This window comes from Flavihumibacter profundi (assembly GCF_020076305.1).
Taxonomy (GTDB): domain Bacteria; phylum Bacteroidota; class Bacteroidia; order Chitinophagales; family Chitinophagaceae; genus Flavihumibacter; species Flavihumibacter profundi.
The window spans coordinates 1671405-1729075 of record NZ_JAIQXE010000001.1; the positions used below are offsets into that span (position 1 = coordinate 1671405).

Below are 57671 nucleotides of genomic sequence, written 5' to 3' on the forward strand. Positions count from 1 at the left end.
GCTGAAAAACTTGCCATCGAAATGGGTGATATCATAAATGAAATGGGTAAGCAGTCCAAGGAAACTTTCTTTCGGCTCAATATTCTCCTGCCCGCAATTTTGGCAGTATCTACCTTCCACAAGGGTTCCGCAATTCAGGCAGTTTTTTTCGGATCTCTCGTGATAATGGGACACTTTCTTGAAATTTGAATAAAAATAGATATTATCGCAGGTAATTAGCAGCCCCAGATATGAAAAAAATCCTGTCCGCCCTTTCCTTAATCATTATAATTCAACCGGTTTTTGCCCAGTATTACTACAAAGACCTGGTGACTACAGGCCAATCCAGCCAACAATTTACCAGCTTTAAACAGCATTCAGTAAAAAAGGTTAACCTAATTAGTTACGGTGGCAATTCGACTGAAACAGCCGGGTTTACCTGCGAGCAAAATATTGACCTGGCGAGGCGGACAGTAAACACTTTTACCAGCACAACAGTTGTTGGCGATTCCTACCTGTTTACCCGTTACAATGAACAAGACAAGCTGACAAATACAACAGACAGTGCCCAGAATGCCACGAGTACAACAACCTATACCTACGATGTAATGGGCCGCCTGTCAACAATAACCACTGTGAGTATATCAGACAATATAACAACCAGCGAAACCCACTTTTACACCTACGATGCCAATGGCAAACCTGCAAAGATGTTAAGGGTCAGGGATAATGTAGATACCACTTTTGTTCAGTTTATACTGGATGAACATGGCAATGTTGGGGAAGAAAAAGTGACACGCGCAAATTTGCCCGCATCAACCGTTTATTATTATTATGACGCAAAAAACAGGCTTACCGATGTGGTCCGCTATAACGCCAAGGCAAAAAGGCTTTTACCGGATTATATGTTTGAATATAACGAAAATGATCAGTTGAAAAAGATGGTGGTAGTTCCATCCGGTACCAATGAATACCAGTCCTGGTATTACCAGTATGAACCCGGGGGATTGAAAAAAATGGACCTCTGTTACGATAAAGCACAAAAATTATTGGGTAAAGTTGTATACGAATACCAATATTGATAGTTCGGAAGAATATCTTAGCGGGGAATATATTCCTTGCCAAATAAGCGGTAATAATATTTAAATCATTTTATTATGGATTCACGAAGGAAATTTTTGAGGAATGCTGCCCTGATCGCCGGTTCTGCTGCAGTTCCCGGTTCGGCCCTGCTTGCCCGGGAAAAAAAACCTGAGAAAATTTTTATTGATGGAGATGAAAACTCCCCGTACAAGAATACCTATATCAAAAACATTTTTGTAACAGAGAATGAATTCAGGGGTGCGAAACCTACCCTTGTTCCTGCGCCAACATTTAAACAGGCGCGGGAGATACTGCCTTCTCCTGTATGGAAAGGAAACCAGCAGGCCATCGATATGTATTGGCGCGCCTGGGAGATCGCTGTTAAGAATATAAAGGACCCCGCACCGCAATCTGGTTTTCCCTGCTCATATATTGATACTGCTTACAACGGTAATATTTTTATGTGGGATTCCACATTTATTACCATGTTCGCGCGTTATGGATCAAGGGCCTATCCATTTCAGCAAACACTGAATAATTTTTATGCCAAACAACATCCCGATGGATTTATTTCCCGGGAAATGTGGGGGAAAACCGGAGGTGATTGCTTCCACCGTTATGATCCGACCAGTACCGGCCCAAACCTGATTCCCTGGAGTGAGCTGGCCTATTACCAGCAATTTGGCGACCTCAGCAGGATACACAAAATCTTCCCGGTTCTCTGCGCCTATTACCAATGGCTGCGCTTAAACCGCACCTGGCAGGATGGTTCTTATTGGTCCAGCGGATGGGGCACAGGTATGGATAACCAACCCAGGGTGCAAAAACAGTATAACCCCATTTATTCCAATGGGTTCATGACCTGGCTGGATACCTGCCTGCAACAATTATTCATTGGAAAAATCCTGGTGGATTTCGGATTCTATACAGAACGCTGGCAGGAAATTGAAGACATCGAAGAGGAAACCAAATTCCTGAAAAAATACATCCGTGAAAAACTATGGGATCCCAAGACTTCGTTTTTCTATGACCGTTATGCCGATGGTTCCCTGGGCACACTGAAAAGTATTGGCGCCTATTGGGCACTGTGGACCGATATACTTGAACCAGAAGAACTAAAAAAGTTTGTAGCGCATTTAAGTGATCCCAAAACCTTTGCCCGCAAACATCCTATTCCATCCATACCTGCAGACCATGAAAAATACCAGGCTGATGGCCGTTACTGGCAAGGTGGTGTATGGGCGCCTGCCAATTATATGGTGATTACCGGATTGAAAAACAAGGGCTTTGGAGCACAGGCATTTGATATCGCCATGAAACACCACCAGCAAGTGATGGAAGTATTTAAAAACACAGGTACCTTCTTTGAATATTATGCACCCGAAGCCACTGAACCTGGCTTCCTGGCAAGACCTGATTTTATCGGCTGGACCGGCCTGGTTCCGATTTCAGTGATGTTTGAAAGCATCTTTGGCATCACTTCAAACCTGCAGGACCAAACCATTAACTGGGATGTACGGTTGCTGGAAGAACACGGTATAGATCGTTATCCGATTGGAAAGGATGGATTACTTTCCCTGCGTTGTTCCACAAGAACCAATGTGAAACAAAAACCCGAATTGGTGATTGAATCAAATGTTCCCATGAAACTGAAATTAACCTGGGGAGGCGGGTCGAATACTTTTGATATCAAAACCGGGACTAATAAGATCTAAATAAAATTTTGCTCCACTTATCGGGCAGGTGTGTATCATAAACACCATGGCTTGTCATCGCCATGGCAGGGTGTGGAGATACTTCCTGCCCGCCAACCATAAGTTTCTGGAACCTTCCGAGGAACATATTCCAAATATCACCATCCTGTGGTGGAATGGACCGGCCATTAGCGAGTAAGCCAAGGCTGGCCCAGGGTATGGCAATTTCCAAACTCCAGCCCTGGTCTATATCTCTGTGGTCATTTAACGTTCCTTTTAACTGTACTGCTGTTTCCAGGCCGGGCATATCAAAATTCGTGAATGCCCATCTTATGCCGCGAGGATGCCTTCCCTTCCAGAAACTGGCGCCAGTGCGGTCATAGTCCCCGCCAAAAGTATAAGCTTGCGAATGGTGAACATCGAATTGTGGGATATCAAACCTGCTACCCTTTGTATAGGCATCTTTCCAGATAAAGAAAACTTCATAGATTGTATTTGCCGCATTGATCTCTAATTCATAATAACAATCCTGCCCATCGATAAGCAACTCCAGGTCATTCTCTAAAAATATGATGCTGTCCCGCTCGGTTAATTTTGCTTCCAGAAATGGTTCTTCGGCTTCAAAGGCAATATAGATATGTGTATCGTTCCACACTATGGCCGATTTGGTATTATACATACCAGGCTCACCGGTCACCATGTCCACAAAACGTTTACTCCATTGAGCCTGCTGCCATTCCGGTTTTTTGACGTCACCATCAATAACTATGGAGCCGGCAATTTTATGCGCGATATAATCCTGTTCCTCTTTCATCCATTGATAAATTTCATGCCTAATTCCGGATAACGGTCACCAGCAACACCGGCACTAAATACCTCGTGCAGCCGCGACAGTTCATCCGGGTTTAATTGTAGGTTAACAGCAGCTGCATTTTCTTCAAGGTATTTTATTCGTTTGGTACCAGGTATTGGAAAAATATGGTCTCCCTGGGCAAGTACCCATGCCAATGCAAGTTGGGAAGGTGTGCATTGTTTCTCTACCGCGATCGCAACCACCTGGTCTACCAGGTCCAGGTTTTCCCGGAAATTATCACCCTGGAAACGCGGACTAAACCTGCGCCAGTCATCCTGTTCAAAATCTTCAATACGTTTAATCTGGCCCGTTAAAAACCCCCTGCCTAAAGGACTATAGGCTACGAATGCTATTCCTAACTCCTTACACGCCTGTAGTATGCCGTCCTCCGGATCGCGGGTCCATAAAGAATACTCACTTTGTACTGCTGTTATGGGATGAACTGCATGCGCTTTACGAAGTGTTTCAACAGAAACTTCACTCAGGCCAATGCCCCTGACCTTACCCTGGCCGACCAATTTGGCCATTGCACCAACTGTTTCTTCAATCGGTGTATTCGGGTCTTTACGGTGCAGGTAATAAAGGTCGATGACATCAGTTTCCAATCTTTTCAAACTGCCTTCACAGGAAGACATCACATATTCGGGCCGACCATTAATGCCCCTTGCCGCAGGATCTTCACCACGGACAAATCCGAATTTAGTGGCAAGTGTAATTTTTTTACGGTGTTTTTGCAATGCCTTTCCGACCAGCACTTCATTGGTATATGGACCATACATATCGGCAGTATCCCAAAACACAATGCCTAACCCAACCGCACGATCCAATACCTTCAGGCTCTCTGCATCATCGTGATGGCCATAAAATTCGCTCATTCCCATACAACCCAGTCCCAGCCTGGAGGTGACAAGACCTTCACTGCCAAGTTTTGCTAACGGTATCATATTATTTTCCATTGATCATTCTTGAAACAATTCCACCATAGCGGCCAAGGTCGGCCCTTATCACACCAACAATATGAAAAAGAATGAAACCATATAAGCCATACTGAACCACATTATGCACTTGTTCTGCAGGCTCATGGATTGGCTTAAGCCATTCCACATCTTCATATGCCAGTACCAGTCCGGTTAATGCCATCAGGATAAATAACCCATAAAAAATGAGATAGCTATATTGAACCGTCATATAATGCTTTTTTTCCTGGTCAGCATCGGGATAAGAGATGGCTTTTTTAATCCTGGCACTCAACTTTTTCTCTTTCGAAATAGTTACTTCAGCAATAATACGCCATAACAATAAAATTGAAAGTCCGTAACCAAGCCACTTATGCAGCATCCACAATTTATCGCTGTACTCATGGGCTACACTGAAGGCCTGCTTTTCGGTGATTGTACCACCTGCCCTTTGCACCTGTTCCTGCACCACTGCAACATTGGGCTTCATTTTAAACAAGGTGGACGCGAATAAAACAGTAATTATGGTACAGGCAAAAAACAAGGCAGCAAGCCAATGCCAGAGACGGATAGCTGCGGGTTTTGTTTCACGGAAAAAAAACGGCTCTGCGGTTTGGGTTTGGGCCATGGCAATATTTCTTTTTTGTTGAATTAACGATACTGGCAATTTATCCAAAAAACTAAAAACTCCGTTTACAATTTCTACCAACTGCCGATTTCCTGATGCAAACCGGCCTTTTTACAATAAAATACATACCCACTGTGTTGATTTGTCCACTTATCACTTAGATGAATTAAATTCATACAAAACTGTTGCCATGCCTGCTCAAAAAAAACTGCTGCTTTTTTGCATATTCCTTTTGGCCGCTGCATTCCATCCAGCTGCAGCAAAAGCGGGGGTTGCACAAGCCGGGCCGGTTCGCTTAGCCGTTGCCGGTATATCACACGGCCACAATTCATGGCTGTTAAGCCGGAAAGATGACGACCTGATCCATCTCGTGGGTATTTATGAATCCAACAGGCAACTGGCAGAACAAATGGCCCAAAAATATAACCTGGATAAATCCTTATTCTTTACAGACCTGAGCACTATGCTTGAAAAAGTAAAACCCGATGGTGTGCTGGGATTTGGCCCAACCAATTCGCACCTTAGCGTAGTGGAAGCCTGTGCGCCAAAAGGCATCCCTGTAATGGTGGAAAAACCATTGGCAACAACAGCAGCAGATGCAAATAAAATGCTGGCCTTGTCTAAAAAATACAATACCCTGGTATTAACCAATTTTGAAACTTCCTGGTACCCGGTAACCGAAAAGGCTTACCAGTTGGCTGCAGACACATCTTTTATGGGTACCATTCGTAAAGTGGTCGTTCACGACGGACATATGGGCCCCAAAGAAATTGGAGTTCAGCCCTGGTTTTTTGAATGGCTTACTGACCCGGTAAAGAATGGTGGCGGTGGCGCACTGATGGACTTTGGTTGTTATGGCGCCAACCTGATGACTTACCTCATGAAAGGCCAAATACCGCAAACGGTCACCTGTGTGACCCAGCAATTGAAACCTGCCATCTATCCCAAAGTGGATGACGAAGCGACAATTATACTCACTTACCCGACCGCACAATGTATAATCCAGGCTTCCTGGAGCTGGCCTTATCACCGCAAGGACATGGAAGTGTATGGAGAAGCGGGTTATGCCATTTCTTCAACTAATAAAGATATGCGCATTAAAGGCCGGAATTCACCCGAACAGGTGTTGGTAGTGAAACCTGAGGAAACGCATACTTATACTGACCCATTCCTGTATTTCGCTGATGTGATCCGTAAAAAGATTACGGTACCACCTTACGGTTTGTATTCACTCGAAACAAACCTTATCGTTGCAAAGATCCTAGAAGCGGCAAAGGAATCTGCAAAAAGCGGCAGGACGGTCAATCTTAAAAAATCATAACTCCCCACCTCCTAGCGGTATAATCCACCAATATATATCCTTTAAAATAACACAACTACTAACACTTCATTAAAATTGAGATATAATACAGTCGGTATTGGATAAAAAACGAAAAAGATCTACCGGGTTATAATGGGATATTCGTTAAGTACCGAATAATGTTTAACGAATTAATCTCCTGCCATGCATAAAAGATCTAGCTGGTTACTGCTATTTACCATTGGGCTTTGCACATTGTTCCCAGCATGTAAAAACAGCAGGGACGACCTTCCCAGGCGTTTGGAAATATTGTTCCTTGGTCATACCAGTGAACACCACAATTCGGAACAGCTTGCCGGAATTTTATCAAAAGAGTATTTTAAGGATGGCATCAATATTAGCTATACTACTACACCCGATGACCTTAATGAGGAAAACCTAAACAAGTACGATGGTCTTATCCTTTATGCCAATTATGATTCAATAACGCCTTCGCAGGAAAAAGCATTATTGCAGTATGTAAAATCAGGCAGAGGTTTTATTCCACTGCATTGCGCTTCCTATTGCTTCCGCAATTCACCCGAAGTGGTGGAACTGATCGGCGGACAATTTTTATCGCACCAGGTTGATTCTTTTTACGCTGTAATTACTGATACAGTGCACCCTGTAATGAAAAATGTCCAGGCTTTCAAAACAACCGATGAAACCTATGTACATGATAAACTCAGCAAGGCCATCAAAGTACTTACAGAAAGGGTGGACAGTTCGCACCATGAACCTTATACCTGGGTAAGGGATTATGGCGACGGTCGGGTATTTTATACAGCCTATGGCCATGATGAAAAAACTTTTAATAATCCGGGATTTCAGCAACTCGTAAAAAATGGCATCCTCTGGGCTGTTGGGGATAAAGCCCTCAAAAGACTGAAGAGTTTGAAAATTCCTTCACCTGTATACACCGATGCGGTAATTCCGAATTATGAACAGCGGAACCCGGCACCCAAATTACAGGCGTCTTTATCACCTGCCGAATCGATGTTATTAACGCAGGTACCGGTTGATTTTGAATTACAGCTATTCGCTTCTGAACCCGATATCATTAACCCCATTTATATGAATTGGGATGAAAGGGGCCGCTTATGGGTTATAGAAACAGTAGACTATCCGAATACCGTACTGGAGGACAAACAAAAAGGCGATGACCGTATTAAAATCCTGGAAGATACCAACGGGGATGGCAAAGCGGACAAGTTCACCATATTCGCTGATAAACTGAATATACCTACCAGCTTTACATTTAGCGGGAATGGCATCATCGTTGCGCAGGCGCCTTATTTCATTTCTTTGCAGGATACCAATGGCGATGATAAAGCAGATAAAAGGGATACCATCATGACTGGCTGGGGAATTTTCGATACCCATGCCGGCCCTTCCAATTTCCGGTATGGATTCGATAACCAGATATGGGGCACAGTCGGGTATTCTGGTTTCAAAGGCAAAGTAGGAAATGATTCAATGCATTTTTCACAGGGCTTGTATCACTTCCGGCAAGATGGTAAACAACTGGAGTATTTGTCCACTACCAGCAACAATACCTGGGGACTGGGTTTTTCAGAAGAGTTTGATGTTTTTATTTCAACCGCGAACAATACCCATAGTGGTTTTTATGGCCTGCCCAAAAAACTGCTTGACGTTGTTCCCGGCAAGGAAACCGGTATTGATAAAATTGACAACCACTATGCCATCCATGTCGTTACAAAAAACCTTCGGCAGGTTGATGTATTTGGTGGCTTTACTGCAGCAGCGGGTCACGGTCTCTATACTGCCAGGAATTTCCCGAAAGAATACTGGAACCATATTGCTTTTGTTTGTGAGCCAACCGGACGACTGATCCACAAGCAAATCCTTGAACAAAACGGGGCAGGTTTCAAGGAGAAAGGCGATGGCTGGAATATACTGGCCAGCGCCGATGAGTGGATGGGACCGATCCAGGCGGAAGTTGGTCCGGATGGTGCATTATGGGTAGCTGACTGGTATGATTTTATTATCCAGCATAACCCAACGCCTCCGGGTTTTGAAACAGGAAAAGGCAATGCACATATCAACCCGTTGCGTGATCACGACCGTGGCAGGATATACCGGGTTGTTTATAAAAATGCAAAACCTTCAGCAATAAAATCACTGGATAAAAAAGACCTGAAAGGACTAACAAAGGCTTTAACGGATGATAATATGTTTTGGAGAACACATGCACAAAGGCTGCTGGTTGAAGCAGGCAATAAAGATGTGCTTCCTGATTTGTATAAAATTGTGCAAAATGAAAGTCTCGATGAAACAGGAATTAATGCTCCGGCCATTCATGCACTATGGACAATTCATGGCTTGAATGCATTGAACGGTGACAACCAGGAGGCACTGGATGTAGCGTTAAAAGCTTTGCACCATCCTGCGGCAGGTGTGAGAAAAGCAGCTATACAGGTGCTTCCAAAAAATGCTGCATATTTAGCGCAACTCAACAAAGCCAATGTTTTTAAGGATAAGGATTTACGGGTAAGGCTGGCGGCCTTAGTGGCTTTATCAGGGCTTCCCGCTTCTGCTGAAAAGGCAGGCATACTTGCTGAAATGGCCAAACAACCCGACAATATCAATGACCGCTGGATCCAAGAGGCCTTGCAAATTTTATCACCTGCGGCAACCATACAACCAGCCATTACTGAAGCTGCAGCACCAACCGCTAAATATGATCAATTCATCCAGTTGAAAGTAGTCAAAGAGGCGATGAAATACGATCGGCAAACATTTACGGTAAAAGCCGGTAGCACCATAAAGATTGAATTGCAGAACCCCGATTTCATGCAACATAACCTATTGGTTTTGCAACCAGGCAGCCTCGAAAAAGTTGGCGCAGCGGCAGATAATTTAGCTAAGGATCCAATTGGTGTTTCCAAACAATATATTCCTGACTTGCCTGAAGTGCTTGCAGGTACTCCGCTGATTAATCCCGGTGGATCCTATGCTTTTATTTTGAAGGTTCCTGATACGCCGGGTGAGTATCCATATATCTGTTCATTCCCAGGACATTGGCGGATAATGAAAGGTATCATGCAGGTAACCAAAAAATAAAAAAACCTGATTCAATATGGCACTACCAGTCAGTTTTGGAGTAAGTACCTGGTTATGGACTTCTCCCTTTCAGAGCGCTGTTATAAGGGAACTGTTTGAAAAAACAGCAGTATTGGGATTCGATGCTATTGAAATAGCTATAGAAGACCCACTGCTGATTGACCCGGTTGCAGTTCGGTCTGCCATGCAGGAATTTGGTTTAAAAGTCATTGCCTGCGGTGCGTTTGGCCCTACACGCGATTTAACAAATAGTGATACAACAATGCACGACAACTGTTTTCAATACATAGAAAACTGTCTGGATTTCTGCGTGGCCTGGAATGCCGGCTTCCTTGCAGGCCCTATGTATTCTGCAGTGGGAAAGGCAAGGATGGTTGCACCGGAACAACGCATTCTGGAATGGGAGCTGGCCGTAAAAAATTTACGTATCGTTTGTGATATGGCCGCATCCAGGAATTTACAAATTGCCCTGGAACCATTAAACCGGTTTGAATCAGACCTGGTGAATACAGCCGCAGATGTAGTCCGGCTCGTGAAAGACATTGGTCACCCCGCAGCAAAAATTATACTTGATGGCTTTCACATGAATATTGAAGAACCGGATATTGAAAAAGCCATTATTTGTGCCGGTGATTATTTAATTCATTTCCAGGTTTCCGAGAATTACAGGGGTACGCCAGGTAGCGGGCAAGCCAACTGGAATGCCTGCAGGATTGGTCTGGAAGCAATTGGGTATAGCGGCGTCATATCTATTGAAAGCTTCACGCCCAATAATAAAGAGCTGGCCGGAGCAGTTTGCATCTGGCGGCCATTGGCAGAAAACCAGGACAAATTTGCCAGCGACGGACTTGCATTTTTAAAGCAATGGGCAAGCTGAACCTGTATTAATATTTAATACACTACAATCATTTATATGAAAATTAATAAAATCAATGTAGCCATCATTGGATTAGGATTTGGCGCAGAATTTATACCGATATACCAGCGGCACCCTAGTGCAAATATGTATGCGATCTGCCAGAGGGATGCCCGGAAACTGAATCAGATCGGTGATGCATTTGGTATAGAAAAGCGGTATTCCAGTTACGATGAATTATTGGGAGATCCTGAAATCGATGCTGTTCATATCAATACACCCATCCAAAATCATGCGCAGCAATCAATCATGGCACTGAAAGCAGGGAAGCATGTAGCCTGTACTGTGCCCATGGCCACTACCGTGGAGGAATGTGCGCAAATTGTTGCTTTAACGGAAGCAACCGGTCTCACCTATATGATGATGGAAACGGTAGTGTACAGCAGGGAGTTTTTATATATCAAAAGCCTGGCTGAGTCAGGTCAATTGGGAAAGATCCAATTCCTTCGTGCTTCCCACCAGCAGGAAATGGCCGGATGGCCTGGCTATTGGGAAGGCCTCCCTCCTATGTATTATGCCACTCATTGCGTAGCACCTGTAGTTGCATTGGCAAAAAAGGATGCAGGGTATGTATCCTGCTTTGGATCGGGTCGCATTGATGAAAACCTCGTCTCTAAATACGGCTCTCCATTTGCAATTGAAACCTGCCATATAAAATTCAACGATTCAGACCTCGCAGCTGAAGTAACCCGTTCCTTATTCAATACAGCCCGGCAATACCGGGAAAGTTTTGATGTATATGGATCGAAAAAAAGTTTCGAATGGACCTTAATTGAACATGAACCCTCAGTGTTGCACACCGGCGAAACACCCATGAAAATAACCATTCCGGATTTCGCCCATTTATTACCGGCCGAAATCCAGTCCTTCACGACTGGTGGCGTGTATGATGCAAAAGACAACCAGCATTTGTCCTTTATACAAGGCGCTGGGCATGGTGGTTCCCACCCCCACCTCGTGCATGAATTCCTGAGCGCATTGACGGAAAAAAGACAGGCATATCCAAATGCGAGGCAATCTGCCAATATTACCTGCGTGGGCATCCTGGCGCATGAATCCGCCATGAACGGTGGAAAAATAATTCACCTGCCTGAATTTACACTGTCATGAATTGTTTACGGTAAGAAGATGGTTTGTCCTGAATTAAATCCTTAAACTGTTTATTAAAGTTGGAGAGTGTATTAAAACCGCATTCATAGCAGATTTCTTCGATAGCCTGTTCGGTTTCAACCAATAATTTACAGGCATGTTTTATCCTGATTTCACTCACAAAAGCCGAGAAATTTTTATTGCTGTGCCGTGTAAAATATCGGCTAAATGAAGTCGGGGTCATGTGCACCATCGCAGCCACGTCCTCCAGGATAATTTTTTTCCGGAAATTTTTAATTACAAATTCATAAACAATATTTGCACGATCTGTTTCCCCTTTTTTAAAGGGATTATCATAAGACGCATGCGATATAAAATGGAATTCCCTGGTACTGGCCAATTCCTGTAGAATCTGTAGTAAAACGATCACACGATCGAGCCCCTTTAGTTTTATAAGTTCCTGCATCAATGCGATAACCCGGTCCTTACGTTCTCCGTAAAACTCCAGCCCCCGCATTGATTTTGAAAACAGTTTTTTTAATGCAATCATCTCTTCTTTCTCCAGCGTATTTTCTCCCAAAAATTGCTCATTCAGGTAAAGCACAATACCATGGGTAAATAATTCCCCGTTTTTAAGAAAATAGTCATCATCGCTGCGCCACAAATGGGGAAGATTTGGTCCGGTCAGTATAAGTTCACCTGGTTTAAAGGTTTTAATATTATCACCTATAAACCGGGTGCCTGTCCCTTCCAGCACAACAAATAACTGGAACTCTGAATGTGCATGCCAGGTGGAGTCAAAATGCCTTTCCCTTAAATCCTTAATAACAAATAACTGGGTTTCGGGAATGGTGCTCTTATGTACAACTGTCTTCATCAATACTATAAGATTTTCTACAATTGAACTACCTGCCCGGTTCTTACCGATTCATCACAGGCAAAAGCGATCCGAAGGCTATTGACTGAATCTTCCATATGGTCAGCAAGGTCAGAATTGTTTCGGATAGCATTTAAAAAATACAATTGTTCGCGATTGCACAATTCCTGGTGATCGGGTTCATCTTTAAGGTCTACCCATTCATCTTTTTTACTGAACTCGTCCTGCATGTTAAGGTCTGCAAAGTGTATGCGGATGGATTCCGTTTTGGTATGAGATCCTACATCATCTGAATGGCCTGCTGCACTGGCCGACCTGGCCACAATTGACACAGCACCCTTTGGTCCGATTACGTCTTTTACAAAAAATGCAGTTTCGCTGATCATAGGCCCCCAGCCTGCTTCATACCAGCCTACTGAGCCATCCTCAAACCGGATCTGTAACATGCCGTAATTATAATTACCTGCAGGGATTTCTTCGGTTAACCGCGCCCCGATGGCGCATACCTGAATGGGTTTTGAACGGGTCATCTGGCACATCACATCTATATAATGGACCCCGCAATCGACGATCGGGCTCAGGCTCTGCATCAGGTTGCGGTGTACAGTCCACATGCGGCCATGGCTCTGCTGGTTGAGGTTCATTCGCATCACCAATGGCTTGCCCAATGTTTGCGCCGACTGGATGAAATACTGCCAGGATGGATGGTGCCGGAGGATATATCCTGTTACCAGTTTTTTACCGGCTTTTTTTGCAGCTGCCACTACCCTTTCAGCACCGGCAACAGTATCAGCCAAGGGCTTTTCTATAAACACATGACAACCTTTTTCCAACGCTGCAATAGCGAATGTTTCATGTGTATCGGGATAAGTTGAAATGCAAACCGCATCAGGATTTGTTTTTGCCAATGCATCTTCATATTGATCAAATAAGGCATAGCCTCCGCCCAGTAGTTCATTCAACAACTCTTTACTGTTTCCCCTTGAAACAATACCACAAATTTCAAACCCATCCAATGACTGGTAAGCTTGTGCATGAGATGCACCCATGTTACCGCAGCCAACAACCAATACCCGGATATTTTTCATGTATTCAATTTAAAGGTTACCTTTTTTTAATTCTTCTACGGCATGATTGGCCGCACGTGCTGTAATGGCCATAAACGTAAGCGATGGATTTTGCGTACTGGTGGATGTCATACAGGCTCCATCAGTTACAAAAACATTCTTGCAATGGTGCATCTGGTTCCATTTGTTCAGCAGTGACGTTTTAGGATCCTTACCCATACGCGCTCCGCCCATTTCATGGATATCCAGCCCGGGCGCCTGTTTACTATCATTCGAACTGATATTTTTACAACCTGCCGCATCCAGCATATCAGCCCCCTGCTCCAAAAAGTCTTTCAACAATTTTTCATCGTTTTCATCATAGCCAACATTAACCGATAACAAAGGTATACCCCATTGGTCTTTCTGGTCCTTACTCAGGCTTACCAGGTTAGTTTCCTTTGGAATCGTTTCACCCTGCATCATCATGAAAACGCCCCATGGGCCCGCTTCTGAAGTGCCTTCTTTAAAAGATCCGCCAACAGGATTACCAGGCACATCGTGGCCCCAGCCAGCCCTTCCGGCAGAATAAAAAGTCATATAGCCCCTCAGGAAATCCATTTCCTGTTTGTGTACATTCCTGAAATTTGGCATCATCGGCGCAGTTGGCCTTCGGCCAAAATAATAATCATTCTCATAACCATCCATTGTAGCATTTAGAGTTCCCCGGTAGTTGTGGAAGGCAATAAATTTACCCAGCAAACCACTGTCGTTACCCAGGCCGTTCGGGAAACGCGAAGATGTACTGTTCAATAAGATCAGGTTGGTATTTAAGGTAGCTGCATTTACAAAAATGATTTTGGCATAATACTCAATCATTTCTTTGGTATGGGCATCAACTACCCTTACTCCGCTGGCCTTACCTATTTTATCATCATATATAATGGAATGCACAACCGAATCGGGTCTCAGGGTGAGGTTACCGGTTTTGGCAGCCCATGGAATTGTGGAGGAATTAGAACTGAAATAGCCGCCGAAGGGACAGCCACGCTCACACATGCTCCGGGCCTGGCACTTGCCCCTCCCTTGTTGTAAATGGATTTCCTTGGGTTCAGTAAGGTGGGCGCAGCGGCCTTGCACCACATTCCGGTCTTTAAACCGGCCCATAATCCTTTTCTGCATCTCCTTCTCCACAATATTCATCTCCCATGCCGGTAAAAATTCGCCATCCGGCAAAGTATCAAGTCCGTCTTTATTGCCACTTATGCCTGCAAAGGCTTCTACATGACTGTACCATGGGGCGATATCCTCATACCGGATTGGCCAGTCTACGGCATATCCATCCCGGGCGGGACCTTCGAAATCATATTTGCTCCAACGCTGTGTTGCCCTTGCCCACAAGAGCGATTTCCCGCCTACCTGGTACCCGCGGATCCAATCGTAGGGTTTTTCCTGGATATAGGGGTGTTCTTTATCTTTTACAAAAAAGTGGTCACTGGTATCATTAAATGCATAACAACGCGCCACAATCGGGTTTTCCTTAAGTGTTTCAAGGGGAAGCTGTCCGCGGTATGGGAATTCCCAGGGATGCTTGACAGCAGTTGGATAATCTTTAAGGTGCTCCACATTTTTACCGCGTTCCAATAAGAGGGTTTTAAGACCTTTCTCACAAAGTTCTTTAGCCGCCCAGCCCCCGCTGATTCCGGACCCTATAACAATTGCATCATAAGTTGTTGCCATGAGCGCTTCACTTTAAGCACTCAATTTAAAGATAAACAGGCAATTTATGCAGTCATTATCCCTTTGGGATTGCCAGTCCAATCAACGATTTTTTTTTCGGTTCAAGAGTATCCTGGCCAACTGGATATTGCGCCATTGACCGGAGTCTTTTTCCATCGGGCTGAATAATTCCAGTTCACTGATTGTTTTCTCAACAAAGAGGTCGATGATATCAACATGAATATCATTTTGCTCGAACAGTTTTATCGAAAAATCAATGAACCGTTTTACCGCCTCCTGTGAATCGGAAGCAAGTATTTTTTTAATCAGTTTTTCCCGGTATTCATTTAATGTTAAGGGCATGCCTGTTTTTTTGGATTATTTATTTATTAAAGTTTCGCCTGCTACAAGGACTTCAGATTTTTATCCAGAATTTCAATAGATTGCCCATGTCTGTACATACTATATGAAATGATGGTGGAACTTCTTCTTCACCGCTGAAATAGGTTACCAGCCTGGTCCCCGCAGGTTTTTCTTCCAGTTTTTTAAATAAAATGCGATTATAATAATTGTATAGTTCCCGAGTATAATCAATGCTGTCGTCTATTTTGTCCGTCCCGGAAAGGTTTTCATAAAATGAATTGTAGAAATAGAAATGATCAAAGTAATTGAAATCGAGTTGCGTAAAGTTGCCATGGATAAATGATACATTCCCGAGTTGCATTTCAGTCCTTGCTGATTCTGCATGTGCAATGAGCATGTTCCTTTGTTCAACTCCGTAAAAGAATGCTGTCGGTTTGTAACAGGCTGCTGCAAGGCAAAATTTCCCTACACCACTTCCAACATCCAGTATCCTGGTGTTATTTTCTGCAGCCAGGAAGGATGCCGCTTTTTCCGCAACAGCTATTGGAGTCCAATGTCTTTTGGCCAACAACTTTATGCTATCTGGATATAGCTGGTTAAAATTTTCGTCTGAACCTAGCCAGGGTTTGGCTGCAGTACTTATTTCACCATGGTTCATATTGGGCGGCTTTTTTGTCCTACTTCGCGTATTTACTTTTGCCATTCATCTGGTACTTTTTTGGAAGCAGCAAATCCTTTCTTTCAAATGGCCGGGATGGTATTATCTGGGCGATCCATCCGTTTTTCTCTGGTTCATTCAACAAAACCTGCTGCTTACCTGAGATTAACAGGTCATTGGCCTTCAGGATTTTCCCGTCCACCGGCATATGTGCTTCTATTTCATAATCATTATAACGGATCTTTGCAATTATTTCACCCTGCTTTTTAAATCCCGATAGCTCAGAAAAGATTATTTGCTGTATCTCCTTGAATCCGGTCAGTTTAAAACCGCATATTCCAACAAAGGCTATGGTACCCTTGAAATCAATCCACTCATGGTCATTTGTATAGTAGAGGTCTTTTAGGTTTGATTTTTTATTTTTCATGGAACAAAGCTATTTTACCTTTAAGCTGCCTGTGGTAAACCTTTGCGGTCCAAATAGTAATTTTTATCACTTTCCGTTTTTGTAAATTGGAGGCAATCATGAGTATAAAAGGTATTTTTCCAATAGACAAATGGGACTTTAAGAGCGAGTCTGTACTGGCACACCTTCCCCCTGAGGAATTTGAACTGCTCACCGCCAATAAAACAGAAAAGAATTATGGAAAAGGGGAGATCATTTTTTGGGAAGGTGCCTATCCGGCAGGTATTTTTTATATCACAGAGGGGAAAGTAAAGAAGTATAAACTTGATAAGGAAGGCCGTGAGCAAATCATTTATGTTGCCAACGCAGGTGAACTGATTGGCTATCATGCCATACTATCCGAAGGCAGGTACCCCGATTCGGCAGCTGCACTTGAGAACACTAAAGTGACTTTTATTCCAAAAGAGGATTTCCTGGCGGCCTTACAGCATTCTGATTTGCTTACCCGCAGGTTATTGAAAACACTTAGCCATGAGTTTGAAGTACTTGCCAACAGCCTGGCCATGTTTGCACAGAAGTCAGTCAGGGAAAGGCTTGCGATCCAGTTGATTGTTCTGAGGGAAAAGTATAAAGTGAATTTCAAACCGGGAATGCCGGTTGAGATCAACATGAGCCGCGATGACCTGGCCAGCCTGGTGGGAACGGCAAGGGAGAATGTAGTAAGGGTATTGACAAAATTCAAGGAAGAAGGCATAGTGGAAACAAAAGGCAGGAAAATCATTGTGCAGGATGTGAACAGGCTGATTGAAATTGCCAATTTTAAATAAGGCGGAATATTTAACCAATTGGTTTCTCATGGACTATTACACCCTCATTATATGCAATGATGGCTTTTTGGGCAAGGTTATAGAACAGTGAAGTTTCAACCACTCCTGTGATTAGCTTAACCGATTGATTGATGGGCCCGGGCTCAGGCCATTCCGTAAACCAAACATCCAACAGGTAATTACCATTGAATGTAATAACAGCACCATCAGTTCTATCACTCATCCGCTGTGAAACCCGTGCACCGGGAAAAAGTTTATGCACCTGATAAGGTACAAAAAAAAGTGCTTCAGGCAATACCTCGATAACCAAAGGGTACTTAACATCAAAACGGCTGGTATACTTTGCTTGATCGCCAACCAGTATAAACAACTGCGCCATTGATGCGAGTAATTTTTCCCGGGTATGGATACCGCCACCGCTTTTGACCGCATTCAGATCTTTGTCAACCTGGTCACAACCGTCAAAATAAATATCCAATTCCGCAATATCACCAGTATGTCGAACCGAAAATCCTTTTTCCAATAACAATTGATGCGTAGTAAATGAGGAAGTGAACAAGCTTAATTCCTGGCCGGCCACCATATCCATGGCCAAAAAATTAACGATATGGGCTATTGTTGACCCCGCGCCAAGTCCTATTTTACTTTTCCCTTTAATAAAGCTGATTGCTTTAATAGCTGCTTCCTTCTTTAAGTCCATAATACTGTATTAAATTATCAATAACTTTTTGTCAAATCTATCATTTAATACCTAACCGCCTGGCAGTTTACCGGGCAGTAACTGTAAGTGATATCTTATGCACCCTATTCATATTAAAATAATTTCAATTTGGATAAATAATAAGTCATCTATTATAAAAACTTAAGGCTACATTAGATAAGTCATATTAAGAGATTCAATTCTGCGATCTGACGACTGCTTATGTGTAATGATGAGATCTTATGGCGTGGAATGATGGATGGTGATAGGGAAATGTTCCTGGCATTATACCGGAAATATTACCATAGCCTGTTGTTTATAGGTTTGAAAAAGATCAGGGACCCACATCTGGTAAAGGATGCTATCCAGCAACAGTTTATGTATTTATGGGAAAAAAGGGGAACTATCCAGGAAGCAAAAAGTGTAAGGGCTTACCTGATCAATTCATTTTTACGGAAACTGGCTGCAGACTGGATTAAAACTGAAAAATCAACCCGCCTTGAAGTTGCCTGGAGCAATGTCGCCCACGAGCCATTACCCTCTCCGGAGGAAAACCTTATTGCCAACCAGGACCAAAGGCAACTACATGAATATTTGATGCATAATATCAATGCCCTTCCCGCACGCCAAAAAGAATTGATAGTTATGAAGTTTTATGAAGGATTGAATTATGACGAAATTGTCCAGAAAACCGGCCTGGCCCATCGAACCGTATATAATAAAATACATGAAGCTTTAAAGAAACTAAAGCTGGATATCGAAAAGGAACAAAGCGCATATGGTGCCGCTTTATCCATACAGGTTATTGTCAGTATTGCATCATTATTCCTGCCAGGCTAATCGCCAACCCTTAAAAAGCAATTCATTATTATCTAATTCTTGTGCGATTTTATCAATATGCCATTTTTCCGGTTTTCGGAGGGTAAAAAAGATCAAAAGGCGTCTCCTCCTTATTATGTAACCTTCCTGTTTGAAAATAAACTTCCCTATTCAACCTGGTTTTATGAAAATAGAAGATTTAATGACTGACGAATCATTTATCAGTTATTGTAAAAGAGACAGCCGCGAGGAAATTCTTCGCTGGGAGTCTTTTATACGTGAAAATCCAGATGAACAAACGCTCATTGAAAATGCCAGGGAACGATATCTTGAATTATTTAATGCCCTTGCATTGTCAGACAGGGAGGAACAGGAGGAATTGCTTATCAACCGGTTGGACCAACTGGAGGAGCCGCCTGTTGTTCAAATGATGGATTACCCAAATAGGAATCAAAGCAGCCTTATTCCGTTCTTACTGAAGGTTGTGGGAGCAGTTGCAGCATTAGCAGTGATTTGGGTGGGTTATTATTTCCTGAATACGAGGAATGAAGTAAAAACTGAACTTACCAGGTCCTTCGTGGCTAATTATGGCGAGCGTAAAAACTTCCAGCTTCCTGACGGGTCAATTGTAATATTGAATGCAGGTAGTCGTATGAGCATTACCGGGAATTATGGCAAAACATCAAGGGATATTTATCTTGAAGGCGAGGCCTTCTTTGACGTAAAGCACAACAGCAGCATGCCTTTTATAGTACATACGCCGGCAATGGATGTAAAAGCCCTTGGAACAGCATTTAATGTGAAGGCCTACCCAGGCGAAAAAGGAACAGAAACGTCCCTATTGAGGGGCCAGGTGGAAGTGACTTTAAAAAAAGACAATGACCGGAAAATAATCCTCAATCCAAACCAGAAAGTTCATTGGGAAAAAATAACTGATGATGTAAAGCAGGAGGTGACAGTTACGGGCAACAGGAAACAACACAATATTGCAGCAGATCCTTTTGTAACAAAGCTTGAAAAAACTGAAATGGGTGATGTACAGGAGGTTGGGTGGATCGAAAACAAACTGATTTTTAATGACAACGCCCTGAAGGATATTGCTCCTTTAATGGAACGTTGGTATGGGATAAAAGTGGTTTTTGGTGATGAGGAAACCAAAAACTACCGTTTTACCGGAACTTTTGAAAAAGAGAACCTGGAAATGGTGCTGGATGTGCTTAAGGAATCCAGGAGTTTTCATTATAACATATTGCCGGGAAATGTAATAACGGTAAAAATCGTAAAATAAAAACAGGGGAAATGTGGGGACATTCCCCCTGGTGCACAAGGCTTTGAAACAGCTTCAAAAAGGGAATCAGCTGTTTCGATTTTTTATTAAAAAACCAAAATAAAGGTATGAAAAAAACTCATGCTTATTGGCGAGGCTATGGAGCGTCGCCAGTAACCAAACTGCTAATGGTTATGAATTTTGTCGCTGCATTAATTTTAACCTGTACCATGTCTGTAAGCGCAGGGGTGTATTCACAGGATAAAAAAGTCTCTCTTTCATTAAAGGACGTAAAACTCACCCGGTTGTTCAAAGCAATTGAACAGAGCACCAGTTACCGTTTTACTTACAGTAATGACATTCTTTCAAAAGTCAATACCGTAACAATTAATGTTAAGGATATGCCTGTATCTGAAGTATTAAACAATGCTTTAGGTAAAGAGGGATTGAAATACCGGTTTATTGAGTCATCTGAAATTTTTGTAATATCAAAAAATGTGGAGGCTGTTGCCGGTAAAGAGGCATTTGTCAACAAGCTTATTTCCGGTAAAATTACCAATGAAAAAGGTGAGCCTTTATCCGGGGCGACTATAAGTGTAAAAGGTTCCTCAAAGACAGTAACCTCGCTGGAAGATGGATCCTTCGCTATTGAAGTTGCGGACGATGCTAAAGTGCTTATTATTTCCTATGTAGGTTATACTAGCCAGGAAGTGAATATTGAGAAGCAGACAACCATATCTGTTTCCATGAAACCTGAAGCAACCGGACTCAATGACGTTGTCGTTGTGGGATATGGTAGTGCCAGGAAAAAAGATGTAACAGGCGCGGTTTCCAGCATTTCATCAAAGGATTTCACACAGGGCCTGGTTACAAACCCAATGGACCAGATCCAGGGCAAAGTGCCAGGTCTGGTAGTGACTAAAGTTGACGGTGACCCAAATGCTGAGGTTGTACTGCGTTTACGCGGACAAACTTCATTGTCAGGCGGCCAAAGTCCATTACTGGTACTGGATGGTGTGATCCTGGATGATGTTAGCCAGATTTCAAACATACCTCCGGGTGATATTACTTCTTATGATGTTCTGAAAGATGCATCTGCAACTGCTATTTATGGTTCACGTGGTGCAAATGGTGTAATTATTATCAACACACGGAAGGGCCGTAGCGGACGCATGCTGGTGGATTATTCCGGTTTCTTATCTTTTTCCAAGGATGCAAAGAAGCCGGTAATGCTTACCACGCCTGAGTTTTACACTGAGGCCCAAAATCTTGGCGTGGACCCCTCTACATATGATAAATATAATAGTGCTGCCGGGGTAACCAATAACTGGAGGGATGCCCTCCTACGTACAGGTATTTCGCACAGCCATATTTTAGGCATTACAGGTGGCACAGATAATTTCAGTTACCGCGGTTCTGTAAACTACCAGGACAATCAGGGTATCGTGATTAACACCGGCAAACAGCAATATGGCATGCGTTTCAACGCCGAGCAAAAAGCAATGAATGGCAAGCTGACTATCGCGATGGGTATTGTAAGTACGAATACAACACGCCAATTGGTCAACAGGGATGTTTTCAACTGGGCCAATGTTATTCCGCCTTATATAAGGATCAAAATGGATGACGGTTCAGACAACCCTGTTTACCAGTATAATTACCAGAACCCCGTAATTTACCAGAACTCGGTTACCAATAATGCCAAAGAGAAGCTGACGCAGGAATATGGCACTATCAATTACAAAGTATTTAAGGATCTTACTGCAGGCTTAACAGGTTCAATCAGCAAATTTAATACCCAGGGCGATTATTACCTACCGGTCATTCCAGGTGCCAACAACCTCAATGCCGGCAGGAAAACAAACGCCAACAGGGATTCCAAGAAAGGCGATATCCACCTTAATTACGCCAAGAGCATTGACAAACATAATTTCACTGCTACTGGTGTATATGAGTATAACTATTATACCTATGATAATTTCGCCGCTTATGGCCAGGGGTATGTTGTAGATGCAAATGAGAACAATGCCTTGCAGAATGGTAATTCCAGTTTAAATAAAATAAGTTCCTACAAGGAAGAGTATAAGATAATTTCCTTTTTGGCGAGGGCTACTTATAATTACAATTCAAAGTATTACCTGACCGCTAGTTTCCGCAAAGATGGTTCTTCTAAATTCGGTTCAAACCACAGGTGGGGTAACTTCCCGTCTATATCCGCTGCATGGCGCTTAAAGAGCGAATCCTTCCTGAAAAATGTCAGCTGGCTTGATGAGTTGAAAGTTAGTTTAGGTTATGGTGTGGTTGGTAACCAGGATGCCATTGGCGCGTATAATACGCTCACTACATTAACAAGTGCCGGAGTTACCTACAATCCCACCAATACGAATAACCCATACCCGGTAGGATTTACGCCTAACCAGAACCCTAACCCAGACCTGGTTTGGGAAGAAAGACATGGTAAAAACTTAGGTGTTGAATTCGCAATGCTGAAAGGCCGTATATCAGGATCATTGAGTGTATTTAATGATGTAACAAAAAACCTGTTGTATACCTATAGCGTTCAGGTGCCACCGAATTTTGTACCTTCTGTACTTGCCAACGTAGGTGAACTCACCAACAAGGGCGTTGAATTGCAACTGAATGGTGATATTATCCGCAATGATAAATTTGTATGGTCGCTTGGCGGACAAATTACCACCATCAATACCAAGGTAACCAGCCTTTCCGGAACATGGAATGGCCAGAAACTATCCACAGATAATATAGTTGCAGGATCTGCCTCTGGTCGTGGATTAAGTGCCAATCCTATTACCTACTTAATTGTTGGCAAGTCACCTTATACTTTTTACCTGCCACATTATGTGAGTAAAACTGCAGATGGATTGTCCCAGTTTGAAAAAGCAGACGGCAGCTTAACAACAAATTACCTGGAAGCACAAAACAAATACATAGATCCATACCCTAAATTCAATTACGGGTTTACTACAAACTTTGCTTACAAAAGCTGGGCTCTGAATGCATTTTTCAGGGGTGTTTCAGGTATTAAAATATTTAATAACACCAATTTAAACCTGGCCAATTACAACAATTTGCCTTCAGTGAATACTTTAAAAGAAGCCGTAACAAGTGGCTTGAGGGACAACCCAACACCATCGGATTACTGGTTGGAAAATGCAAGTTTCCTGAGGCTGGAAGCCCTTACAGTTTCCTATAACCTGCCGAAAATAAAAGGTATTGAAGGTATGCGTGCCTACATTTCCGGAAACAACCTTTTTGTGATTACACAATATAAAGGCCTTGATCCTGAAATAGCCACCGTAAACAATTCAGCTACCCCCGCCTTCATTGACCTCACTTATAGCGGGAATGGCGGCTATTACCCGAAATCCCGTTCAATTACAGTGGGAGTAAATGTTTCTTTTAAATAGAAAGCAATCAAAAAGGTTTGAATGCCAAAATAAACTGATGTATGAAACAAACGAAATTTAAAATAATTCTTCTCGGCGTTATGGCTTTATCGCTTACAGGAATTCGCTGTACGAAGCTCGACGCCAAGGTATACAGCCAGATCGTTAACGAAAACTTCTGGTCGACTCCTGAGGAGATTGCCGCTGGTAAATCTCCTGCATATGCAGCCTTACAAAGTGTACCAGGCCAGTCCGGGGTTTATTGGGAAAATGAAATTTCCTCCGATGAAATGATCACACCAACCCGCGGTGGCGACTGGGGTGATGGCGGACAATGGACAAACATTTTCTATCATTCGGAAACTGCCGATAATGGCTTCAACAGCTGGGCCTGGGGAGTTATTTATGATGGAATTGGTAAATGTAACTATATCATTTACACGCTCCAGAATTTAAATCCCGCTCCTGCTACCCTGAAATCTGACCTTGCTGAAATGAAAACCCTGAGGTCTTATTATTATTACCTGGCGTTGGATCTTTTTGGCAACATCCCGTATGTAACCAATTTCAAACAGGATCCATCCACCGTAGTTAATATACCAAGGGCCCAGGTATATGATTCCCTGGTTGCAGAACTCAATGCAAACCTGCCTGATCTTACTACAGACAGAAGCCTTGCCACCTACGGAAAAGTAAATACATATTTTGCGCATAGTATACTGGCAAAATTGTACCTGAATGCTGAAGTTTATACAGGCACCCCAAAATGGCAGGAATGTATTGATCAGTGCAAACTGATTACAGCGGGTGGTTATTCTTTAATGAGTAATTATTATGATAACTTCAGGGATGCAGTCCAGGAGGCCTCAACAGAAAATATATTTTCTGTTCCTTATAAGGCCAATGTAATGCCTGCCGGTGGCGGTAACTACATTGTTGTGGCGTCCCTCCAGTTTAATAATGCCTTCCTTACTTTCCAGCAAAACGGAATGGGTAACAATGGTATGTGTACTACTAAACCATTTTACGATTATTACGATACCACTTCGATATATGAAACCAGGGTGGTAGACGGAAACACAAATGTTTACAGGACCTTTAAAGACCAACGTACCGGGCAATTCCTGATTGGCCAGCAGTATGTAAAAGGGATTACTTACCCGCCCCACGCGAATATCCTTTATTCAAGCAGCAATACACTTCCTGCTGGATTACCGAATTCTGATCCGGGGGCAATCACTATTTACGATGACCAGTCACAATTGCCATTGGCTTATTTTGACACAATGACCCTGATTTCAAATCCTGCGCCTTATTTCAGGATGGCTGGTTTAAGGAATATCAAATACTGGCCAGAGCCAGGTGGTAACGTTGGAGATAACATTAGCAATGATGTTCCCCTCTTCCGGTATGCCGATATCCTTTTAATGCAGGCAGAATGTGAAGTTCGCTTAAACAAAGACCTCGGCGAAGCCCTTGATCTTGTGAATGCAGTACGCAGAAGGGCTTATTCAGGAAGTTCCGATCCCAAATGGCCTTGGACTTCAGATAAACTTACCCTTGATAATTTGTATGCAGAAAGGGCAAGAGAACTGGCATGGGAAATGGTGCGCAGGCAGGATATGATCCGGTTTGGTCATTTCCTGGAAAGCAGGACATTCCCTGATAAACCAGCTGATCCGTCAGATAAGCATACTTATATCTTACCGATTCCATCATCAGTAATCTTATCCAACCCTAACATCACACAAAATCCCGGATACTAATCCTGATGGATGATAAATGGCTTAACTTAAGAGTAGCAACCCACTGGTTGCTACTCTTTTCTTTAGATTAATATTTTTCCAGTGAAACGCCTGACTTCTATAAGTTGCCTGCTTTGTTTTTTAGTGCTTGCATCCTGTAAACAAAACACAGGTGCTTTAAAAGACACTTTATTTACCCAACTGAAACCTTCAGAAACAGGAATTGATTTTGTCAATGAAAATATTGACAGGGACACCCTGAGCATTATGGATTATCTCTATTACTATAATGGCGCAGGCGTTGCCGTGGGGGATATCAACAATGACGGTCGCCCAGATATTTATTTCGTATCCAACACAGGGGGAAATAAATTATTCCTGAATAAAGGCAATTTAAAATTCGAAGATATCACCCCAAAAGCAGGTGTGGCCGGTAATTCCGACTGGACAACCGGTGTAACTATGGCAGACGTTAACGGGGATGGCTACCTGGATATTTATTTATCTACAGTGGCCAACCACAACCCAAATGATAATAACGGGGCCGCCTACTCTTATTTCAAAAATTCACGCAACCAGTTATTTATAAATAACCATAACAATACATTCACGGAAACTGCTGCTAAATGGGGACTGGATATCCAGGGATACAATACCCAGGCGGTTTTTTTCGATTATGATAAGGATGGCGACCTCGACATGTTCCAGTTGCAGCATTCCACGCACCAGACTGCCTCTTATGGAACCGCTGCCCTTCGGGATAAATACAGTGCCGTTAGCGGGGGTAAATTATTCAGGAACGATGGCACCCGGTTTACTGATGTTACAAAAGGGTCAGGCATTATCAGCAGTGCGCTGGGCTATGGCCTTGGCGTGGCGGTTGCCGACCTCAACCAGGATGGTTACGATGATATTTATGTCAGCAACGACTTTCATGAAAACGATTACTATTATATCAATAAAGGCAATGGAACATTTGAGGAAATGAACAGCATTGCTTTTGGCCATGAATCAAAATTTTCCATGGGCAATGATGTCGCTGATATCAATAATGACGGATGGCCTGATGTAATAACTACGGATATGCTGCCTGCTGATGAAAAAGTACTGAAATCTTCCCTGGGAGATGATCCTTTGGATATTTATACGGCACAGCGTAGATTCGGGTATACTAACCAGTTTTCCCGCAATTGCCTGCAGTTGAATATCGGTCGCGGGATGAAATTTGCAGACATTGCCCTGTTCAGCGGAGTGGCCGCAACAGACTGGAGCTGGTCTCCCCTGATTGCTGATTTTAACCTCGATGGCTTAGCTGACATTTTCATTTCAAATGGAATTAAAAACAGGCCCAATGACCTGGATTATATTAAATTTTTAAACAGCCTTCCCCGTAAACATTCCGCTGAAGGTGCAAGGGAACATGATAAGGAAATACTGGATCATTTACCACCGGGAAAATGGCATAACTATATTTTTGAAGGCAGTGATTCACTGGTCTTTAAAGACCAGTCCACCAACTGGGGTTTTGAAGATGCAACTCTTTCCCAGGGTGCCGCCTATGCAGACCTGGATGGTGATGGCGACCTTGATATCATCACCAATAACATGAATGAACCTGCAGGTATTTACCGCAACAATACCCGCCAGAAACTTGCAGGCACAAACTATTTAAACCTTAATCTAAGCGGAAAGTCACCTAACACTTATGCTATTGGCGCAAAAGTCTTTTTATTCTCTGATGGGAAAGTTTTATTTAAGGAACTGCAAACTTCAAAAGGATTTATGAGCAGCAGTGACCCTGTTTTAAATTTTGGTCTGGGCAACAAAAATACCGCAGACAGCATGATTATCATCTGGCCCGATAATACATTGCAGTCGATCAGGCAAATCAAGGCCGACACCACCTTAAAAATCACTTACAAAAGGGAAAGCAATGATACCCTTTTAAACCAGCAGGATTTTATAACAAAGCTGTTAAACAGCGGCAATAAAACCCTGTTTACAAATATCACTTCAAACCTGGGTAACAATTTCAAACACCAGGAGGATAGTTATTTCGATTTTAACGACCAATGGTTCATCCCGCATGAACTCTCCACCCAGGGCCCCAGGTTGGCTATCGGCGATGTAAACAAAGATGGCCTGGAGGATTTTTATATTTGCGGCGCTAAGAACCAGGCTGGCGCAATATTTATGCAGCAAAAGAATGGCAGTTTCAGGCCTTCGGCCGACAGCAGTTCCTTTATTGCAGACAAAGCGTGGGAAGACGTTGATGCAACGTTTTTTGATGCCGACCAGGATGGCGACCTGGATCTGTACGTCGTTAGCGGGGGGAATATTTATTCGGGGATCACTCCATTGCTGAACGACAGGTTGTATATAAATGATGGCAAAGGTCACTTCTCCCGCTCCCAAAATTTGCCGGAAATGTATGAGAATAAATCCGTGGTGCGCACTGCAGATGTTGATCATGATGGCGACATGGATATTTTCGTTGGCGGCAGGTCCATATCCAGGAATTACAGCAAAACACCCGCCTCCTACCTTTTAATAAATGATGGTAAAGGGAAATTCAGTTTTTCACCAACAGCTATTACAGACAGCTTAAACCATCTTGGTATGGTTACAGATGCAAATTGGGTGGATATTGATAAAGATGGCTGGCCTGACCTGGTTATAGTTGGCGAATGGATGCAGCCGGTCCTGTTTAAAAACAACCAGGGCAAACTTGTCAGGACACCCCTGACAAATAATGACAAGAATTTATCCGGTTGGTGGTGCTCATTAAAAACTGCAGACATTAATGGTGATGGGTTTGAAGACATCCTGCTGGGGAACTACGGACTGAATAGTAAAATCACAGCCAGCACTAAATACCCGCTGAAAATGTTCAGCAAAGACATCAGTGGCTTTGGAAGAGCAGACCAGATCCTTGCTGTTGCAAAGGGTGATAAATATTATACTTTCCTGAACAAGGAGGACATAGAAAAGCAACTGCCTTATATCAAAAAGAAATTTTTAAGGTATGGTGAAATGGCTGGAAAAACGGTTGAGGAAATCTTCGGTGAAAAACTCGATGGCGCAGCGGTATTTTCAGCTGCCACACTCGCTTCTATGGTCCTGGTAAATGACGGGAAAGGGCATTTTAACGCTTCCCTCCTTCCTGAAGAACTGCAATGGCAGCCATTATTTTCATTTGCCTGCGCTGATTTTGATAAGGATGGCAAAACGGATATACTGGCAGGTGGAAACTTTTTTGGCACCCAGCCTTTTGAAGGCCGTTACGATGCACTAGCACTATCCTTCTGCAAGGGTGATGGAAAAGGCAAATTCAAAACAACACTGCCCTTGCCCGAACCTCTCAGTAATATACAAGGTGAAGTAAGGAGCATCCAGCCGATACAACTCGCAGGCGGGAAAAAAGCGTTACTCATTGCATTTAATAATGCCCCGCTGATGTTATTACAATACTAATCTTCAAAAACTAAAAAATCGAATAGCATGAAATTGTTTTTTTGTTCACTGCTCCTTGCAATCCTTTGCGCCTGTGGCAGTAACACACCGGCGGAAACCTCCGGCGGATGGAAAAAATATGAACACAACCCTGTCCTTGGCGGAAAATTCGGAACAATATTCGACATCAGTGTAATAAACAAAAATGACAGCGCTTACCAGATGTTTTGTTCCTGGCGCCCGGAGAGAAGCATTGCGCTTTCTGAAAGTGCCGACGGGTTAAAATGGTCCGACCCGGTGGTATGTTTACCTTACGACGACAGCAGCAAATGGGAACGTGATGTTAACAGGCCGGTAGTATTAATAAAAGATGGCAGGTACCATATGTGGTATACCGGTGAAACCGACAGCGCATCCTCCATTGGTTATGCTACCAGCACAGATGGAAAACATTTCACCAAAGCCAGTCCAAAACCAGTATTAATTGCAGACCTGCCATGGGAAAAGAATGCAGTGCAATGCCCGCATGTGGCCTGGGATGAAAATGAAAATATTTTCAAAATGTGGTATTCAGGCGGTGAACAATACGAGCCCGATGCCATAGGATATGCGACCAGTAAAGATGGCCTTACCTGGACCAAGTACCCCGGGAATCCGATTTTTCGTCCGGATACCAAAAAAGAATGGGAAAAAGCAAAGGTAACTGCATGCCAGGTCATCAAGCGCCAGGATGATTACCTGATGTTTTACATCGGTTTTAAAAATGTTGATTTTGCACAAATTGGTATGGCGAGGTCAAAAGATGGTATATCAAACTGGGAGCGCTTTAAGGATAACCCCATTATACAGCCGGGAAACGGCTGGGATTCCAGTGCGGTATATAAGCCTTATGCTATACAAAACAAAAATGGCTGGCTGCTTTATTATAATGGAAGGCGAAATGATAAGGAGCAGATAGGAATAGCCATTCATGAAGATAAAGACCTTGGTTTTTAAAACGGTTTTCTGTGAAACACAGTAATATAATATATGTCCTGTTTTTTATTGCCTGCCATTGGTGCTCAGCCTGTAAACAGCCTGTTGCGCAACCAATCCTGACTGCCGAAACGTACAAGCATTATATTGATTCATTTAATGCGAATGACAACGAACTTTATGTTCAATATATACCAAACGAAAAGAGTTGGTATTTTTTATCAAAAAATATTCCCTTATTTGATTGCCCTGATAAACAAATAGAGCAGGCCTATTATTTCAGGTGGTGGACCTACCGGAAACACATTAAAAAAACACCTGGGGGATATGTTATCACTGAGTTCCTCCCCAACGTTCCCTGGGCTGGAAAATACAACACGATTAACTGTGCAGCCGCATTGCATATTTATGAAGGATCATGGCTTCATGACCAGCAATACATCAACGATTACGAAAAATTCTGGTTAAAGGGTGGCGGTGGTATCCGCACTTACAGCTTCCCGGTAGCCAATGCTATTCTCCGGCAGGCCCAGGTAACAAATAATACTTCATTTGCCATATCTGCCCTGCCGGAATTGATTGAAAATTATACAGGCTGGGAAAAAGAGAAACTGGACAGTAATAGTTTATTCTGGCAGGTTGATGGCAATGACGGCATGGAAGTATCTATCGGGGGAACCGGCGCTACCGATAATGCCGGCTATCGTGCAACGATTAACGCATACATGTATGGCGACGCAAAAGCTATTGCTGAAATAGCTGCGCTTTCTGACCAGCCAGATATTGCTTCACGCTTCAATGAAAAAGCAGGCATCATTAAACAAAACCTGCAGAACAAGCTTTGGGATGATACAGCCGCCTTTTTTAAGGTGCTTGCAAGGGACAAGGGTTCAAAATTTTGTACCGCAAGGGAATTACATGGCTATACGCCCTGGTTTTTCAACCTTCCGGATAGCGGGTATTCAAAGGCATGGAAATTCTTAATGGACCCCCGTTATTTTTATGCCCCCTATGGTCCTACTACAGCCGAACAAAATCATCCCGGCTTCGCTATCTCCTACAAAGGCCATGAATGCCAGTGGAACGGGCCAAGCTGGCCCTTCGCTACTTCCATAACACTTACCGCAATGGCCAACACCCTGAATAATTATAACCAGGAATATATTAGCAAAGCAGACTATTTTAAACTGTTCAGCATTTATGCGAACAGCCACCAGATAAAACGCAGTGATGGAAAAATAGTTCCCTGGATTGACGAAAATTTAAACCCGTTTACCGGTGACTGGATTTCACGAACCCGATTAAAATCCTGGAAAAACGGGACATGGTCTGAAGAAAAGGGTGGTGTTGAAAGGGGAAAAGATTATAACCATTCCAGTTTTTGCGACCTAGTTATTTCAGGCCTTGTCGGGCTCAGGCCGGGACTGGGAAATAGCCTTGTTATTAATCCACTCATCCCCGAAAACAGCTGGGCCTATTTTTGCCTCGATAATGTTTTATACCATGGCCAGGTTTTGACAATAATGTATGACAAGACTGGCGATAGGTATAAAAGGGGTAAAGGGTTTTTTGTTTTTATAAATGGCAAAGAGGCTGCATCATCAGGCGCTTTACAAAAAATTGAACTAACGATTAATTAAAGAAATATGAAAGGATTCACACTGGCAATCGCATTATGTTGCGTGGCTATGGTAATGCAGGCGCAAACATATGAACCCACCTGGGAATCATTAGATAAACGGCCGGTTCCACAATGGTACAGGGATTCTAAATTTGGCATATTCATCCATTGGGGTGTTTATTCCGTTCCGGGCTTCCGCTCAAAAGGACAATATTCCGAGTGGTACCAGAATGGCCTGAATTCCGGCGATACGGCTACTATCAATTACCACAAAAAAAAGTTTGGCGACCTTACCTATTACCAGCTTGCGGACCAGTTTAAAGCGGAATTATTTAATCCGGACGAATGGGCCCGGGTGATAGAAAAATCCGGCGCAAGGTATGTGGTACTAACCTCAAAACACCATGATGGTTTTGCATTGTGGCCAAGCCAGGAAGCCAATAAAACATGGGGATTCCCATGGAATGCAACAGTAGCCGGACCTCACCGCGATTTGCTGGGAGATTTGTTTACTGCCTTACGTAAGACAACCGTACATCCGGGCATGTATTATTCCCTGTATGAATGGTACAACCCGTTGTGGCTGAAGGACAGGAAGCGCTATGTTGACGAACACGAATGGCCCCAGATGAAGGACCTGATCAACAACTATAAACCTGAAGTTTTCTTCACAGATGGCGAATGGGACCAAAGTGCTGAAGCCTGGAAATCAAAAGAATTCCTGGCCTGGATGTATAATGAAAGTCCGGTTAAAGACCAAGTAGTTACTTACGACCGCTGGGGCGATGGCGTACGTTTCAAACACGGCGGCGTTTTCACCCCCGAATACCAGCCCGACCTCAACTTTGAAGACCATGCATGGGAAGAAAGCCGTGGCATGGGCATGTCGTATGGGTATAACCGTTTGGAAGATGCATGGGACTATAATTCCTCTAAATCGCTTGTGCTGCAACTGATCGACAAGGTGAGCGGTGGCGGAAATTTCCTGCTGGATATTGGTCCGGATGAACATGGGAAAATCCCTCCTATCATGCAGGAAAGATTACTGCAAATTGGCGAGTGGATGAATATCAATAATGAATCAATTTACAATACTGTAAGGTGGCGGATAGCCAGCCAGTGGGGAGAAGGCAGGCGCGATTACAAGCCTTCTCCCGGCAGCGAAGACCTGCTGATGACACTTACCGTTGATCCTAAGCCCGGCTATGCGGTTAAGGAATGTTTCTTCACCTATAACCCAGCAAAAAATAATTTATATGTGCATCTCCCTAAATGGCCATCCAACAGGAAGTTCCTTATAAAAGACCTGGTTTTGCAGGCGAATACACCGATGGAATTATTGGATTCACACCAGTCACTTAACTGGCACCAGCAGGGAAATGATGTACTGGTTGAGTTTCCTGAATTTGATCCCAATAAAATAAAAACGCAATATGCGTACGTGTTAAAAGTTGCCAATACAGGCGCCTTCGCACCAGCTTCCAGGGTAGACATAACTTACCCGGGGAATTCCCTTAAACCGACAATTACCATGAATGCCATTGCAGGTATTGAATACCGTTATACCACTGATGGCACATTACCCGACCAGTCATCCGCTTTATATACCCAGCCATTTACTGTAAACCAATCCTGCAAATTAAAGGTCCGTTCCTTCAAAGCGGGCATATTGCCGGGAAAGGTCACTGAACTACCAGTAACGGCCTATTCATTATTAACTGCTTCGAAGCCTGCGGAGTTACAAAAAGGCTTGCAGGTGGCAGCGTATGAACTTTATCCGAACCAGGTAAGTGACCTCGATACGGCAAAACCGGTAAAAGTTTCCGTTTCCCAGGAGATATCCATCAATGACCTCACCCGGACCGAATATTCCGGTCTGAACTATACAGGGTATATAAAAGTGCCTGCAGACGGGTTATACAATTTTCACCTTTCGGCCGACGATGGCAGCAAACTCTGGATAGATAACCAGGAAATAATTGATAACGATGGAAAACATGCAAATATGGAAAAGTCTGGAAGGATAGGGTTAAAGAAAGGATACCATGCTTTCAGGCTCGCTTATATAGAAGACAAATCCTCGCTTGCCTTAAAACTTGAATACAATCCCGAAAACCAAGGCAAGCGGGCGGTTCCGGCCTCTTTTTACTTCCACAATAAATAAAAATATAGTCCCTTATTCAGTCCCATGAAACTTTTGAAAGAATTGGCAAGCATCATTGCAATATTGTTCTCCACGGAAAAAACAATCGCGCAGGACAGGCAACCGGTTGATTATGTTAATCCCTATATTGGAACAGGCAAATCAGACCACCTGACGGTCTGGGAATCAAAAGGCGCTACATTCCCGGGCGTGCTGGCACCCTATGGCATGGTACAGGTGACGCCTGACGGTTATGATTATACGGATAAAATGATCAGCTCATTCAGCTTCCTGGATCATCACAGCGGCTGGTCTTCAAAGGGAAATTTTCAATTGATGGTTTCAACAGGCGCACCGGATTCCGCAACGGCTTTAACAGGATCCGGCTTCAGTCATGCTAATGAAAAAACCACTCCCTTTTATTACAGCGTATTATTGGATGACTACCATGTCAAAGCAGAGTATACCGCCACATCAAGGGTCGGATACATGCGGTTTACATTTCCGGAATCATCATCATCAAAAATTTCATTATCGGGAATTTCTGATACCCGGATCATTGATTCAGTTACCATTGCAGGCAGAAGCCGGGGATATTATTATGTAGCGAAATTCAGCAAACCATTCAGGTCCTGCAGGATTGCCGCAAACGGGCGCGTGGCACTCAATTATTCCACAACTAACGGAGCATGCATTGATGTTAAGATCGCGTTCTCCACCGCATCTGGTGAAGGCGCTGTAAGAAACCTGCAGGCTGAAGCACCCGAATGGAATTTCCCTGAATTAACCCAAAGCAACAGGAAGGTATGGAATGATAAACTGGGACAGATCGAAGTAAAAGGTGGAACAGAAAACCAGAAATCTGTTTTTTACACAGCCCTTTACCATTCTTTTTTTATGCCGTCTATACAATCAGACGCCGGTGCAGCAAATAGTAGTTATACCGGGATGTATCCATGGGATACGTATCGCTCAAAACATCCGCTTTTTACTATTATAGATCCGGTGCGCCAGGGAGAAATGATCAGCTCAGAGCTGGATGAATATGACAGGACCGGCTGGCTGCCAACCGGCAACATGATGGGCAACCATAACATAGAAATAATTACAGATTGCTATGTAAAAGGTATCCGGAATTTTGATGCAGGCAAGGCCATGGAGGCTATGCGGAAAAGTGTATTGGTACCACCTTATGCCCGAAGGGAAATGGCAGACTTTAACAGCAATGGTTACGTGCCGGCTGAAATTACCAGCAGTGTTACGCATACCCTCGAATTCGCGTATAATGACTGGGCATTGGCTGAATTCATTTCAGTTACGGGAAATAAAACAGCATACAAGGATGATTATGATACATTGTTGAGAAGGGCCGGCTATTATGCCAACCTGTATGAACCGGGTTCAGGCTTCATGAAAGCAAAATCCAAAGATGGACAATGGTCGGATGCCGGTTATTGTGAAGGTACGGAATGGACTTATTCCTGGTATGCGCCGCACGATATAAAAGGATTGGTAAACCTGATGGGAGGCGTACAAAAATTCACAACCAGGCTTACCGAATGTTTTGAGAAGGGCTATTACGTGCACGATAATGAGCCTCCTTTACATTATGCATACCTGTTCAATTATTGCAGCGAACCCTGGCAATCACAAAAATGGGCCCGAAAAATAGTCACAGAAAATTATACGAATACGCCCGGAGGTATCCCCGGCAATGATGACCTTGGGGCATTGTCGAGCTGGTATGTTTTGAGTGCAATGGGCTTCTACCCGGTTTCACCTGGCAAGCCGGTTTATGAAATTGGCAGCCCGCTTTTTGATGAAGTCATCATCCACCTGTCAAATGGAAAAAACTTCAGGATCAAAGCAACAAATAACTCCGCGAAAAACATATATATACAATCAGCCTCCATAGATGCTAAACTTTTGGACAGGCCATGGATTTCACATGACGATATCATCAACGGCAGGACAATAGTTTTTAATATGGGTGCACTGCCCAATAAAAAATGGGGTAGTAACCCGGCAGCAGCTCCCCCGTCTATGACTACAGGCTCACCAGAATTTACCTTCAGCGAACTTACCCTGTCAACCGCCAAAACCAGTCCTGATAAACCTTTCAACATTTCAGTGCTTATCCACAATAAGGGTAATGCAGCAGGAACGGCAGAATTATCAATCAGGACTGATGGTAAATTACTGAAAAATGAATATGCCATACTGCAGGCAGGGGAAACAAGAAGGGTAACCTGTCCAACCAGGCTGTACCGTTCTGGCGGTCACTACATTACTGTAAACTCCATTAAGCCGCAGCGCATTCAGGTTGAACCCACAGCACCAACATTTACTTATAATAAGCTCGAAATGCCCCAACCGGCATTGGTGATGGCAAATGACAGTATAGCAGTATCAGCCATTGTGAAAAATACCGGCAGCACTGCGGGTTTTGCAGCAACTAAATTTTACATCAACAACAAAGAAATCTCTCAGCAACGACTGGCATTGCAACCTGGCGAAGAAAAACGGGTTGCCTTTACATTCAAACAGGCTGATGATGGCGTATACACAGCAGGAATAGGGAGCCTGGAGCCGATGAAAGTCAGGGTTTTAAATCCCCAAAAACAGCGCATTGCAAATATTCATTTACAAGCCTATGGGAAAGCAGCGGTAGCGCTTAGTTTTGATGACGGACCTGCTGATACAGTTAAGGATTTATCCGGCCTTGGGAACCATGCCATCGTAAAAGGCAAGGTAAAATGGGTGGATGGATTATTTGGCAAGGCAATCCAGGCGGATGCCTCGCAGGAAGCCTATCTTGAAATTCCAGGCACCCCGTATCTCAATAAATTGAGCAATGGCAAAACACTTACCATGATGTGCTGGGTTTATCCAATGGATGAGGAAAATTTTGCTGATGTTTTTGCAAAAGGGAATTTGAATACGCTCCAGGTAAAAGGCGGTAATACAGTGATTAATTATTATACGGGTGGCTGGGAAGGTCACGAATCTTCTGCAACGGTCCCTGGAAACTGGAACCGGCACTGGCACCATCTCGCGGGGGTTACGGCTGGCGGATACCTGAAACTGTACGTTGACGGGAACCTTGTCGCTACAAAAAAAGAAGAACCCAAAAACCCTAAGGGTGAAACAGCCGGGCAGACCTATACTGAACCACCCTGGAATATTGGCAGGAATGCGCAGTCAACCGAAAGGGTTTTCAAAGGGTTCATAGATGATATTTTACTTTTCGAAACCGCTTTGTCACAGGAAGAGATATATGACATTATGATGCATGTAAAATAATACTGCCTTAAATCGTAATTATTTACTTTTGCGCATTAAAAAATAAAGGCAGATCCATGAAGAAAGTGAACAGGCCTGGGATTGTGATGGCAATAGCGCTGCTTGTATTAGTATTATATTTTCCAATACCTGCATTTCCCCAAAAGAATGTCGGATCATTGAAAGGGAAAATCCTTACTGCTAGCGGTGATCTTGCAGTTGCGGTTACTGTCCAGTTGAAAAAAAACGGAAAGATGACCCAAACCGATGCCAATGGGAATTTCATCCTGCAACATCTGCCTTTGCTTCAGGACACACTGGTAATTACATCTGTTGCGAGTGACTTTTTGGTCCAGGCTGTAAACATAAAGGACGGATCACCAGTTGACCTGGGCACGATTACACTCTCTGACAAATATGAACCCCTTGCGTCAGTTGAAATAAAAGGACGGTCCTTGAAATCCTATAAAAGTGATTATTCCTACTACGGAACAAAAACACAAACCGCGTTTAAGGATATCCCACAATCCATATCAACAGTAACCAAGGAACTGATCAAAGACAAAATGGAGCTCACACTCAAAGATGCTGTTGATGAAGTTACCGGTGTGAACCAATACTCAGGTTATGAAGAATATACGATAAGGGGACTCCGAGCTGAAAACCCGCACAATATTAACGGGCTTCGTGGTTACAACACCAGTTACACCAGTAATATGCTGGTGAATGTTGAAAGAATTGAAGTGGTGAAAGGGCCTACAGCAACATTGTATGGAAACTGTGATCCGGGCGGAACGATTAACCTGGTGACCAAAAAACCCCTTGATACCAAAGCAGCGGAAATATCCCTTTTCCAGGGAAGCTGGAATCATTGGCGCGCCCAGGGCGATATAACCGGTCCGCTCAATGCTAAAAAAACTATTTTATACCGGGTGAATGCGGGTTATGATAAAAGCGGTTCATTCCGCAACCAGGTCAACTCAGAATCTTACCAGGTTGCACCCTCTTTCACGTTCATTCCCAATAGTAAATTACAGATCAACCTTGACCTGTCTTTATCACATACCAATTCAGTGCTTGACCGTGGTGCCCCTGGTTTCAGGGACGACAATACAGTAACAAACACCCCGCATAACCTTTCGGTCAGCCAACCGGGTGATTACCTCCACGAAACTGATTTAGCAGCAATCGCCACTTTATCTTACAAGATCAACAAACGCCTGAGTTTTAATACCGGCTTACTGAATTATATCACCCGGCAAGATGTAGCCGAACATGGCATAAACAACTATGTCACCAATGATTCGGTATCCCTGTTTTACCACACCTGGAGCTATCCGACCCTAACCACTACCTGGACCAACTATTTCACTTATACATTTTTTACAGGCAAGCTTAGCCACCAGTTACTGGCTGGATACGATTACATCCGCAGTGAACTGGAACCGGAACAAAGCTATTTTGAATTGCCCGACCAGTATGGCGCTGGGAGTGGTATTGTAGGCGGATTTAGCCTGAAAAACCCGGTTTACCCGCAAAGGCCGGTTAGCACGTACCAGCCCTCAACGTATACGCATAATGGTGAAGGTGGCGATGAAAATATTTACCAGACACATGGTATTTATATACAGGACCAGGTCAGCCTGGACAGGTGGAAATTTTTATTCAGTTTGCGTGAAGAAATGTTCCGGGCTGGTGCGGATGGCGAAGAAGAACCAGGGGTAAATGTATTGCTACCCAGGTTGGGGATTGTTTATGCCATAAAACCTAATATCAATATTTACGGCACTTACAATAAAGGATTTGATCCGCTGGAACCCACCAGTACGGCACAGGTATTCAATGAACCCTTTAAGCCATTGATCAGTGAATTGCTGGAATTCGGAGTGAAAGGGAATTTCTTCAGGAATAAACTGGCAGCTTCAATTGCCGCTTACCAGATCAGCTTGCAAAATGTGGCCGTAAATGCCAATGACCCGGCTAACCCTAACCGTTATGTTCAATTGGGTGAGGTGACATCAAAAGGTGTGGAAACTGAAATCGCAGGAAATATTTTACCCAACCTCAGTGTTATGCTGTCTTATGCTTATTGTGATGCGAAAGTTACAAAAAGCAAGGTCCAGTCACAGGAAGGCATGATTTTGGAAAATGCACCAAAAAACACCAGCAGCAGCTGGATCAAATATGTTTTCACCAGGAATGCCATTAAAGGATTAGGTATAGCATTCGGGCATTCACAGGTAGGCCTCCGGAATACTTTACAAAGCGGACTGGTTTTACCCGGCTATATTGTCTTCAATGCCGGCCTGCAATATTCCTTCAAACATATGAGGATTGGCGCCAACCTGAATAACTTTACCAACCAGGGGTATTGGACCGGCGCTTATAATAATGTAAATAAATGGGCCGGTGCGCCAAGGAACTATATGATCAACCTGGGTTATATTTTTTAAAACCACAAATCAGTTATCCTGGTGCAAATGCAATTAAAATCATAATTCAACAATGGAGCCGGATCAATTAGGGATAATAAAGCAACAGCTACTGGAACTTGAGAAAAAAATGTTGCTGGAAATTGAAAAAAGAGCGGAGGTGTTTAAAAACATCCATCCCCTTCAATACCCGGCAGCAAAGAATATGATTGAATATTTAACGCTGCGAAATGAAGACATCCGTGAACTCCAGGATTCACTGCACATTTTCGGGCTATCTTCATTAGCCAGTTCAGAAAGCCATATCCACCGCCAGCTGCAAAGTATTTTAGAGCGACTGGGTAAGTCATATGCCCCCGATGAACTGGATTCCTGTACTTACGATTATAACAAGCTGCAGTTAGACAAAAAATGCAAAATCCTTTTCGGCGAAAAAAATGATCCTGTTTCCCCATACATAATGGTAACATTTGATGCTTCCTATGCTGGCAATTATGCATTGATTAAAAACCTCTTACAAAATGGGATGAATGTAGCGCGGATCAATTGTGCGCACGATGATGAAGCCACATGGTCTAAAATGATTTATCACCTTAAAAGGGCATGCAGGCTTACAGGCATTAATTGTAATATCTATATGGACCTGGCCGGGCCCAAGATCAGGACCAGGTTAATCAATAAAGGAAAGGATAAGGGAACTGTTAAAATAAAAGAAGGTGAGCTGCTTTGGCTGGCAGATGATGCCAAAGGATTTACTAATAATGAAATCGTTATAAGTCCCAATGAACCGGGCATCATAGCGATGCTGAAAACCGGGGAAAGGGTATTTATTGACGACGGTATGATAAAAGGTGTAATCGAAACGATCAATGAAGCGGGTGCGGCTATGCGCATTATCCGGGTTTCTTCAAAAATACGGCGGATCAAATCCGGGAAAGGCATTAATTTCCCTGACTCCAAAATTTCCATTTCCCCCCTTACTGCATTTGATAAGGCATGCTTACCTTTTATCTGCAAAAACGCAGACATGGTTGGGTATTCATTTGTACGAAATCCTGCCGACCTGGAAGGTTTACAACAAGCCTTAAAAAACCTTTCCCCTAAACCGCCGCATATCATTATCAAAATTGAAACCCCGGATGCTGTAATAAACCTTCCGATGCTTTTACTCTGTGGTATGCAACAGGAAGCCTTCGGGGTAATGATAGCACGTGGGGACCTGGCGGTTGAAATCGGGTTTGAAAGAATGGGAGAAATACAGGAAGAAATTCTTTGGATTTGTGAAGCAGCGCATGTGCCTGTAGTATGGGCTACACAGGTATTGGAAACCTTAAACAAGTCCGGTATTGCCACCCGTTCGGAAATCACCGACGCAGGTCATGCTGCTATGGCTGAATGTGTGATGATTAATAAAGGAGATTATACCATAGAAGTAATAGAAACCTTAAGGGATATTTTACACCGTACGGTTGGCCACCACCTAAAAAAAAGGTATACGCTTCGCCCGCTAAGTATAGCCGAAAGGTTTATGCATCATGAAGTGAACCTCCCTTAAATAAACACTCCCCTGCTATTATTGGTTTTGACAGGCACATTAAAGGCAGATTCCTTTCAAAATACTACTGAAATAAACCGCATTTATTACGATTCCGTACCAACAATTTTAGTAATTATTGCAAATAGTGACCCAATGGGTAGTATTTTGGCAAAAAAAATCCTACACCCTTAAATAGCAGTATAGCCAATATGCAGTAATCCCCAGCAAGTAAGCATTAACCGCATTTATCAATTAGCAACCCCCTGTTCAGCTATATACTTTTGAATTGTCAACCAAGTTGTAACATTCAAAAGCAAAATCATGAAAAAGAGAATTTTCTTCGCTATTTTGATTTTAAGCAGTTCCATTTCTTTCGCACAGAAGAAGCATTATATCAGTATTGAACAAGGCTTTACAGCGACACAGATGGGCAGCCAATTGATGGATTATATGTCAGCAAACAACTTTAATGCGAATAAGACCTATGACCTGAGTTGGCTGCTATTAGGACTGGGTGAATTATCCGGCACTAACCAATATCCAAAGCAGCAGAAAAATATCGTCAATTTCCGGATCAGGTACAGCTACCAGCGCAATAAAAAGACAGCCATTGAAGCGGGGATTGGATATTTATTCCAGACAAGTGTTGAAGGAGCCCATGTCCAAAACGGCCAATACAATTTCCTTACCATTGATGCCCGCCTGTCTACTTTTTATGTGGCGTATATGGTGAAAAACAAAAAGGAAAACCTGGCCATTGGCATTGGCCCGGCTTTTTCTTTTTGTACCATCAAACAGCAAACTCCATACGTTGAAGCTCCATTAACCAATAAAACCCAGTTATTGCCTGGTATAAATACCACTGCATACTGGAATTTTGTAAACCAAAAGAACTGGTTTATGGGATTGCGTACCGATATGACCTTCACCGCCCCGGCAAAAATTGAATCAGTCAGCATTACCAATCATAATAACCAATATTTTGTTTCCACTACAAGCAATGGCAAAATCAGTACACTGGTTTATAGCATTTCATTTGTTGCAGGGATAAAATTGTAAATCTTCCATGAGGGTATACGTGTCATGAATAATTACAGTAACTACTTAATCAAGTGGCAGGCGCTTTGCATTTTCGGCAAGCCACATGTCGAAGGACAGTAATTCCGGGTTTAAAGCCCTGGCATTATCAATATCCCTTGCTGCCGTAAATTCTTTTTCAAATTCCTGGTAATACTGGAACATGTTCCCCAGGTCTTCAGCACCTGGAAATCCAAATGACCGGAACATTTCAGGCGTCACACTGTTGTACCGTACTTCTTCGCCCAAAACTTTGGTTAGTGCTTTTGCCATATCAGCACAGGTGATGTGTTCACCGGCAATACCAACTGTTTTTCCGACCAGGGATTCCCCTTTCTTAAAAATACCATACGCGCATTTACCAATATCTTCAGCACTGATGCCGCTTAATTTTTTATCGGCCATAGGGAATGTGATCGCCAAAACACCATCAGCACCACGCTTTGGACCCATCCCAAAATAGATCAGGTTATCCCAATAAAAAGTGGTGAGCAAAAAAGTGACAGGCACGCCTGCATCGGTAAAGAAATGGTTGGAATCGCCCTTACTATCGAAATGGGGTACTTTGAATTTTTCCTGCAGTGTTGGCATCCTGTCATCATTTAATGGTACAAGGATCCTGGTATCTTCCAGTGTTGACCAGATGACATGTTTTACACCTGCGGCCTTTGCGGCCTCTGCCATACATTTTGCTTCTGCAGCTTCCTGTGCAGGAGAGAAATGTGCCCAGAAAAAAGTGACACAGAACGCGCCATATGCCCCTTCCATGGCTTTGTAAATTGAATCGGGATTTGCGAGGTCGGCCTGGACAACCTCAGCGCCCATAGTAGCCAATTCTTTTGCTTTATCTGAATTTGGGTCACGGGTAACCGCACGCACGGCAAATTCACTGTTCTTGTCGTTAAGGATGGCACGGGCTAAACCGCCGCCCTGGGCGCCAGTGGCACCGAATACTACGATAATTTTCTTCTGGGACATAAAATGAATTTTCTAAAGTTGGTTAAAATATAGAATGGTGAACATACGAGTCAATGCAATTGTTCAGTCATTCCCTGGGTGAGGTTAAATCAGTCCATATACCCTTTTTCTATCAGCTCTATAAAAGTGAGTAAGGCGCCCCAATGGTAAAAGCCATCTGCACTGGTTACATCACCGCCTTCACCGCTGGTTGAATTATAGTTTTCATACACACCGCCGTCTTTATTCCAGTTCTTCATTAAAAGGGCTTTTGACTTTTTAACCAGGTCCTGCCTTGCTTCGGGCACATTGTAATTGCGCATCCCCATGTACACGAGAAAATTCATGGGGCCCCAGATCCTGCCCCTCCAATAGTCATTGTCCTTGAATGCAGGATCATTCCGGGTGCAGGAAGGGATAACATATTCCCCATAGAATTCGGCCGGATTGAAATAGTGTTCTTTCATCATCCGTTCAGCCTGTTTTTGGGTGCAGGCTTTAGCCAGCATGGGATAAAAATTAGTTGGCGAGAGGCGATAACTTTTCTCGCCATTATCCAATCGTTTATTCAGGAATATCCCAGTTTTTTCGTCCCATAGTGTAGATAGTTTTTTAGTATAGAATGCAGCTCTTTTATTCAATTCCTCTGCTTCCTTATTCTTTCCCAATGCGGTGGAAATAGCTGCCAGTGAATGGCAGTCAAGGATATAAAAACTCATCAGTCCAACGTCGGCCAGTTCCATGGTATGGGAGCCGGGGTTGAAGCTAAGGGAATCGTACATCGGGGAATTATCAAGGCCGGATTCAAGTTTTGCCGCTTCCAGGTTATAGATATCGATCCCTGTTTCGACCTGGTGCAAGGAATCAGAAATGGGATTAGATCCCCAGCACAGGTAACCGTCCCTGTCCCGGTTCTTAACCCACCACCTGTTCCAGCTGATCAGTTCGTCGTACACTTCTTCCAGGAGCCATTTTTCCTTGTATTTGTTATACATCCAGAGAATGACAGAGCTGCCGATGGGTGGCTGGGAACGGTCCCAGGAAGTATTGCCGTAAGTAGACTGGTAATTCGGGATAAAGCCGTCGGGGGTGATGGTCTTGGTAATTTCGATCGCGTTTGCATAAGCGAGGTCTTTATTGAACTGGGAGAGCATGTAACTCGCGAAATAGGTATCCCAGTCAAACAATACAAAGCCGCCCCAGCCATGGCTCCAGTTGCGGCTTACCGGCGTTATTACACGTTTGTTGGGCGCATCGTAAATAGTGTTCCAGGCAAGTATGGTTTGCATGGCCTGGTAGGATGGTGCCAGTTCCCCGTAAACTGATAATTTTTGAAGCTGCGCATCATGCCGCTGCCGGATGATTGATTTGATTTCAACCAGTGTCCTGGTCCGGCCGGTATATATGCCTATTTCCTGGTCCAGCGGGAAAGTCAGGTGCGGTGTTGTAGTAACCGCATAAGCATCTGTGATTGCCGGGATGGTTGCACAAACGGTAATCGTATCATGCGGAAATAATCCAAGAACCTGGTTGCCTTTCCTGCCGACCATGCCTTCCTTATTCCAAAGAACGCCACCTTCAACCAAAAGGTAATTTTTACTCTTCTTATGCGGAGTGACCAGTATCAATTCATCCTTTCCATCTGCAGCTGTTTCAACTGAAATCATATCCCCCTTGTAGGTCAGTTCGAGACATGTATAAGTCCCGTCGTCAGAACGGATCCCCGGCATCACGGTTTCCGGCCTGTTCTGGATAGCAGCTGCCTTAAAGGTTTCCCTGAGATAACCTGTTTCACCAGGCCTTGCCATGCAAAGGTTAATGGCAAATGCCTGCGGAAGGCAGACCTGCGAGATGAAACTATTGTTGTACCAGGTATTCCAGCCGGTGGCCAGTTTGGCCTGCAGTTCCCTGTATTCAGGCGTTTTAATGTTGCGATGAACGGTTTGCGCATGTATAGCGCATATTGGTCGCAGTAAGACCAATGCCAGCAGTATAAAACATTTCCTGTTCATTATATACTCATTGCTATTTATTGCTTACGGTCATCTTACCTGATAAATTCCCCAAAGTGCCAGAGGATGCCGGATGGATCGTGCATAAAACATTCCCTACCCCAATTATATTCCCTGATCGGTGTCAGTTTTACATTTTTATATTTAGCAACCAGGTCTAAAGCCACCAGTTCGTTCCAATACCGGCCGACATCTTCCACTTCCATAAAAATCATTGAATTATCTACCCAATCCTTAACGTAAGCATCTTGTAAATAAAATCCTAATCCCTGTGTTTGGAAATAAGACATATTATGCGATATAATACTTTCCTGGAAACCCAGGTCGCGGTAAAAATTCCGCGACAGCTCAAAGTTTTCGGCTCCGATGAATGGTCGAATAGATATAGCTTTATGTTCCATAGTTTTAGCTTTTAATTGACGGTTAATTTGTTTATGATTTTAGCCCTATTTGCAGCAGGCTTTATTATCATCCATTCTTTATTGCTTTCCCAACCCTGACATATCCAGCGGAAAGCCCGGCAAATAAAACTACCAGTAAAATACTATTTATAAATACTTTTGACAAACCAAGATTGACTAAGTTAATAAATGGGTAAGGATAAAAATTCGAGAACCTACCCCTTATCAAAATGTATATAAGGTAAATTGATGGATAAATTAACCATTTAGGTATATCCCTGTAATTCACTAATAATTTTTTTTCATATAAATACCAGTAAATAATTACAATGATTGGTATTAAAGTGTGAAGCAATTCGTCCACTATCTTTTGAAGTCCGGTTGGTTGCCAAAGAGGTCGCAGAATAATCTGGTAAACAAGTCCAACAATAGTAATATAAACTGTAATTGCCGTTAGCGTTCCCGGTTGATATATGCGTGCCCATAACCCTTTTTCAGCTTTTAGTGTGATTAATGAAAAATAAATGGCAACAAGCGAATTTGTCAATATGGTAAAGAAACTAAAGAACCGTATTGTCGTTTCACCAATTGACGCAATCCTATTTTCCACCATCAAATAATACTGAACCAACACACCAAACCAGGCAATTATTGCAAAAAATATGGATAATAGCCTTTTCATATCGGGATATCGTTTAAGTGTACAATTTGTATAAGGGTTGAACACAAAAGTCGGGTTATTTAATTATTCTGTATTTCCCATTGATATATTTATCCGACCGGATAATCAATTTACTCCGTTTTGCATCGAATGAATATTGGGACTCCGGCAGAACAGTTCCATCTAATTCAACCTTTGCAGGTTTTGCGTCCATTTGAATATTGAGAATATGTGGTTTATGGATACCCTCCAGTGAAATGGTTAATTCATGCGCTTGGGCTTCAACTGCCACTTTTGTACTTCCGCTTGTATCAGGATGATGGACCGTAAACTCAGTTTTGCCTTCGGGATAAATAAGTAGCGTCAGGTATCCCGCAGAAGTTGTATCCCCAATTCCTGTGTAGTCGCGTTTGATGCTCATGGGCACAATGGCTCCTTCACGGATGTAAACCGGGAATTCATCCAATGGAAATTCCCGTTTAAATCTGGCAGGTCCCTGAACAACCTCTTTATCGTTAAAGAAATAACGCCACTTTCCTTCCGGCAGGGTAATTTCATTTTGTAGCTGATCCTGGTAAATGGGAGCTATTAGAAAATTATCGCCAAACAGGTAATGATATTTTCCATCAACAGGTTGTTGCAGCACGCGCCCACCATTATGCGCATTCAGTACGTAGGTATACATGTATGGAACCAGTTCGGTATGGAGCCATGAGAACTTCCGGATGATTTCCAGTTCCTGCTTCGAGCGTTTCCACAATGCCCTTTCGCCATGTCCACCGTTGAGAAAAAGTCCGCAGAAGGTTGAAAATTCCGCCCACCTGATGTACAGGCGAGGCGGGATCGTACTGCCTGAGAATCCAGCGATATCGGAACCGATTATATTGTAACCGATTTTAGCACTTGATAAAATATTCTGAATAGCCATTTCAAATCCCTCTATGCCATCCATGGCAATGTCAGTATTAGCTTTGTCTTCTTCGCTTATTTTTCCTGCAGACACCCAATTATGTCTTTGGTCACCAACCCAATTCACAGGAGAAGCATCTATAGGTGCAAATCCTTCCGGATGATACCAGCGGTCAATAGCCCTTGACATGGTTACAAATTCCGGGTTCTGACTAAGCCCGTAATGGTATTCATCGCGGTAATAGTGATCCATATAGGTTCTTGTTGTCATCAATCCTGCATGTGTAAATTGATAAGGCAGTGGCAGGGGCCCGATTGCAGAGTGAAATAAAGTGGCCGTACCATCCAGTTTCCAGCCATCAATACCTAATTTAAAAACCTGTTGCTGCAACCCGCGCCACCACTCCATGGCAGCAGGATTAGTATAATCAATAAAACCACCTTTACCTTTCCACCAATTTACCTGGCTACCATTGCCGGCTAAATAGCCCATCTCCTTCGCCTTAGAAAACCAGGGTTCATCATCCGTGATTTTTAAATCTTTATTATAACTATTAACCATGCTGGTCATCCAAAGCACAACCCGGTAGCCATCATCCTGCAATTTCTTAAACCATTGCGCGGGTTGGGGATACAGCATAGTATCCACTTCAAAATCATTATATCGCAAGCCCCAGGGACTGTCCAGGATAATAGTCCTGACGGGTATATCATGTTTTGCATAGCCTTCGAGCAAAGTATCAACGCGGCCTGCGGTATTGCGATCATCTTCCCATAGCCAGCATTCCAGCGCCCAGGCCGGGGTAAGGGGAGGATTCCCATGGCGTTGCGCATTAAAAGGTGTTCCCCGAAAGGGAAATTCAAACCACCAATAATAAATAATTGCCAAAATAACCAGGATGCTAAAAAAGTATTTCAGGACTTTACGGATTAGGGATGGTCTGGTCATGCTAACGTGAGGAGATAATAAAAAGGGGGTTAATTATTAGCATTAAGATAATGCCAAAATATATTCCAGCCAGCTATTTCACTTTAAAACACCTAAAAATTTATTTTTTTGCTTTACCCACCTTGTTAATAAATAAATAACGCATAAAGCCACAATAAAAATAAGGGTCGAAAGAATTTCCCATTTACCTAAACTGGTCAGTAACCAAACAATAGCACCAATACCAATTAAAGGAGTAACCCATCTTCCCGGAGCTTTGAAAAGATTTTCCCCGCCCTCGATTTTCTTCATGCGCAATTTAACGGTTGCCAAAATAACCGCGAGATAAACAAGCAAAATGATGGCACTTGCCATAACGGCCAATTGTTGAAACCCTCCTGAAATGGAAAAAACAAATATCAATGACCCATAGGTTATTACAGCAAGGTAGGGTGTGGCATATTTAGGATGAACCCTGGACAGGAATTTCGGGAATAATCCGTCGTTTGCTCCTGCAAATAAAGACCGCGGCGTGCATAATATATCAAGCGTTACATTTCCGAAACAGGAAAGGGCAGCACATAACAGTAGAATAGTTGCACCTGCCGGCCCGATAATTCTATCTGCCACTGCAGCTAAAGGAGCATTTTTAAACAGCGCCATTTGTGCACCCAAAACACCTTGTGTAACAGTCTGCAAAAGCATATAAACAAGCAGCACAACTATTCCTGCAATGCCTATACTAAGCGGCACGGTACGCTTTGGATTTTTTATTTCCCCGCTTGCGCCGAGCGAAGTTTCAAATCCGGCAAAAGCAAAAAATAAAACAAGTGTGGTATCGGCAAAACTTTTAAGGGACGGCAAACGCTCCCAGCGCAGGTTAACAGCATTCACTTCACTGAAGCCGAAAATAATAATACCCAGTAAGGGTAGTAGTTTTATAATTGTAATCATTTTTACAACACCAACACCTTGTTTTGCCCCGTATACATTAATCAATATCATGAACATTGCCAGGACAAGGAAAAACACACCACGTACCAGGGGATTCGAAAAGACAGGAAATAAAACACCCAGTGAGTCTGCTATAATGTTCATTAAAGCGGCGCTGCCGATAATGCCCCATCCAAAAAAATACATCCAGTTAATGATGTAGCCGGGAAATTCCCCAAATGCTGCCTCTACATACGCATAGGAACCACCGCTGGTAGTTATACGGCTTCCAATTTCTGCATAGCAAAGCATAATGGCTGCGAGAAGTATGCCGCAAAAAATATAGGCAATTACACTAAAGGCACCCAGCTCTGTCCCTACAATAGCAGGGAGTGCAAAAATCCCGGCACCAATTACGCCACTTATAATTGAAAATGTAAGTGCGGATACGCCAATAACACGTTTCAAGCCCTCATCAGGGTTTGCAGTTGGCATGGTTACTTTAGTGTTGTCCAAAATGTATTGCTGAAGAAAATAAATGTACCTATTGTGAATATAACTTTTATTAGCCAGAAACAATTTTAGTTTATGGAGACCCGCATCATCAAACTTTTATGCTGTCAAAAAGCAGTTTTACCAATACTGTTGTTAAAAGCAGCGCCTTGGGGAAGTGAATTTTCGTCTACAAAGAAACTTGTGTGAACACTTTTGACGTTTTGCGGTTCTACTTTCCGGTTAAATACCCTAAGTCAGATCACCTCATACATGTCACTATCCGGAGAATTCACCAAAGTACTTGTCCCTCATCCCACCCAGCGAGTATACCTTTACCAGATTTTTTGCCTTAGCATCAACTTTAATTTTTTTTCAATTGTAGTTTCATCATTATGTCCGTTTGTTCGTCATTGCCTAATTTGAAAATGTGTTTGTCAAATTCATTAAAGCCATTTTTCTTATAAAAATTGATCGCCCTTTTATTTTCTTCCCAAACACCTAACCAAATATAGTCGGCATTGCTCTGCTTTGCAACTTGGATTGCCTTTTCGTAAAGTATTTGTCCAATGTTTTTTCCGTGAAATTCCTTTAATACATAAATGCGTTCAATTTCAAGTCCTTTCCCGTCTTTTAATTCAGTTTGCGATTGTCCGGAGTTTAGTTTTAAGTAACCAATAACGTCATTGCCAAGAGTCGCAAAATAAAATTCAGCGTTATTGTCATTGAGTTCAGAAGTCAGCTTTTCAATAGAAAAACTTTCATCCAAATATTTTGCCATATTCTCCTCTGTGTTTCCTGGTGAAAATGTCTCGTAAAATGTTTTTTTGCTGATTTTTTGCAATTGGGAAATATCAATTGGTGTTACTTTTTTCAGGTTTATATTTTCCATACAATCTAAGGGTGAGTGGTTTTAAGATTGCCTCTAACCAGCAGGTTTTGTGAATGGTGTAGAATTTTAAATTCGCCCGCCGGAATTGCTGCCTGGCTATTTGATAAAGTTAAATATTAAGAACTCTGGATAACAATCTTAGACGAATTATAATTTATGTAGCAGGTCCAATTCCATAAACACTAACCAGTTTCTTAGACGCTCCGGAAAATCATAATAGGGATCACATTGTTTAAACCCGATGCTTTCGTAGAGTCTTTGTGCTTCCAACTGCCTGAAACTTGTGTCAAGTTTCATGTGCCTGAAACCCAGGTATCTTGCCCTTGCTACGATTTCCAGGGCCAGTTGCCTGCCAACCCCAAGGCCGTGAAATTGTTCATATACGAACATGCGTTTCATTTCACAGGAATCATAGTCAATCCTTTTTAGGGCAACACATCCGGCCGGGGTATTTTCATAATGTGTTAAAAGCAGAGCTCCGTCGGGATAAATATATTTCCCCGGCAGTTCCTATAATTCTTTCTCAAAAGCTGCTTTGTCAAAATATTCACTGATAAGTGCTTTATCTTCAACATGGCGACCAAAGTGCCAATTAACGAAGGTTCGAAGAAGTTGCCGAACAGGTTCGCAATTCGTTTCAGATTCAACAAGAGTGACTTTAATCTTGTTATTTGTTGTCACATGTTTAAAAATTAGGCGATGCGGTCTTGGTTTAGCATCCATCCACCCTGACGAAACAAATATTATCCTTTTATTTCTCCTTATGCGCCGATAGTACCTGTCTGGACTTTCCCAGCCCGCTTGTAATTGGTAATAATAACGCCACCAGGTGTAACAATGCTCTCTACTAATGTAAATGCTGCCGGAATCGCTCCTTTGTCAAAAAGTTTTTTGCCCTTACCTAAAGTCAGGGGATGAATTTTGAGCCTGAGTTCGTCTACAAGGTCATTCCTAAGTAGCAACTGAACGAGCTCACTGCTACCCCAAACCTGGATGTCAGGGCCTTTTGAATTTTTGAGCTTTTTTATATCTGCCAGCTTTTTTATAACAACTGAGTTTTTCCACCCGGTAACTAAGGGGTCCGATTTTTTCATGCTTTTGGAAAACACGTATTTAAACCCTTCATTAATACCCGGCCAAAATTCTCCATGTTGAGGCCAGTAAGCGGCCCAAATTTCATATGTTTTCCTGCCCAGAAGATAATCTGCAGGTTGCAGCTCTTTTTGCACTACCTCACCATAAACTTCGTCAGAATAAGGCGCCACCCACCCGCCATATTTAAAACCGCCTGATGTATCTTCCTTAGGTCCACCGGGTGACTGCATGACACCATCTAATGTAATCATTGACAAGACGATTATTTTTCTCATGTTATTTCACCTCCTTTTGCAATTTAGTTTTTAAGAACTTCTTCAAAAATGGTTTCCTATGGTACAAATATCGCATGATCTTTATTCCCTTAACAATCATTGCCAATGCAGTTGTTGTGCGTACGCCTTTCGTTTTTTCTTAACGAAATTCATTTTCCGGTTTGCAAATACTTTATGGCTCTTTCCAACACCTAATCTTTCCCTGCCTGAAAACCTTTGAATGTTGGATGTGCTACTATATCAGGCTGTATACCGGCTCTGTCAATGGGAAACCCACTTAGCCAAAGCCTTAAATCTCCGGGAATAAAATAATTTACAAAATAAGCATTAGCACCTGCAGTTGGAGTGCCGATAATTGTGGTATTAAACACCTTTTTATAAACACTTGTCAGATATTCCGTAAAAGCTTTACGCCAAGCCATTGACCCGGAATACCATTTTTACTTTTGTTGCGGATGTCAAATTATATCGCAGGCTAATTAATTCTTTTTCATCTTCGTCGCCGAAACCGCATCTGCAATTGTTTACAAGCGATAATACCGAAGAACTGCTTCTACAAGACTCGAAAAACTACCAGCCATGTAATGGGTTGCCCGGTGGCTTACCACCTAACTCCAGTCGATGGTGCACTCCTATTACGAGTGATCAGGCTATCATTTACTTTAGACATTTTGTCAGTTTTTAAGTTTTTCAAAAATTGGATTTACTGTTATTTGCGGGTAGCGGGAGTGCAATTTGGGGGATTTTAACATGGTCTTCATGTGGTCCTTAACTGGTCCTTAAGTGGTCCTTAAAAACACTCATCAAACTCCCACAATTTGCCAGGGTTAACAGCCAGGCCATTAGCCGTCAATCTGGCATAACGGAATCTTTAACTGCTGGTTACCGGCACCGCTCCTCCCGGTAAGCCGGACGCGCAGGCGTTTAGGGTATGAACCGGTTAAGGATATCCAGGGATTACAAAATCACCCAGGTGAACAATTCCGTCCATATAAAAAGTGATATGTTGAATAGAAACGAGGCAGGATCGGTGAATACGCACAAACATTTGAGGGGCACCCGACGAACAATATATCGGGAATTCGGACACTAGTGATCCGTTTTTGAGCGTTGAAGAAAATGTTTTCCTGGATCATACTTGCAGGTTTTTGGTTTATGATTTGTTTAGGTAACTATACACAGCAGAAACATACGCTCCAAATATGCTGATCCAACTGCACAAAAAGGTGATTCAACGGTATCAACTCCTGATCAACCGGTAGTGCCAGGCAGGTAAAAAAGGATGGGTGGGTAAAAAAAGAAGGAAAAATAAGTGGCAAAACGCTCCCGAATTTGTCGTTTTGGCTCCCGAATTCGCGTTTTTGGTAATTGGAACTTGCTGATCAAACAATCAAACAGCGTAAAGCCTTGAATTTTCCGGAGGCGAGGCTAAATTCGTCCAGTTTTCAGGGGATTGAGACAATTCCATACTTTGTGCTTACGAATGCAAACCACTTTTTGGTGAATTCTTCGTCATCCATTTTCAAAGTGTCTTTTAAATTACCATTATTCTGAATTAAGGATTTTAATGCATTTGTTCCGTAAGTTTCTGCAATGAATTGTGCAATAAAGTATCCTACTTCATAAATTTTCTGATCAGACAAATCGTTTAGCTCATTAAGTGTAGGTGGCTTTTGGCTTACCAGGTAAGGAAGCATGTGTGGGTCCCAGGGAAAGTTGGCTTCATACAGGGCAATAGATTCCCACAGCCAGCGTGGGTTATTGCCAATAGTACTATTGATTTTCATAGAAACACAATGAGCAAATTCGTGTTTCGTGTTTCTTATCATTGTCTGATAATCTTGTTTTGTGTCATTAGGTGAAATCATATGTATCTCCGAAACGCTTATTGCTTGTCCAACTGCCCATATCGGAAAACCCGGGAATACCTTTAGAAGGTCGGCTATGTTCTTGTAATAATGAACATTCACAACCGGAAGGTCTCCCGACTGAAGATGTGAAGTTATTTTTGGATAGCCATTTTCAAGACTGTCTGCAATTTCTTTAATGTTGGAATCATCCAGGACTGTGTAATAGATTTTAAAATGTGCCGTGTTAAACACCCTGTCTTTTTTACCCAAACCTGTGCAACTAAAAGCCAAAGAAAGTATGCTTACTAAAAAAATAATGACCGGCATTTTTGTCAGCATTTTAAATGAAATATTTGTTGATCAAGGTTACACACAAATTACAGGGTTTACCGATGTGGTGGAATCTGAAAATCGTTCACCCGGACCCGGTTTTTGCTACTAACAAATTGTCAAAAGCCACAACATTAAAAATGGTTAGCAGAATTGGTAAAACTAAAACGACGAATAACACCAACAAAATAAACAGGGTGCTTTTGTTGTCATCTTTAGCCCTTTAAACAGTTTTATCATTCCAGTAATTTTCAGCAATAATTGATTTGAATGTCAGTATATTTTATGGACCGTACAAATTATACTTTAGTGCCACCTGGCTTGCGGGTAATGCCAGCGGATTTCCGAAGGTTGGATCCGCGGTATCAACCAGACCGTAAGTTGTTAATAGTGATTTACTGTTTAAAAATGCACAGTTGTCCGCTGAGGGTTTTTGATTGGACACAACGGTCCTCTAATTAGCGATGAGGGATTTTTTTGCAGTTCCGTCCAAGCGAAGCCGTTCAGCCAACCAATTGCAAATAAGATATTAGTGGTTCGGACTTCCTGTTATTGGATATTGTCCTGGTTTGCAAGTTTTATTAATTCCAAATTCCATTCATCTCTGTCAGTACAATTGGTTTTCCGTCGGTAACAACAATTGTATGTTCGTGTTGAGCCATAAAACCTCCATTATTTCCAACCATTGTCCAACCGTCATAAATGGTTTCGGCATATGTTGACGCTGTTGATATAAACGTTTCAATAGCAACGACAGAATTTTTCTTAAATCTTGCCTGATTAAAACGATCCCTGTAGTTCGCAATCTCGCCTGGTTCTTCGTGAAGGCCCCTTCCTATTCCATGTCCTGTAAGATTCCTGATGACTTTGTAACCACGTTTTTTGGCTTCTGTTTCTATCAAATGCCCGATGTCCGAAATACGAATCCCGCCTTTTATATTATATATAGCTTTATGTAGAATCTGCCTTGAAGCGTCTATTAATTTTTGGTGCCGGTTGACATCTTCGCCAAGTACAAATGAGCCTCCGTTGTCAGACCAATAACCATTAAGTTCGGCTGAAACATCAATGTTCACCAAATCGCCTTCATTCAGTATTCTGTTGTCTGACGGGATACCGTGGCAAAACTCATTGTTCACACTTATACAAGTCCAACCAGGAAAGCGATAGGCCAAAAATGGGGCTGATTTTGCCCCAAAATCTGCCAATATACCTGCGCCATAATTGTCTAATTGCTTTGTTGTCATACCAGGTTGAGCATAGTTTCTCATTTCCTTTAAGGTGTATGCAACAGCTTCACTTGCTTTTTGCATTCCGATTAGTTCCGCTTCCCTTGTTATTGACATATTCGCTTAATTAGTTTGTTTGTTTGCCGGACTGTCATCATAACCTGCCCACACCCAAAGTTAAGTTTAAAATTAAAAGCTCACTATTTATACTAAATTTAAAAGATTCTGGTCATACCGAAACTTAATCCTGGCTTTGCTTTAACTGATATTTATGGGTATGGCCTGAAAAGCATAAAACCCAATGTTGCAGCCGGTATTTATTTAATCATCAATTCCTTTTATTTCTAAAATCTGCTGGTAGTATTTTTCAATTCTAGCCATGCGTGTTTTGGATTGTTTGGCCTGGTTGAAGTAAATTAAATATCCCTTTTGACGTCCTGGTGTTAAGGAATAAAATGCTTTTTTCAATGTTTCATCTTCGTCTAAAGTTTTTTGAAATTCCGCCGGGACGGGATAGTCGGATACTTTTTTCATTTCTACTATCCTTCCTGATTTTTCAATTTCAATCGCTTCCTTTATATAATCTTTAATAACAGACTTTAGTTTTATGATTTGCCCGATATTTGAAAACCTGATTTGTCTTGCCGACTGGACATTTTTTGACTGTTGAATTAAAATTCCCTTAGTGTCTTTCATCAAAGCACCTTTATGAAATAATAATGCACAGTATTCCTTAAATCCGTGGATGAGAACAATGTTTTTCCCTTCAAAAGTATAACATGGATGCATCCATTTATAATCTTCCACAAGCATTTTATCTTCGCAGACGATTTCCCGTAATAAATGAAATTCTTCCTTCCATTTTTTTGCTTGCCCGAAATATTTTTCTAAGTGTGCGTTCATAAAAGTTAATTTAATTTTTGACTAAAATGACTTTTCGGTCAGGAGGTCTAAAATACCATGATACAACTGTTAAGAGTAAAAGTAATGTCGGCCCAAATAATTCCTTTGCCTTGTCTCCAACTGTTAAATGTGAAATAATTGCACCCGACATAACAAAGAAAAATCCTGCATATGCCCACTCTTTTAGCACAGGGAATTTAGGTACGATTACCGCTGCCACACCTAACAATTTCCAAACGCCAATTATGGTCAGAAAATAAATCGGATAACCCAAAACCAATGAAGTTTTATCAACTTCTTCTTTCAATTTTACAAGCTGCACAATTCCAGTTGAAACCATTCCTAATGCCAACCAAACAGTTGCAACCCAATAGATGATTTTATTTCCATTTTTCATATTTTGTTATTTTAGTTTGTTAGCAATTTCCTGAAGTCTGTTATGTGCCATATTGATACCTTGTGAAAAAGGCATTTTCAGCAATTTATTCCTGAACTCAACTGATTTAAACACGATGTGCATTGTGAGTTTGCTGATGTTGTCCGTCAGTTTTTCAAATTCCAGGTATTCTAGCTGAACAGGAAAATCTGTGTTTTCCATTTCAAATGTTCGTATGATTTTTTCGTTTTTAACAAACTCGTGTATTGTTCCGTTAGCCTTAAAGACTACATTTCCATTATGTACTGTTTCAAACGCGTAAGAGCCGTGCTTTTTGTTTTCCATTTTCAACACTTTCGTTCCCATCCATTGCTCAAAAAGTCCGGGTTCTTCAAATGCTTTAAAAAGCTGTTCCAATGGCAAATCAAATTCCCTGGTGATTACCAATTCCTGTTTGCCTTCTTCAGCATTGACTTTTGTTTTTTGTTCCATTTCCCTATTTACTTTTAAAGTTTTTCATTATAGCCTCCAACTTATTAAACCTGTCGTCCCAAATTTTTCGGAACGGTTCAATGAAGTCCGCTACTTCTTTCATTTTTTTTGCATTGATATGATAATAAATTTCCCTGCCATTTTGCTCTTGCTTAAGTAATTCACACTCGGTAAGAATTTGCAGATGTTTTGAAACGGTTGGTCTTGCAGTGTCAAAGTTTGCTGCAATAGCACCTGCTGTCATAGATTGTGAAGCAACCAACAAAAGAATAGCTCTTCTTGTCGGGTCGGCAATAGCCTGAAATACATCCCGTCTTAAATTCATCGTGTAGTCATTTAGCTACAAAAATAAGTGTAGTTATTTAACTACGCATATTTTTGCGGCAAAAAACAGTATTTTTTTTGAGTCAGGTATTTTGGATTGCGCATTAGTACCGATGTACCAGTTAATTCTTATGTTCCAAAAGAAAGAATATTGCTGAATTTACCTATACCTCCCATGAGCAAAATGGCTGAAGTGATGGGAAATAAATACTACGGGTAAAAGTATACCAACAGAAATATCGATAACCTGGAGGAAATTGGAGGGCTGGTGGTAACCGGCGTGGATGGCATATCAGCCGTTTCTTTGGTTTCACTATGCAGGAGCAAGTCTTCCCGATCTTAAATAGACCACTGTTTTGTTCAGGTAAGGAAATAAGGCAATGAGCAGCAAGGTGGCTACCAGCAACCAGGACATCATTTCATAGTAGTCCATTGCAAACCTTATTTGCCCTTGCCCGTTTACTGCGTTAATCAACAATTTATCGGATGCTTTAATTGATTGGCCGTTTGCTATCCCTTTTGAGATTAAATGACTGGCATGTACCGCAACTGTATGCTTTACAACAGGATCAATTAACGTGAGACGATCCTGGAATGCATTGAAATGCCGGCTCTTTTCAAATAACTCAAAGTAATT

Annotated in this window: 46 protein-coding genes (2 of these 46 cut by a window edge); 19 read left to right on the forward strand and 27 right to left on the reverse strand. The window is 42.5% G+C overall.

The annotated features are described in order from the left end of the window. Positions 1–174, reverse strand: partial view of a DUF3667 domain-containing protein gene (locus LAQ65_RS07220; protein ID WP_224116278.1) — the beginning only. It extends 1071 nt beyond the left edge of the window; 174 of the gene's 1245 nt are visible here — the first part of the coding sequence; its start codon is at positions 172–174; the stop codon falls past the left edge of the window. A 56-nt stretch (positions 175–230) separates the two neighbouring features. Between LAQ65_RS07220 and LAQ65_RS07225 the strand changes: the two genes are divergently transcribed. Continuing rightward, positions 231–1061: an RHS repeat domain-containing protein gene (locus LAQ65_RS07225; protein ID WP_224116279.1), complete on the forward strand. Its 831-nt coding sequence runs from the start codon at positions 231–233 to the stop codon at positions 1059–1061. Positions 1062–1136: 75 nt separating this feature from the next. Next, entirely contained in the window at positions 1137–2777 is a 1641-nt protein-coding gene (locus LAQ65_RS07230) for an MGH1-like glycoside hydrolase domain-containing protein (RefSeq protein WP_224116280.1), read from the forward strand. Here the strand turns inward: LAQ65_RS07230 and LAQ65_RS07235 are convergent. From LAQ65_RS07235 to LAQ65_RS07245, 3 genes are read right to left on the reverse strand one after another with little or no spacing between them, the layout of a single operon-like run. After that, positions 2764–3570: a carbohydrate-binding family 9-like protein gene (locus LAQ65_RS07235; protein WP_224116281.1), complete on the reverse strand. Its 807-nt coding sequence runs from the start codon at positions 3568–3570 to the stop codon at positions 2764–2766. The genes LAQ65_RS07230 and LAQ65_RS07235 overlap by 14 nt on opposite strands. Further along, positions 3567–4553 carry an aldo/keto reductase gene (locus LAQ65_RS07240; protein ID WP_224116282.1) on the reverse strand — a complete coding sequence of 329 codons (987 nt, stop codon included), beginning with the start codon at positions 4551–4553 and terminating at the stop codon, positions 3567–3569. The genes LAQ65_RS07235 and LAQ65_RS07240 overlap by 4 nt, the downstream gene beginning before the upstream one ends. A gap of 1 nt (position 4554) precedes the next feature. After that, positions 4555–5193, reverse strand: coding sequence for a cytochrome b/b6 domain-containing protein (locus LAQ65_RS07245; RefSeq protein ID WP_224116283.1), 639 nt, complete (start codon positions 5191–5193; stop codon positions 4555–4557). Between the two features lie 190 nt (positions 5194–5383). On the opposite strand from LAQ65_RS07245, the gene LAQ65_RS07250 reads away from it, so the two are divergent. From LAQ65_RS07250 to LAQ65_RS07265, 4 genes are all read left to right on the forward strand, one after another. Continuing rightward, entirely contained in the window at positions 5384–6514 is a 1131-nt protein-coding gene (locus LAQ65_RS07250) for a Gfo/Idh/MocA family protein (RefSeq protein ID WP_224116284.1), read from the forward strand. Positions 6515–6697: 183 nt separating this feature from the next. After that, positions 6698–9616, forward strand: a complete 2919-nt coding sequence (locus LAQ65_RS07255; protein WP_224116285.1) for a PVC-type heme-binding CxxCH protein — start codon at positions 6698–6700, stop codon at positions 9614–9616. A 16-nt stretch (positions 9617–9632) separates the two neighbouring features. Then, complete coding sequence (locus tag LAQ65_RS07260) at positions 9633–10493, forward strand: sugar phosphate isomerase/epimerase family protein (RefSeq protein WP_224116286.1); 861 nt, start codon at positions 9633–9635, stop codon at positions 10491–10493. 36 nt (positions 10494–10529) lie between these two features. Further along, positions 10530–11642: a Gfo/Idh/MocA family oxidoreductase gene (locus LAQ65_RS07265; protein WP_224116287.1), complete on the forward strand. Its 1113-nt coding sequence runs from the start codon at positions 10530–10532 to the stop codon at positions 11640–11642. Here the strand turns inward: LAQ65_RS07265 and LAQ65_RS07270 are convergent. The 6 genes from LAQ65_RS07270 to LAQ65_RS07295 form a co-directional block, all read right to left on the reverse strand. Further along, a complete protein-coding gene (locus LAQ65_RS07270; RefSeq protein WP_224116288.1) occupies positions 11629–12498 on the reverse strand; it encodes an AraC family transcriptional regulator in 870 nt (289 codons plus the stop codon). The genes LAQ65_RS07265 and LAQ65_RS07270 overlap by 14 nt on opposite strands. A 17-nt stretch (positions 12499–12515) precedes the next feature. Continuing rightward, the gene (locus LAQ65_RS07275) at positions 12516–13586 is read right to left on the reverse strand and encodes a Gfo/Idh/MocA family protein (protein ID WP_224116289.1); all 1071 of its coding nucleotides are present in this window, start codon (positions 13584–13586) and stop codon (positions 12516–12518) included. Between the two features lie 9 nt (positions 13587–13595). Continuing rightward, positions 13596–15284, reverse strand: a complete 1689-nt coding sequence (locus LAQ65_RS07280; protein WP_224116290.1) for a GMC oxidoreductase — start codon at positions 15282–15284, stop codon at positions 13596–13598. 81 nt (positions 15285–15365) lie between these two features. Continuing rightward, a complete protein-coding gene (locus LAQ65_RS07285) occupies positions 15366–15626 on the reverse strand; it encodes a hypothetical protein (RefSeq protein WP_224116291.1) in 261 nt (86 codons plus the stop codon). 52 nt (positions 15627–15678) lie between these two features. Next, positions 15679–16329, reverse strand: a complete 651-nt coding sequence (locus LAQ65_RS07290; protein ID WP_224116292.1) for a class I SAM-dependent methyltransferase — start codon at positions 16327–16329, stop codon at positions 15679–15681. After that, on the reverse strand, positions 16304–16711 hold the full coding sequence (locus tag LAQ65_RS07295) for a glycine cleavage system protein H (protein WP_224116293.1): 408 nt from the start codon (positions 16709–16711) through the stop codon (positions 16304–16306). The genes LAQ65_RS07290 and LAQ65_RS07295 overlap by 26 nt, the downstream gene beginning before the upstream one ends. Before the next feature lie 98 nt (positions 16712–16809). Here LAQ65_RS07295 and LAQ65_RS07300 point away from each other — a divergent pair, with 98 nt between their 5' ends. Beyond that, positions 16810–17517, forward strand: coding sequence for a Crp/Fnr family transcriptional regulator (locus tag LAQ65_RS07300; RefSeq protein ID WP_224116294.1), 708 nt, complete (start codon positions 16810–16812; stop codon positions 17515–17517). A gap of 10 nt (positions 17518–17527) precedes the next feature. Here the strand turns inward: LAQ65_RS07300 and rpiA are convergent, their stop codons facing one another. Then, complete coding sequence (gene rpiA, locus LAQ65_RS07305; protein ID WP_224116295.1) at positions 17528–18217, reverse strand: ribose 5-phosphate isomerase A; 690 nt, start codon at positions 18215–18217, stop codon at positions 17528–17530. 222 nt (positions 18218–18439) lie between these two features. On the opposite strand from rpiA, the gene LAQ65_RS07310 reads away from it, so the two are divergent. The 12 genes from LAQ65_RS07310 (at position 18440) to LAQ65_RS07365 (ending at position 41957) form a co-directional block, all read left to right on the forward strand. After that, positions 18440–19057, forward strand: a complete 618-nt coding sequence (locus LAQ65_RS07310; protein ID WP_224116296.1) for an RNA polymerase sigma factor — start codon at positions 18440–18442, stop codon at positions 19055–19057. Positions 19058–19220: 163 nt separating this feature from the next. Continuing rightward, positions 19221–20324: a FecR family protein gene (locus LAQ65_RS07315; protein ID WP_224116297.1), complete on the forward strand. Its 1104-nt coding sequence runs from the start codon at positions 19221–19223 to the stop codon at positions 20322–20324. 107 nt (positions 20325–20431) lie between these two features. Beyond that, on the forward strand, positions 20432–23731 hold the full coding sequence (locus LAQ65_RS07320; RefSeq protein ID WP_224116298.1) for a SusC/RagA family TonB-linked outer membrane protein: 3300 nt from the start codon (positions 20432–20434) through the stop codon (positions 23729–23731). Positions 23732–23772: 41 nt separating this feature from the next. After that, positions 23773–25476, forward strand: coding sequence for a RagB/SusD family nutrient uptake outer membrane protein (locus LAQ65_RS07325; protein WP_224116299.1), 1704 nt, complete (start codon positions 23773–23775; stop codon positions 25474–25476). An 81-nt stretch (positions 25477–25557) separates the two neighbouring features. Then, entirely contained in the window at positions 25558–28929 is a 3372-nt protein-coding gene (locus tag LAQ65_RS07330; RefSeq protein ID WP_224116300.1) for a VCBS repeat-containing protein, read from the forward strand. A gap of 27 nt (positions 28930–28956) precedes the next feature. Beyond that, positions 28957–29904, forward strand: coding sequence for a glycoside hydrolase family protein (locus tag LAQ65_RS07335; RefSeq protein WP_224116301.1), 948 nt, complete (start codon positions 28957–28959; stop codon positions 29902–29904). An 11-nt stretch (positions 29905–29915) separates the two neighbouring features. Next, positions 29916–31523, forward strand: coding sequence for an MGH1-like glycoside hydrolase domain-containing protein (locus LAQ65_RS07340; protein WP_224116302.1), 1608 nt, complete (start codon positions 29916–29918; stop codon positions 31521–31523). Between the two features lie 6 nt (positions 31524–31529). Further along, a complete protein-coding gene (locus LAQ65_RS07345) occupies positions 31530–33668 on the forward strand; it encodes an alpha-L-fucosidase (RefSeq protein WP_224116303.1) in 2139 nt (712 codons plus the stop codon). 24 nt (positions 33669–33692) lie between these two features. Beyond that, entirely contained in the window at positions 33693–36950 is a 3258-nt protein-coding gene (locus LAQ65_RS07350) for a GH92 family glycosyl hydrolase (protein ID WP_224116304.1), read from the forward strand. A gap of 56 nt (positions 36951–37006) precedes the next feature. Continuing rightward, complete coding sequence (locus LAQ65_RS07355) at positions 37007–39382, forward strand: TonB-dependent siderophore receptor (protein WP_224116305.1); 2376 nt, start codon at positions 37007–37009, stop codon at positions 39380–39382. A gap of 52 nt (positions 39383–39434) precedes the next feature. Beyond that, entirely contained in the window at positions 39435–40916 is a 1482-nt protein-coding gene (locus LAQ65_RS07360) for a pyruvate kinase (protein ID WP_224116306.1), read from the forward strand. Positions 40917–41219: 303 nt separating this feature from the next. Further along, positions 41220–41957 carry a hypothetical protein gene (locus LAQ65_RS07365; RefSeq protein ID WP_224116307.1) on the forward strand — a complete coding sequence of 246 codons (738 nt, stop codon included), beginning with the start codon at positions 41220–41222 and terminating at the stop codon, positions 41955–41957. Between the two features lie 45 nt (positions 41958–42002). Here the strand turns inward: LAQ65_RS07365 and LAQ65_RS07370 are convergent, their stop codons facing one another. The 16 genes from LAQ65_RS07370 to LAQ65_RS07445 all read right to left on the reverse strand — a co-directional run. Continuing rightward, positions 42003–42953, reverse strand: coding sequence for an NmrA/HSCARG family protein (locus tag LAQ65_RS07370; protein WP_224116308.1), 951 nt, complete (start codon positions 42951–42953; stop codon positions 42003–42005). 89 nt (positions 42954–43042) lie between these two features. Continuing rightward, positions 43043–44944 carry an MGH1-like glycoside hydrolase domain-containing protein gene (locus tag LAQ65_RS07375; RefSeq protein ID WP_224116309.1) on the reverse strand — a complete coding sequence of 634 codons (1902 nt, stop codon included), beginning with the start codon at positions 44942–44944 and terminating at the stop codon, positions 43043–43045. A 35-nt stretch (positions 44945–44979) separates the two neighbouring features. Continuing rightward, complete coding sequence (locus tag LAQ65_RS07380; protein WP_224116310.1) at positions 44980–45345, reverse strand: VOC family protein; 366 nt, start codon at positions 45343–45345, stop codon at positions 44980–44982. Positions 45346–45412: 67 nt separating this feature from the next. Next, positions 45413–46027, reverse strand: coding sequence for a Pr6Pr family membrane protein (locus LAQ65_RS07385; protein WP_317196988.1), 615 nt, complete (start codon positions 46025–46027; stop codon positions 45413–45415). 55 nt (positions 46028–46082) lie between these two features. Next, complete coding sequence (locus LAQ65_RS07390; protein WP_224116311.1) at positions 46083–47864, reverse strand: TIM-barrel domain-containing protein; 1782 nt, start codon at positions 47862–47864, stop codon at positions 46083–46085. A 78-nt stretch (positions 47865–47942) separates the two neighbouring features. Further along, positions 47943–49271 (reverse strand): APC family permease, encoded by a 1329-nt coding sequence (locus LAQ65_RS07395; protein ID WP_224116312.1) that lies wholly within the window; start codon positions 49269–49271, stop codon positions 47943–47945. Between the two features lie 361 nt (positions 49272–49632). Beyond that, on the reverse strand, positions 49633–50160 hold the full coding sequence (locus LAQ65_RS07400) for a GNAT family N-acetyltransferase (RefSeq protein WP_224116313.1): 528 nt from the start codon (positions 50158–50160) through the stop codon (positions 49633–49635). Positions 50161–50307: 147 nt separating this feature from the next. Continuing rightward, positions 50308–50667, reverse strand: coding sequence for a GNAT family N-acetyltransferase (locus tag LAQ65_RS07405; protein WP_317196994.1), 360 nt, complete (start codon positions 50665–50667; stop codon positions 50308–50310). Between the two features lie 254 nt (positions 50668–50921). Then, complete coding sequence (locus tag LAQ65_RS07410) at positions 50922–51530, reverse strand: dihydrofolate reductase family protein (RefSeq protein WP_224116314.1); 609 nt, start codon at positions 51528–51530, stop codon at positions 50922–50924. 1445 nt (positions 51531–52975) lie between these two features. Continuing rightward, positions 52976–53650: a gluzincin family metallopeptidase gene (locus tag LAQ65_RS07415; protein ID WP_224116315.1), complete on the reverse strand. Its 675-nt coding sequence runs from the start codon at positions 53648–53650 to the stop codon at positions 52976–52978. 641 nt (positions 53651–54291) lie between these two features. After that, positions 54292–55056 (reverse strand): type I methionyl aminopeptidase, encoded by a 765-nt coding sequence (map, locus tag LAQ65_RS07420; RefSeq protein ID WP_224116316.1) that lies wholly within the window; start codon positions 55054–55056, stop codon positions 54292–54294. Between the two features lie 204 nt (positions 55057–55260). Continuing rightward, the gene (locus tag LAQ65_RS07425; protein WP_224116317.1) at positions 55261–55842 is read right to left on the reverse strand and encodes a YdeI/OmpD-associated family protein; all 582 of its coding nucleotides are present in this window, start codon (positions 55840–55842) and stop codon (positions 55261–55263) included. A gap of 10 nt (positions 55843–55852) precedes the next feature. After that, positions 55853–56239: a DoxX family protein gene (locus tag LAQ65_RS07430; protein WP_224116318.1), complete on the reverse strand. Its 387-nt coding sequence runs from the start codon at positions 56237–56239 to the stop codon at positions 55853–55855. A 6-nt stretch (positions 56240–56245) separates the two neighbouring features. Continuing rightward, positions 56246–56710, reverse strand: a complete 465-nt coding sequence (locus tag LAQ65_RS07435) for an SRPBCC family protein (RefSeq protein WP_224116319.1) — start codon at positions 56708–56710, stop codon at positions 56246–56248. Positions 56711–56714: 4 nt separating this feature from the next. Further along, complete coding sequence (locus tag LAQ65_RS07440) at positions 56715–57035, reverse strand: ArsR/SmtB family transcription factor (RefSeq protein WP_224116320.1); 321 nt, start codon at positions 57033–57035, stop codon at positions 56715–56717. 312 nt (positions 57036–57347) lie between these two features. Beyond that, on the reverse strand, positions 57348–57671 hold the end of the coding sequence (locus LAQ65_RS07445) for an MFS transporter (protein WP_224116321.1). The gene runs 1266 nt beyond the window's last position; 324 of the gene's 1590 nt are visible here — the last part of the coding sequence; its start codon lies beyond the right edge, outside the window; the stop codon is at positions 57348–57350.

What these genes read in the sequence shown, in the direction of transcription:
- LAQ65_RS07300 (WP_224116294.1), top strand. Translation starts at nt 16,810, where the DNA reads ATGAGTATAAAAGGTATTTTTCCAATAGACAAATGGGACTTTAAGAGC.
- LAQ65_RS07265 (WP_224116287.1), top strand. Translation starts at nt 10,530, where the DNA reads ATGAAAATTAATAAAATCAATGTAGCCATCATTGGATTAGGATTTGGC.
- rpiA (WP_224116295.1), bottom strand. Translation starts at nt 18,217, where the DNA reads ATGGACTTAAAGAAGGAAGCAGCTATTAAAGCAATCAGCTTTATTAAA.
- LAQ65_RS07320 (WP_224116298.1), top strand. Translation starts at nt 20,432, where the DNA reads ATGAAAAAAACTCATGCTTATTGGCGAGGCTATGGAGCGTCGCCAGTA.
- LAQ65_RS07310 (WP_224116296.1), top strand. Translation starts at nt 18,440, where the DNA reads ATGTGTAATGATGAGATCTTATGGCGTGGAATGATGGATGGTGATAGG.
- LAQ65_RS07290 (WP_224116292.1), bottom strand. Translation starts at nt 16,329, where the DNA reads ATGGCAAAAGTAAATACGCGAAGTAGGACAAAAAAGCCGCCCAATATG.
- LAQ65_RS07260 (WP_224116286.1), top strand. Translation starts at nt 9,633, where the DNA reads ATGGCACTACCAGTCAGTTTTGGAGTAAGTACCTGGTTATGGACTTCT.
- LAQ65_RS07225 (WP_224116279.1), top strand. Translation starts at nt 231, where the DNA reads ATGAAAAAAATCCTGTCCGCCCTTTCCTTAATCATTATAATTCAACCG.
- map (WP_224116316.1), bottom strand. Translation starts at nt 55,056, where the DNA reads ATGTCAATAACAAGGGAAGCGGAACTAATCGGAATGCAAAAAGCAAGT.
- LAQ65_RS07270 (WP_224116288.1), bottom strand. Translation starts at nt 12,498, where the DNA reads ATGAAGACAGTTGTACATAAGAGCACCATTCCCGAAACCCAGTTATTT.
- LAQ65_RS07230 (WP_224116280.1), top strand. Translation starts at nt 1,137, where the DNA reads ATGGATTCACGAAGGAAATTTTTGAGGAATGCTGCCCTGATCGCCGGT.
- LAQ65_RS07370 (WP_224116308.1), bottom strand. Translation starts at nt 42,953, where the DNA reads ATGTCCCAGAAGAAAATTATCGTAGTATTCGGTGCCACTGGCGCCCAG.
- LAQ65_RS07390 (WP_224116311.1), bottom strand. Translation starts at nt 47,864, where the DNA reads ATGACCAGACCATCCCTAATCCGTAAAGTCCTGAAATACTTTTTTAGC.
- LAQ65_RS07385 (WP_317196988.1), bottom strand. Translation starts at nt 46,027, where the DNA reads ATGAAAAGGCTATTATCCATATTTTTTGCAATAATTGCCTGGTTTGGT.
- LAQ65_RS07425 (WP_224116317.1), bottom strand. Translation starts at nt 55,842, where the DNA reads ATGAACGCACACTTAGAAAAATATTTCGGGCAAGCAAAAAAATGGAAG.
- LAQ65_RS07280 (WP_224116290.1), bottom strand. Translation starts at nt 15,284, where the DNA reads ATGGCAACAACTTATGATGCAATTGTTATAGGGTCCGGAATCAGCGGG.
- LAQ65_RS07285 (WP_224116291.1), bottom strand. Translation starts at nt 15,626, where the DNA reads ATGCCCTTAACATTAAATGAATACCGGGAAAAACTGATTAAAAAAATA.
- LAQ65_RS07365 (WP_224116307.1), top strand. Translation starts at nt 41,220, where the DNA reads ATGAAAAAGAGAATTTTCTTCGCTATTTTGATTTTAAGCAGTTCCATT.
- LAQ65_RS07350 (WP_224116304.1), top strand. Translation starts at nt 33,693, where the DNA reads ATGAAACTTTTGAAAGAATTGGCAAGCATCATTGCAATATTGTTCTCC.
- LAQ65_RS07355 (WP_224116305.1), top strand. Translation starts at nt 37,007, where the DNA reads ATGAAGAAAGTGAACAGGCCTGGGATTGTGATGGCAATAGCGCTGCTT.
- LAQ65_RS07360 (WP_224116306.1), top strand. Translation starts at nt 39,435, where the DNA reads ATGGAGCCGGATCAATTAGGGATAATAAAGCAACAGCTACTGGAACTT.
- LAQ65_RS07250 (WP_224116284.1), top strand. Translation starts at nt 5,384, where the DNA reads ATGCCTGCTCAAAAAAAACTGCTGCTTTTTTGCATATTCCTTTTGGCC.
- LAQ65_RS07245 (WP_224116283.1), bottom strand. Translation starts at nt 5,193, where the DNA reads ATGGCCCAAACCCAAACCGCAGAGCCGTTTTTTTTCCGTGAAACAAAA.
- LAQ65_RS07430 (WP_224116318.1), bottom strand. Translation starts at nt 56,239, where the DNA reads ATGAAAAATGGAAATAAAATCATCTATTGGGTTGCAACTGTTTGGTTG.
- LAQ65_RS07325 (WP_224116299.1), top strand. Translation starts at nt 23,773, where the DNA reads ATGAAACAAACGAAATTTAAAATAATTCTTCTCGGCGTTATGGCTTTA.
- LAQ65_RS07240 (WP_224116282.1), bottom strand. Translation starts at nt 4,553, where the DNA reads ATGATACCGTTAGCAAAACTTGGCAGTGAAGGTCTTGTCACCTCCAGG.
- LAQ65_RS07315 (WP_224116297.1), top strand. Translation starts at nt 19,221, where the DNA reads ATGAAAATAGAAGATTTAATGACTGACGAATCATTTATCAGTTATTGT.
- LAQ65_RS07395 (WP_224116312.1), bottom strand. Translation starts at nt 49,271, where the DNA reads ATGCCAACTGCAAACCCTGATGAGGGCTTGAAACGTGTTATTGGCGTA.
- LAQ65_RS07345 (WP_224116303.1), top strand. Translation starts at nt 31,530, where the DNA reads ATGAAAGGATTCACACTGGCAATCGCATTATGTTGCGTGGCTATGGTA.
- LAQ65_RS07335 (WP_224116301.1), top strand. Translation starts at nt 28,957, where the DNA reads ATGAAATTGTTTTTTTGTTCACTGCTCCTTGCAATCCTTTGCGCCTGT.
- LAQ65_RS07375 (WP_224116309.1), bottom strand. Translation starts at nt 44,944, where the DNA reads ATGAACAGGAAATGTTTTATACTGCTGGCATTGGTCTTACTGCGACCA.
- LAQ65_RS07255 (WP_224116285.1), top strand. Translation starts at nt 6,698, where the DNA reads ATGCATAAAAGATCTAGCTGGTTACTGCTATTTACCATTGGGCTTTGC.
- LAQ65_RS07380 (WP_224116310.1), bottom strand. Translation starts at nt 45,345, where the DNA reads ATGGAACATAAAGCTATATCTATTCGACCATTCATCGGAGCCGAAAAC.
- LAQ65_RS07440 (WP_224116320.1), bottom strand. Translation starts at nt 57,035, where the DNA reads ATGAATTTAAGACGGGATGTATTTCAGGCTATTGCCGACCCGACAAGA.
- LAQ65_RS07400 (WP_224116313.1), bottom strand. Translation starts at nt 50,160, where the DNA reads ATGGAAAATATAAACCTGAAAAAAGTAACACCAATTGATATTTCCCAA.
- LAQ65_RS07435 (WP_224116319.1), bottom strand. Translation starts at nt 56,710, where the DNA reads ATGGAACAAAAAACAAAAGTCAATGCTGAAGAAGGCAAACAGGAATTG.
- LAQ65_RS07295 (WP_224116293.1), bottom strand. Translation starts at nt 16,711, where the DNA reads ATGAAAAATAAAAAATCAAACCTAAAAGACCTCTACTATACAAATGAC.
- LAQ65_RS07275 (WP_224116289.1), bottom strand. Translation starts at nt 13,586, where the DNA reads ATGAAAAATATCCGGGTATTGGTTGTTGGCTGCGGTAACATGGGTGCA.
- LAQ65_RS07410 (WP_224116314.1), bottom strand. Translation starts at nt 51,530, where the DNA reads ATGAGAAAAATAATCGTCTTGTCAATGATTACATTAGATGGTGTCATG.
- LAQ65_RS07235 (WP_224116281.1), bottom strand. Translation starts at nt 3,570, where the DNA reads ATGAAAGAGGAACAGGATTATATCGCGCATAAAATTGCCGGCTCCATA.